Origin of the sequence: Streptomyces sp. NPDC018026, from assembly GCF_044327745.1 — a bacterium.
GTDB classification, from domain to species: Bacteria; Actinomycetota; Actinomycetes; order Streptomycetales; family Streptomycetaceae; genus Streptomyces; species Streptomyces rubrogriseus.
The window spans coordinates 1,154,722-1,209,638 of record NZ_JBIRFY010000001.1 but is presented as its reverse complement, the minus strand read 5'-3'; the positions used below and the strand labels follow the sequence as shown (position 1 = coordinate 1,209,638).

At 72.5% G+C, this 54,917-nt stretch carries 54 protein-coding genes, 2 tRNA genes and 4 pseudogenes (2 of these 60 only partly in view); 29 read left to right on the top strand and 31 right to left on the bottom strand.

The window, feature by feature from the left end:
* The 3 genes in view from ACH4D3_RS05010 to ACH4D3_RS05000 are tightly spaced (at most 6 nt apart) and all read right to left on the bottom strand, a layout consistent with a single transcriptional unit that may run on beyond the window.
* On the bottom strand, positions 1-55 hold the 5' portion of the coding sequence (locus ACH4D3_RS05010; protein ID WP_398316381.1) for an ATP-binding cassette domain-containing protein. It extends 929 nt beyond the left edge of the window; the window shows 55 of its 984 coding nt (coding positions 1-55); it begins with the start codon at positions 53-55; the stop codon falls past the left edge of the window.
* 6 nt (positions 56-61) lie between these two features.
* The gene (locus ACH4D3_RS05005; RefSeq protein ID WP_398316379.1) at positions 62-1,138 is read right to left on the bottom strand and encodes an ABC transporter permease; all 1,077 of its coding nucleotides are present in this window, start codon (positions 1,136-1,138) and stop codon (positions 62-64) included.
* A complete protein-coding gene (locus ACH4D3_RS05000) occupies positions 1,138-2,160 on the bottom strand; it encodes a sugar ABC transporter substrate-binding protein (protein ID WP_398316377.1) in 1,023 nt (340 codons plus the stop codon). The genes ACH4D3_RS05005 and ACH4D3_RS05000 overlap by 1 nt, the downstream gene beginning before the upstream one ends.
* Positions 2,161-2,413: 253 nt before the next feature.
* On the opposite strand from ACH4D3_RS05000, the gene iolC reads away from it, so the two are divergent.
* The 5 genes from iolC to ACH4D3_RS04975 are packed head-to-tail and all read left to right on the top strand — an operon-like array spanning position 2,414 to position 7,928.
* The gene (gene iolC, locus ACH4D3_RS04995; protein ID WP_398316375.1) at positions 2,414-3,376 is read left to right on the top strand and encodes a 5-dehydro-2-deoxygluconokinase; all 963 of its coding nucleotides are present in this window, start codon (positions 2,414-2,416) and stop codon (positions 3,374-3,376) included.
* A 13-nt stretch (positions 3,377-3,389) separates the two neighbouring features.
* A complete protein-coding gene (locus ACH4D3_RS04990) occupies positions 3,390-4,286 on the top strand; it encodes a deoxyribose-phosphate aldolase (protein WP_398316373.1) in 897 nt (298 codons plus the stop codon).
* Positions 4,287-4,324: 38 nt separating this feature from the next.
* Complete coding sequence (gene iolB / locus ACH4D3_RS04985; protein WP_398316371.1) at positions 4,325-5,221, top strand: 5-deoxy-glucuronate isomerase; 897 nt, start codon at positions 4,325-4,327, stop codon at positions 5,219-5,221.
* The gene (iolD, locus tag ACH4D3_RS04980; RefSeq protein ID WP_398316369.1) at positions 5,218-7,092 is read left to right on the top strand and encodes a 3D-(3,5/4)-trihydroxycyclohexane-1,2-dione acylhydrolase (decyclizing); all 1,875 of its coding nucleotides are present in this window, start codon (positions 5,218-5,220) and stop codon (positions 7,090-7,092) included. Before iolB ends, iolD begins: the two co-directional genes overlap by 4 nt.
* 50 nt (positions 7,093-7,142) lie before the next feature.
* Complete coding sequence (locus tag ACH4D3_RS04975; RefSeq protein WP_398316367.1) at positions 7,143-7,928, top strand: GntR family transcriptional regulator; 786 nt, start codon at positions 7,143-7,145, stop codon at positions 7,926-7,928.
* Positions 7,929-7,934: 6 nt separating this feature from the next.
* On the opposite strand, the gene ACH4D3_RS04970 is transcribed toward ACH4D3_RS04975, so the two are convergent.
* Complete coding sequence (locus ACH4D3_RS04970; protein WP_398316365.1) at positions 7,935-8,921, bottom strand: aldo/keto reductase; 987 nt, start codon at positions 8,919-8,921, stop codon at positions 7,935-7,937.
* A gap of 97 nt (positions 8,922-9,018) precedes the next feature.
* Between ACH4D3_RS04970 and ACH4D3_RS04965 the strand changes: the two are divergent.
* A pseudogene (locus tag ACH4D3_RS04965) lies at positions 9,019-9,440 on the top strand (ankyrin repeat domain-containing protein).
* A 567-nt stretch (positions 9,441-10,007) separates the two neighbouring features.
* A pseudogene (locus tag ACH4D3_RS04960) lies at positions 10,008-10,531 on the top strand (transposase); the annotation flags it as partial.
* A 114-nt stretch (positions 10,532-10,645) separates the two neighbouring features.
* Here the strand turns inward: ACH4D3_RS04960 and ACH4D3_RS04955 are convergent.
* The gene (locus ACH4D3_RS04955; RefSeq protein ID WP_398316363.1) at positions 10,646-11,572 is read right to left on the bottom strand and encodes an AraC family transcriptional regulator; all 927 of its coding nucleotides are present in this window, start codon (positions 11,570-11,572) and stop codon (positions 10,646-10,648) included.
* 72 nt (positions 11,573-11,644) lie between these two features.
* Between ACH4D3_RS04955 and ACH4D3_RS04950 the strand changes: the two genes are divergently transcribed.
* The 3 genes and pseudogenes from ACH4D3_RS04950 to ACH4D3_RS04940 form a co-directional block, all read left to right on the top strand.
* Positions 11,645-12,487: an SDR family oxidoreductase gene (locus tag ACH4D3_RS04950; protein ID WP_398316361.1), complete on the top strand. Its 843-nt coding sequence runs from the start codon at positions 11,645-11,647 to the stop codon at positions 12,485-12,487.
* 50 nt (positions 12,488-12,537) lie between these two features.
* Entirely contained in the window at positions 12,538-13,476 is a 939-nt protein-coding gene (locus ACH4D3_RS04945) for an alpha/beta hydrolase (protein ID WP_398316359.1), read from the top strand.
* A gap of 379 nt (positions 13,477-13,855) precedes the next feature.
* A pseudogene (locus ACH4D3_RS04940) lies at positions 13,856-14,220 on the top strand (tyrosine-type recombinase/integrase); the annotation flags it as partial.
* A gap of 98 nt (positions 14,221-14,318) precedes the next feature.
* On the opposite strand, the gene ACH4D3_RS04935 reads toward ACH4D3_RS04940, so the two are convergent.
* A tRNA-Pro gene (locus ACH4D3_RS04935) sits at positions 14,319-14,392 on the bottom strand.
* Positions 14,393-14,491: 99 nt separating this feature from the next.
* Between ACH4D3_RS04935 and ACH4D3_RS04930 the strand changes: the two genes are divergently transcribed.
* The 3 genes from ACH4D3_RS04930 to ACH4D3_RS04920 all read left to right on the top strand — a co-directional run bounded on the left by ACH4D3_RS04930 (position 14,492) and on the right by ACH4D3_RS04920 (position 18,095).
* A complete protein-coding gene (locus ACH4D3_RS04930) occupies positions 14,492-15,031 on the top strand; it encodes a DUF309 domain-containing protein (protein ID WP_398316357.1) in 540 nt (179 codons plus the stop codon).
* Between the two features lie 85 nt (positions 15,032-15,116).
* Positions 15,117-15,890, top strand: coding sequence for a precorrin-6A synthase (deacetylating) (gene cobF, locus ACH4D3_RS04925; protein WP_398316355.1), 774 nt, complete (start codon positions 15,117-15,119; stop codon positions 15,888-15,890).
* Between the two features lie 84 nt (positions 15,891-15,974).
* Complete coding sequence (locus ACH4D3_RS04920; protein ID WP_398316353.1) at positions 15,975-18,095, top strand: MDR family MFS transporter; 2,121 nt, start codon at positions 15,975-15,977, stop codon at positions 18,093-18,095.
* On the opposite strand, the gene ACH4D3_RS04915 is transcribed toward ACH4D3_RS04920, so the two are convergent.
* The 3 genes from ACH4D3_RS04915 to ACH4D3_RS04905 form a co-directional block, all read right to left on the bottom strand.
* Complete coding sequence (locus ACH4D3_RS04915; RefSeq protein WP_398316351.1) at positions 18,022-18,795, bottom strand: sulfite exporter TauE/SafE family protein; 774 nt, start codon at positions 18,793-18,795, stop codon at positions 18,022-18,024. The genes ACH4D3_RS04920 and ACH4D3_RS04915 overlap by 74 nt on opposite strands.
* Positions 18,796-18,857: 62 nt before the next feature.
* Entirely contained in the window at positions 18,858-20,405 is a 1,548-nt protein-coding gene (locus ACH4D3_RS04910; protein ID WP_398316349.1) for a long-chain fatty acid--CoA ligase, read from the bottom strand.
* A 66-nt stretch (positions 20,406-20,471) separates the two neighbouring features.
* The gene (locus ACH4D3_RS04905) at positions 20,472-21,659 is read right to left on the bottom strand and encodes a thiolase family protein (protein WP_398316347.1); all 1,188 of its coding nucleotides are present in this window, start codon (positions 21,657-21,659) and stop codon (positions 20,472-20,474) included.
* Between the two features lie 178 nt (positions 21,660-21,837).
* Here ACH4D3_RS04905 and ACH4D3_RS04900 point away from each other — a divergent pair, with 178 nt between their 5' ends.
* The 8 genes and pseudogenes from ACH4D3_RS04900 (at position 21,838) to ACH4D3_RS04865 (ending at position 28,257) form a co-directional block, all read left to right on the top strand.
* On the top strand, positions 21,838-22,647 hold the full coding sequence (locus ACH4D3_RS04900) for a lysophospholipase (protein ID WP_398316345.1): 810 nt from the start codon (positions 21,838-21,840) through the stop codon (positions 22,645-22,647).
* Between the two features lie 91 nt (positions 22,648-22,738).
* On the top strand, positions 22,739-23,059 hold the full coding sequence (locus ACH4D3_RS04895) for a WhiB family transcriptional regulator (protein WP_398316343.1): 321 nt from the start codon (positions 22,739-22,741) through the stop codon (positions 23,057-23,059).
* Positions 23,005-23,338, top strand: a pseudogene (locus ACH4D3_RS04890) (DUF3140 domain-containing protein). The gene ACH4D3_RS04895 and the pseudogene ACH4D3_RS04890 overlap by 55 nt, the downstream one beginning before the upstream one ends.
* A gap of 2 nt (positions 23,339-23,340) precedes the next feature.
* On the top strand, positions 23,341-23,991 hold the full coding sequence (locus ACH4D3_RS04885; protein ID WP_398316341.1) for an endonuclease: 651 nt from the start codon (positions 23,341-23,343) through the stop codon (positions 23,989-23,991).
* Positions 23,992-24,128: 137 nt separating this feature from the next.
* Positions 24,129-24,986, top strand: coding sequence for a hypothetical protein (locus ACH4D3_RS04880; protein ID WP_398316339.1), 858 nt, complete (start codon positions 24,129-24,131; stop codon positions 24,984-24,986).
* Positions 24,987-25,098: 112 nt separating this feature from the next.
* Positions 25,099-26,499, top strand: coding sequence for a gamma-glutamylpolyamine synthetase GlnA3 (gene glnA3, locus ACH4D3_RS04875; RefSeq protein WP_398316337.1), 1,401 nt, complete (start codon positions 25,099-25,101; stop codon positions 26,497-26,499).
* Position 26,500: 1 nt separating this feature from the next.
* Positions 26,501-27,649: an amidohydrolase family protein gene (locus tag ACH4D3_RS04870; protein WP_398316335.1), complete on the top strand. Its 1,149-nt coding sequence runs from the start codon at positions 26,501-26,503 to the stop codon at positions 27,647-27,649.
* An 80-nt stretch (positions 27,650-27,729) separates the two neighbouring features.
* A complete protein-coding gene (locus ACH4D3_RS04865) occupies positions 27,730-28,257 on the top strand; it encodes an NUDIX hydrolase family protein (RefSeq protein ID WP_398316659.1) in 528 nt (175 codons plus the stop codon).
* A gap of 12 nt (positions 28,258-28,269) precedes the next feature.
* Here the strand turns inward: ACH4D3_RS04865 and mnhG are convergent, their stop codons facing one another.
* The 8 genes from mnhG to ACH4D3_RS04825 form a co-directional block, all read right to left on the bottom strand.
* Positions 28,270-28,635: a monovalent cation/H(+) antiporter subunit G gene (gene mnhG, locus ACH4D3_RS04860; protein ID WP_398316333.1), complete on the bottom strand. Its 366-nt coding sequence runs from the start codon at positions 28,633-28,635 to the stop codon at positions 28,270-28,272.
* Positions 28,632-28,949, bottom strand: a complete 318-nt coding sequence (locus ACH4D3_RS04855; RefSeq protein WP_398316331.1) for a monovalent cation/H+ antiporter complex subunit F — start codon at positions 28,947-28,949, stop codon at positions 28,632-28,634. The genes mnhG and ACH4D3_RS04855 overlap by 4 nt, the downstream gene beginning before the upstream one ends.
* The gene (locus tag ACH4D3_RS04850; protein WP_398316329.1) at positions 28,946-29,545 is read right to left on the bottom strand and encodes a Na+/H+ antiporter subunit E; all 600 of its coding nucleotides are present in this window, start codon (positions 29,543-29,545) and stop codon (positions 28,946-28,948) included. Before ACH4D3_RS04850 ends, ACH4D3_RS04855 begins: the two co-directional genes overlap by 4 nt.
* The gene (locus tag ACH4D3_RS04845) at positions 29,542-31,191 is read right to left on the bottom strand and encodes a Na+/H+ antiporter subunit D (protein ID WP_398316327.1); all 1,650 of its coding nucleotides are present in this window, start codon (positions 31,189-31,191) and stop codon (positions 29,542-29,544) included. The genes ACH4D3_RS04850 and ACH4D3_RS04845 overlap by 4 nt, the downstream gene beginning before the upstream one ends.
* Positions 31,188-31,952, bottom strand: coding sequence for a Na(+)/H(+) antiporter subunit C (locus ACH4D3_RS04840; protein ID WP_398316325.1), 765 nt, complete (start codon positions 31,950-31,952; stop codon positions 31,188-31,190). Before ACH4D3_RS04840 ends, ACH4D3_RS04845 begins: the two co-directional genes overlap by 4 nt.
* Complete coding sequence (locus ACH4D3_RS04835) at positions 31,949-34,852, bottom strand: Na+/H+ antiporter subunit A (protein WP_398316323.1); 2,904 nt, start codon at positions 34,850-34,852, stop codon at positions 31,949-31,951. The genes ACH4D3_RS04840 and ACH4D3_RS04835 overlap by 4 nt, the downstream gene beginning before the upstream one ends.
* A gap of 108 nt (positions 34,853-34,960) precedes the next feature.
* Positions 34,961-35,890 carry an NADP-dependent oxidoreductase gene (locus ACH4D3_RS04830; protein WP_398316321.1) on the bottom strand — a complete coding sequence of 310 codons (930 nt, stop codon included), beginning with the start codon at positions 35,888-35,890 and terminating at the stop codon, positions 34,961-34,963.
* Positions 35,887-36,357, bottom strand: a complete 471-nt coding sequence (locus ACH4D3_RS04825) for a MarR family winged helix-turn-helix transcriptional regulator (RefSeq protein WP_398316319.1) — start codon at positions 36,355-36,357, stop codon at positions 35,887-35,889. The genes ACH4D3_RS04830 and ACH4D3_RS04825 overlap by 4 nt, the downstream gene beginning before the upstream one ends.
* 148 nt (positions 36,358-36,505) lie before the next feature.
* Between ACH4D3_RS04825 and ACH4D3_RS04820 the strand changes: the two genes are divergently transcribed.
* The 8 genes from ACH4D3_RS04820 (at position 36,506) to ACH4D3_RS04785 (ending at position 44,474) form a co-directional block, all read left to right on the top strand.
* Entirely contained in the window at positions 36,506-37,717 is a 1,212-nt protein-coding gene (locus ACH4D3_RS04820) for an MFS transporter (RefSeq protein ID WP_398316317.1), read from the top strand.
* A 50-nt stretch (positions 37,718-37,767) separates the two neighbouring features.
* Positions 37,768-38,193, top strand: a complete 426-nt coding sequence (locus ACH4D3_RS04815) for a heme-binding protein (RefSeq protein WP_398316315.1) — start codon at positions 37,768-37,770, stop codon at positions 38,191-38,193.
* Complete coding sequence (locus tag ACH4D3_RS04810) at positions 38,190-38,426, top strand: hypothetical protein (protein ID WP_398316313.1); 237 nt, start codon at positions 38,190-38,192, stop codon at positions 38,424-38,426. Before ACH4D3_RS04815 ends, ACH4D3_RS04810 begins: the two co-directional genes overlap by 4 nt.
* A 17-nt stretch (positions 38,427-38,443) precedes the next feature.
* Positions 38,444-39,274: an aldo/keto reductase gene (locus ACH4D3_RS04805; RefSeq protein ID WP_398316311.1), complete on the top strand. Its 831-nt coding sequence runs from the start codon at positions 38,444-38,446 to the stop codon at positions 39,272-39,274.
* A gap of 106 nt (positions 39,275-39,380) precedes the next feature.
* Complete coding sequence (locus ACH4D3_RS04800; RefSeq protein WP_398316309.1) at positions 39,381-40,448, top strand: TIGR03571 family LLM class oxidoreductase; 1,068 nt, start codon at positions 39,381-39,383, stop codon at positions 40,446-40,448.
* A gap of 89 nt (positions 40,449-40,537) precedes the next feature.
* Positions 40,538-41,548, top strand: coding sequence for an aldo/keto reductase (locus ACH4D3_RS04795; protein WP_398316657.1), 1,011 nt, complete (start codon positions 40,538-40,540; stop codon positions 41,546-41,548).
* Between the two features lie 28 nt (positions 41,549-41,576).
* Positions 41,577-41,996 (top strand): SRPBCC family protein, encoded by a 420-nt coding sequence (locus tag ACH4D3_RS04790; RefSeq protein ID WP_398316307.1) that lies wholly within the window; start codon positions 41,577-41,579, stop codon positions 41,994-41,996.
* A 129-nt stretch (positions 41,997-42,125) separates the two neighbouring features.
* Complete coding sequence (locus ACH4D3_RS04785; protein ID WP_398316305.1) at positions 42,126-44,474, top strand: FUSC family protein; 2,349 nt, start codon at positions 42,126-42,128, stop codon at positions 44,472-44,474.
* On the opposite strand, the gene ACH4D3_RS04780 is transcribed toward ACH4D3_RS04785, so the two are convergent.
* From ACH4D3_RS04780 to ACH4D3_RS04715, 14 genes are all read right to left on the bottom strand, one after another.
* Entirely contained in the window at positions 44,443-45,543 is a 1,101-nt protein-coding gene (locus ACH4D3_RS04780) for an NADH:flavin oxidoreductase/NADH oxidase (protein ID WP_398316303.1), read from the bottom strand. The two genes, ACH4D3_RS04785 and ACH4D3_RS04780, sit on opposite strands and share 32 nt — an antisense overlap.
* A 225-nt stretch (positions 45,544-45,768) precedes the next feature.
* Positions 45,769-45,842, bottom strand: a tRNA-Pro gene (locus ACH4D3_RS04775).
* Positions 45,843-45,962: 120 nt separating this feature from the next.
* Positions 45,963-47,276, bottom strand: coding sequence for an MFS transporter (locus ACH4D3_RS04770; protein WP_398316301.1), 1,314 nt, complete (start codon positions 47,274-47,276; stop codon positions 45,963-45,965).
* A 149-nt stretch (positions 47,277-47,425) separates the two neighbouring features.
* Positions 47,426-47,785 (bottom strand): MmcQ/YjbR family DNA-binding protein, encoded by a 360-nt coding sequence (locus tag ACH4D3_RS04765; RefSeq protein ID WP_007389074.1) that lies wholly within the window; start codon positions 47,783-47,785, stop codon positions 47,426-47,428.
* Between the two features lie 30 nt (positions 47,786-47,815).
* Entirely contained in the window at positions 47,816-48,409 is a 594-nt protein-coding gene (locus tag ACH4D3_RS04760) for a GNAT family N-acetyltransferase (protein ID WP_398316299.1), read from the bottom strand.
* The gene (locus tag ACH4D3_RS04755; protein WP_398316297.1) at positions 48,406-48,996 is read right to left on the bottom strand and encodes a helix-turn-helix domain-containing protein; all 591 of its coding nucleotides are present in this window, start codon (positions 48,994-48,996) and stop codon (positions 48,406-48,408) included. Before ACH4D3_RS04755 ends, ACH4D3_RS04760 begins: the two co-directional genes overlap by 4 nt.
* 46 nt (positions 48,997-49,042) lie before the next feature.
* Entirely contained in the window at positions 49,043-49,945 is a 903-nt protein-coding gene (locus tag ACH4D3_RS04750) for a LysR family transcriptional regulator (RefSeq protein ID WP_398316295.1), read from the bottom strand.
* Between the two features lie 31 nt (positions 49,946-49,976).
* Positions 49,977-51,185 (bottom strand): glycine C-acetyltransferase, encoded by a 1,209-nt coding sequence (locus ACH4D3_RS04745; protein WP_398316293.1) that lies wholly within the window; start codon positions 51,183-51,185, stop codon positions 49,977-49,979.
* A 40-nt stretch (positions 51,186-51,225) separates the two neighbouring features.
* Positions 51,226-52,254, bottom strand: a complete 1,029-nt coding sequence (tdh, locus tag ACH4D3_RS04740) for an L-threonine 3-dehydrogenase (RefSeq protein WP_398316291.1) — start codon at positions 52,252-52,254, stop codon at positions 51,226-51,228.
* Between the two features lie 200 nt (positions 52,255-52,454).
* Positions 52,455-53,030 (bottom strand): GAF domain-containing protein, encoded by a 576-nt coding sequence (locus tag ACH4D3_RS04735; RefSeq protein WP_398316289.1) that lies wholly within the window; start codon positions 53,028-53,030, stop codon positions 52,455-52,457.
* On the bottom strand, positions 53,027-53,656 hold the full coding sequence (locus ACH4D3_RS04730; RefSeq protein WP_398316287.1) for a GTP-binding protein: 630 nt from the start codon (positions 53,654-53,656) through the stop codon (positions 53,027-53,029). The genes ACH4D3_RS04735 and ACH4D3_RS04730 overlap by 4 nt, the downstream gene beginning before the upstream one ends.
* Positions 53,634-54,008 (bottom strand): DUF742 domain-containing protein, encoded by a 375-nt coding sequence (locus ACH4D3_RS04725; RefSeq protein WP_398316285.1) that lies wholly within the window; start codon positions 54,006-54,008, stop codon positions 53,634-53,636. The genes ACH4D3_RS04730 and ACH4D3_RS04725 overlap by 23 nt, the downstream gene beginning before the upstream one ends.
* Before the next feature lie 2 nt (positions 54,009-54,010).
* The gene (locus tag ACH4D3_RS04720; RefSeq protein ID WP_398316283.1) at positions 54,011-54,445 is read right to left on the bottom strand and encodes a roadblock/LC7 domain-containing protein; all 435 of its coding nucleotides are present in this window, start codon (positions 54,443-54,445) and stop codon (positions 54,011-54,013) included.
* 80 nt (positions 54,446-54,525) lie between these two features.
* Positions 54,526-54,917, bottom strand: partial view of a sensor histidine kinase gene (locus ACH4D3_RS04715; RefSeq protein ID WP_398316281.1) — the end only. Its footprint extends 1,513 nt past the window's final position; 392 of the gene's 1,905 nt are visible here — the last part of the coding sequence; its start codon lies beyond the right edge, outside the window — the gene reads right to left on this strand; its stop codon occupies positions 54,526-54,528.

Sequence of the window (54,917 nt, the reverse complement as noted above, 5' to 3'; positions counted from 1 at the left end):
GGTCGGCCAGGACGGCGCCGTGGGTGCCGGGGGCTGCGGGGGTCTTGCTGGTCATTTCCGATCACCTCCGGGTCGCGGCGCGGCGGACGTACAGGTTGATGAGGACGGCGCCGAGGAGCATCACGCCGAGGAAGGCCTTGAACCAGTCGGGGTTCCAGCCCGCGAAGACGATGCCCTGGTTCACCATGCCGAACATGAAGGCGCCGAAGACGGGGCCGATCGCGGAGCCGTAGCCGCCGGTGAGCAGACAGCCGCCGATGACGGCCGCCGCGATGTAGATCAGCTCCTGGCCGACGCCCTCACCCGACTGCACGGTGTTGAAGGAGAACAACTGGTGCATGCCGACGAACCAGGCGCCGAAGCCGACCAGCATGAACAGCGTGATCTTGGTGAAGGTGACCGGCACGCCGACCGCGCGGGCGGACTCCTGGCTGCCGCCGACGGCGAAGATCCAGTTGCCGTACTTGGTGCGCAGCAGGACCCAGGTGGCCAGGGCCGCGAAGACCAGCCACCACACCACCGTGATCTTCACCTCGACACCGCCGACGTCGAAGGACGAGGCGAACAGGGCCTTGGCCTGGTCGAAGCCGTCCATGTCGCTGATGTCGTCGGTGGCGACGTTGCCGGTGACGAGCTTGGTCACTGCGAGGTTGACGCCCTGGAGGACCAAGAAGGTGGCCAGCGTGACCAGGAAGCTCGGCAGGCCGGTCTTCACCAGCACCCAGCCGTTGAAGGCGCCGACGGCGAGCGAGGCCACCAGGGCGACGACGACGCCCATCCAGACGTTCATGGTCAGCTGGTAGCTGAGCATGCCCGCGGTGAGCGCGGAGGTGACCACGGCGACACCGGCGGACAGGTCGAACTCGCCGCCGATCATCAGCAGCGCGACGGGCAGCGCCATGATGCCGATGGTGGACGACTGGTACAGCACCGTCGCCATGGAGCCGCCGTCGCGGAGGGTGGGCGCGGCGATCAGGAAGAAGACGAACACGGCGACGGCGCCGAGGAAGACCCCGACCTCGGGCCGGGCGAGCACCCGCAGCGCCACGGAGCGCTCACGGGTGCGCCCGTCGGTCTGCCCCGGGCCGGGGGCCGGCGGTGTGGTCACCGCCGGCTCAGCCTGTTGGGCCATGCTCATCACCGGGTGCCCTTCGAGGCGAACTCGGCGACGGCCTTGACGTTGGTCTTGTCGACGAAGGCCGGGCCGGTCAGCACCGGCTGCTCACCGCCGCCGCTGTAGTTGCCGTTGTTCTTGTAGAGCCACAGTCCGTCGACCGCGAGGTAGCCCTGGAGGTAGGGCTGCTGGTCGACGGCGAACTCGATGTCGCCCTTCTCGATGGCCCCGGTCAGTTCCTTGTTGAGGTCGAAGGTGGCGACCTTGGCCTTGCTGCCGGACTCGTCCACCGACTGCACGGCCGTCATGGCGAAGGGGGCGCCGAGCGTGATCAGGTGGTCGATGCCGCTGTCCTGCTTGAGCTTGGCGGAGACGGTCGACTTCACCGAGGGCATGTCGGTGCCGTTGACGTAGAGGTTCTCGATGGACCCCTCGAAGGTCTTCTTCACGCCGTCGCAGCGCTGGGTCAGGCCGACGTTGCCCTGCTCGTGGATGACGCAGACGGCCTTCTTGGCCCCGTCCTCGTTGAGCCGCTTGCCGAGCGCCTCGCCGGCCACGCTCTCGTCCTGGCCGAAGAACTCCATCAGGCCGAGCTTCTTCCAGTCCGCCAGACCGGAGTTGAGCCCGACCACGGGTATGCCGGCCTGCTCCGCCTTGTCGAGGACGCTGCGCAGGGCGTCCGGCTTGGCGAGGGTGACGGCGATGCCGTCGACCTTCTGGTCGATCGCGTTCTGCACCAGGTTGGCCTGGTTGCCCGCGTTCGGGTCGGCGGAGTAGACGAGCTTGACGTTGTCCTTGTCGGCGGCGGCCTGGGCGCCCTTGCGGACGATGTCCCAGAAGGTGTCGCCGGGGGCCTGGTGGGTGACCAGGGCGACCGTCATGCGGGGGGTGTTCGCCTTGCCCGCGGAGGCGCCGGAGTCGCTCTCCTCGTCGGCCTTCTTCCCGCCCGAGCTGCTGGAGCAGCCGGCGAGGGTCAGGGCCGCGGCGGCGGCGAGGGCCACGGCAGGGGCGAATCTGCGGGAGCGGGCGTGCGAAGAGCGGTCCATCTTTTCCTGCACCTCACTGTGCGACTGTGCGACGGGAGAGCCGTGTGCCTGACCCGAGTGCCAGACCCGAGAAGAATGGCTGTTGCTGCGCTGGGACCGGATACAAGTCCTTGGGACGCCCACTGTCAATACTTTGTCAAGACATCATTTCACTCGCAGGTCCGAATGTAAGTACAAAGTATTGACAGCGTCGTCCAGGAGTCATACACCTTGGGAGGCGGCAGGCCCCCGCCCAGCCAAAGGAGCGTCGCACATGGCCGAGTCAGTCCCGCGTTTCGATCTGATCACGATGGGCCGCATCGGGGTCGATCTCTATCCTCTCCAGACGGGCGTACCCCTGGCGGAGGTTGAGACCTTCGGCAAGTTTCTCGGCGGTTCGGCCTCCAACGTCGCGGTCGCGGCCGCCCGGCTCGGCCGCGCCACGGCCGTCATCACCCGCACGGGCGACGACCCCTTCGGCGGCTATCTGCACGGCGCGCTGAAGGAGTTCGGCGTCGACGACCGTTGGGTCACCCCGGTCGCGGCCTACCCGACCCCGGTGACGTTCTGCGAGATCTTCCCGCCGGACGACTTCCCGCTCTACTTCTACCGCCGCCCCAAGGCGCCGGACCTGGAGATCCACCAGGAGGAGCTGGACCTGGACGCGATCCGCGCGGCCTCGATCTTCTGGATGACCGGCACCGGACTGAGCGAGGAACCGAGCCGCACGGCGACGCTGGCCGCCCTCGCCCACCGCGCCAAGTCCGGCACCACGGTCTTCGACCTGGACTGGCGCCCCATGTTCTGGGCCGACCCCGAGCAGGCCCGCCCGTACTACGCCGAGGCGCTCGCGCACGCGACCGTCGCGGTCGGCAACCTGGACGAGTGCGAGATCGCCACGGGCGTGCGTGAACCCCGCGCCTGTGCCGAGGCGTTGCTGGCGGCCGGTGTGGAGCTGGCCGTCGTCAAGCAGGGCCCGAAGGGCGTCCTCGCCGTGCACCGGGACGGCCGGTCGGCCGAGGTGCCGCCGGTCCCGGTCGAGGTGGTCAACGGCCTCGGCGCGGGCGACGCGTTCGGCGGCTCCCTGTGCCACGGTCTGCTCTCCGGCTGGGAGCTGGAGCGGATCATGCGGTACGCCAACGCGGCCGGCGCCCTCGTCGCCTCCCGTCTCGCCTGTTCCTCCGCGATGCCCACCGAGGCGGAGGTCGACGACCTCCTCGCGCGAGCCACTCCCTGAACGGAGCAACGTCTTGTCCCCCAGCATCTCCAGCATCCCGGACCTCACCGCGGTCCGCGCCCGGCACCCGGAGGCGATCGCCGAGGCCGCGGCCCGCCGGGTACGCCGCCCGCTGATCGGCGACTCCGGCCGCCTGATGATCGTGGCCGCCGACCACCCGGCGCGCGGCGCGCTCGGCGTCGGCGACCGGGGGTTCGCCATGGCCAACCGGGCCGACCTGCTGGAACGCCTGTGCACCGCGCTGTCCCGGCCCGGCGTCGACGGGGTGCTCGCCACCGCCGACGTGCTGGAGGACCTGCTGCTGCTCGGCGTGCTGGAGAACAAGGTCGTCATGGGCTCGATGAACCGCGGCGGACTCGCGGGCGCCGCCTTCGAGATGGACGACCGCTTCACCGGCCACCGCGCCGAGGACATCGCCCGGCTGCGCTTCGACGCGGGCAAGCTGCTGCTGCGCATCGACTACGACGACCCCGGCTCACTGGCCACGATGGAGGCGAGCGCCCGGGCGGTCGACGCCATGGCGGAGCGCCGACTGCCGTTGTTCGTCGAGCCGTTCATGTCCCGCCGGATCGACGGGCGGGTGCGCAACGACCTGTCGGCCGAGGCCGTGACCCGCTCGATCGCCATCGCCTCCGGTCTCGGCGGCACCTCCGCCTACACCTGGCTGAAACTGCCCGTCACCCGCGACCCGGACGACATGGCCGAGGTCCTGGAGACCTCCACACTGCCCGCGGTGCTGCTCGGCGGCGACATAGGGGGCTCCCCGGCGGACCAGAGCGCGGCCTACGAACGCTGGCGCAAGGCGCTGAGACTGCCCACCGTGCAGGGCATGGTGGTCGGCCGCTCGCTGCTCTACCCGGCCGGGGGCAGTGTGGAGGAGGCGGTGGACACGGCCGTCGGACTGCTGTGACCGACTGCTGTGACCGAGGAGAGGCGGAGGAGCGGACGATGACGTATCACCTTCCCGCGGGCAAGGCGGCGGCCGACGGCCCGTACGCCGTGGACGTGACGCCGGAGAGCGCGGGCTGGGGCTACTCCAGCCTGCGCGTGGTGAGCCTGCCGCCCGGCGGCAGCCACACCTTCGACAGCGGCGAGAGCGAGTGGATCGTCCTGCCGCTAAGCGGCGGCTGCACGGTCGCGACCGCCGACGACTTCGGCCGGGAGAGCTTCGAACTCGACGGCCGTGACAGCGTGTTCAGCGGTGTCACGGACTTCGCGTACGTCCCGCGCGACGCCCGCACGACCCTGACCTCCAGAGGCGGCGGCCGGTTCGCGCTGACCGGCGCCCGCTGCACCCGCCGTCTGCCCGCCCGCTACGGCCCGGCGTCCTCCGTGCCGGTGGAGCTGCGCGGCACCGGGAACTGCTCCCGGCAGGTCAACAACTTCGGTGCGGCGGGGGCGTTCGAGTGCGACAAGCTCATCGCCGTCGAGGTCCTCACGCCGGGCGGCAACTGGTCCTCGTTCCCGCCCCACAAGCACGACGAGCACCGCCCGGGTGAGGAGTCGGTGCTGGAGGAGATCTACTACTTCGAGTTCGCGGCCCACGACGGCATCCCCGGCCTCGGCTACCAGCGCGTCTCACCGTCCGGGCAGGGTCAGGGGACCGACGTCCTCGCCGAAGTGCGCGACGGGGACGTCGTGCTGATCCCCGACGGCTGGCACGGTCCGTCGATGGCGGTCCCCGGCCACCACATGTACTACCTCAACGTCATGGCGGGGCCGGAGGCCGACCGCGCCTGGCTGATCTGCGACCACCCCGACCACGCCTGGATCCGGGACACCTGGCCCGACCGGCCGGTCGACCCCCGACTCCCCCTCTACACCGCACCGGAGAGGTCCGCATGAGCGCCGCCGCCACCCGCCGACTGACCACCGCCCAGGCCCTGGTGCGCTTCCTGGCCGCGCAGTACACCGAACGAGACGGCGTGCGGCGCCGCCTGATCACGGGCACCTGGGGCATCTTCGGCCACGGCAACGTGGCGGGTCTCGGCCAGGCACTCGTGGAGTACCGCGAGATGATGCCGTACCACCAGGGCCGCAGCGAGCAGGCCATGGTGCACGCGGCCGTCGGCCACGCCCGGCAGCTGAGCCGCCTGTCCGCGCAGGCGGTGACGACCTCCATCGGCCCCGGCGCCACCAACCTGGTCACCGGGGCCGCGCTCGCCACGGTCAACCGCCTGCCGGTCCTGCTCCTGCCCGGCGACTACTTCGCCTCGCACGCCGCCGACCCGCTCCTCCAGCAGCTGGAGCACCCGGTCGAGGCCGACGTGTCCGTCAACGACGCCCTGCGGCCGGTGTCCCGGTACTTCGACCGGATCACCCGCCCCGAGGCCCTCGTCGCCTCCGCGCTCCAGGCGATGCGCGTGCTCAGCGACCCGGCGGAGACCGGCGCCGTCACCCTCGCACTGCCCCAGGACGTGCAGGCGGAGGCGTACGACTGGCCCGAGGAGTTCTTCGCCGACCGGGTGTGGCGGGTACGCCGCCCCGCCCCCGACCCGGCGGAGCTGACCGAGGCGGTCCGGGCGGTCCGGTCCGCCGCCCGCCCGCTGATCGTCGCGGGCGGCGGTGTGCACCACAGCGAGGCGGAACAGGCCCTGAAGGCACTCGTGGACGCCACCGGCATCCCGGTCGCCTCCACCCAGGCCGGCAAGGGCGCGCTGCGCCACGACCACCCGGCGGACCTCGGCGGCATCGGCCACACCGGCACCGCGGTGAGCGACTCCCTCGCCCGCAGCGCGGACCTGGTGATCGGCGTCGGCACCCGCTACACGGACTTCACCACCGCCTCCGGCACCCTCTTCCAGCACCCGGACGTCCGCTTCCTGAACCTCAACATCACCGCCTTCGACGCCCACAAGCTCGCCGCCGGCACCCTGGTGTGCGACGCGCGGTCGGCGCTCACCGCGCTGACGGCGGCGCTGTCCGGGCACCGGGTGGACGCGGCGTACGAGGCGGAGTACCGCACCGGGAAGGCCCGTTGGGACGAGGCGGTCGAGGCGGCGTTCCGCGCCGACGACGACGGCGCGGTGCCCACCCAGACCCAGGTGCTGGGCGCGCTGGACGGCATCGTCGGCGACGAGGACGTGGTGATCAACGCGGCCGGCTCGCTCCCCGGCGATCTGCACAAACTCTGGCGGGCCCGCTCCCCGCGCCAGTACCACCTGGAGTACGGCTACTCCTGCATGGGCTACGAGATCCCGGCCGCCCTCGGCGTCCAGCAGGCCGCGCCCGGCACCCCCGTGTGGGCGCTGGTGGGCGACGGCACGTACCTGATGAACCCGACCGAGATCGTCACCGCGGTGCAGGAGAACCTGCCGGTGAAGCTGGTCCTGGTCCAGAACCACGGCTACGCGTCCATCGGCGGCCTGTCCGAGTCGGTCGGCGCCGAGCGCTTCGGCACCGACTACCGCCACCGCGTCGCCGACGGCTCCTTCACCGGCGCCCCGCTCCCCGTCGACCTCGCCGCCAACGCGGCCAGCCTCGGGATGGACGTCCTGCGTGCCAAGACGGTGCGGGAGCTGCGCGAGGCACTGGCGACGGCCCGTGCGGCGACCCGGCCGACCTGTGTGTACGTCGAGACGGCGCCCCCGTCGGTCACTCTCCCGGCGGAGGCCTGGTGGGACGTGCCGGTGGCCGAGGTGTCCGCCCGCGAGGCGGCCACGGGCGCGCGTGCGGCCTACGAGCGGGCCGTCGCCGACCGCCGCCGCCACCTCTGACGCCCCCGGCTCCCCCGACAGCCCGTCCCCTACGCAAGGGAGGTACGTCCATGGCGAAGACCGGCGACCCCGCACGTGCCGCGACCGCCCCCGCGACCGGAACCCTGGACTTCGCCCTGGACCGGAGCAGTCCGGTGCCGCTCTACTACCAGCTGGCCCGGCAGTTGGAGGCGGCGATCGAGCACGGCGTCCTGGCACCGGGGAACCTGCTGGGCAACGAGGTCGACCTCTCCGTCCGCCTCGGTCTGTCCCGGCCGACCGTCCGGCAGGCCATCCAGTCGCTGGTCGACAAGGGACTGCTGGTCCGGCGGCGCGGGGTCGGCACCCAGGTGGTGCACAGCCAGGTCAAACGCCCGCTGGAACTGAGCAGTCTCTACGACGACCTGGAGGCGGCCGGACAGGGCCCCGGAACCCGGGTGGTGCGCAACGAGGGCGTTCCGGCCACCGCCGAGGTCGCCGCGGCCCTCGGCGTCGCGGAGGGCACCGAGGTGACCGTCCTGGAGCGGCTGCGCCTCACCCACGGCCAGCCGGTGGCGATGCTGTGCAACCACCTTCCGGCGGGTCTGCTGGACCTCGACGACGCCCGGCTGGAGTCGACCGGCCTGTACCGCATGATGCGCGCCCGCGGCATCACCCTGCACAGCGCCCGCCAGACCGTCGGCGCCCGCATCGCTTCCCGCGAGGAGGCCGGGCTCCTCGGCGAGCAGGAGGGCGCCGCGCTGCTCACCATGCAGCGCACGGCGTACGACGACACCGGCCGGGCGGTCGAGTACGGCACACACGTCTACCGCGCGTCCCGGTACGCGTTCGACTTCCAACTGCTGGTCAGGAACTGACCGGGCTCAGTGGACCGTGTCCAGGCGGGCCCGCTGGTCCGCCGTCAGCTCCAGCTCCACGGCGGCCAGGTTCTCCTCCAGCTGGGCGACCGACGAGGCCCCGGCCAGCGGCACGATCGGCAGTTCCGCGCCGATCTGCCAGGCGAGGACGACCTGGTTGACCGTGGCCCCGGTCTCCCGGGCGACCTCGCGGAGCACGGCGAGCCGGGCCGGGGTGCCCGGGTGGTCGTAGTCCGGGGGCAGCGGCTTGTCCTCGCGGACGTAGGAACCGGCCAGCAGCGGCGAGTAGGCGACCAGGGTCAGCTCCGGCTCCGCCCGCAGGTAGCCGAGGAGTTCGGCGCCGGCGTGGCCGAGGCTGCCGTACGGGGAGAACTCGCTCGGCACGTCGAAGCGGGGCCGCAGGTGGCTGTGCTGGTACTGCAGCACCTCGTAGCCGGGCAGTCCGGCCGCGGCGGCCAGGGCCCGCGCCCGCTCGACGCGCCACATCGCCTGGTTGCTGACGCCGAGCAGTCCGACGGTGCCCTCCGCGACCAGTGCGCCGAAGGCCTCGACGGTCTCGCGCTGCTCCACGGTGAAGTCGTCGATGTGGGCGTACAGCAGGTCGAGTTTGTCCACTCCCAGCCGTCGCCTGCTGCGGTCGGCCGCCTCCCGGATCACCTGGGCGGACAGGCCCTCCGGGTTGTCGGTGTAGCCGGTGCCGGGCGCCAGCGGGCGCGCCCCTAGCTTGGTGGCGATCACGACCTCGTCGCCGATGCCGCGGCTGCGCCGCCAGCGGCCGAGGAGTTCCTCGCTCTGGCCGCCCTGGCCGCCGTCGGTCCAGAAGGCGTAGTTGTCGGACGTGTCGATGAAGTTTCCGCCGGCCTCCACATAGCGGTCGAGGACGGCGAACGAGGTCTTCTCGTCGGTCAGCGAGCCGAACAGCATCGCGCCGAGGGCGAGCACGCTCACCTCGCGGCGGTGCGCCGGGTCGGCGCCCATGGTCCGGTATTTCATGGTGTTCCTCCCGATGAGCACCCGGTCGTCCGGGCACGGGAGGGAGTCTTCATTTTGAAGTGCGCTTCAAGTCAAGCACTCAGTAGTCTCGGCTCGCGTGAACAGGCGAAAGCACAAGAAACTGTCCCGGCGTCTCGTCGACGCCGCGCTCGTCGGTGAGCCGGCGCGGGTGCGGGCCGCGCTGCGGGCCGGAGCGCCCGCCGAGACGGCGGACGCGGCGGGGAGCACCCCGCTGTACCTGGCGTCCGTGAACGGGGACGCCGACATCGTCCGCGTGCTGCTCGCGGCCAGTGCCCGACCGGACACGGAGAGCGGGATCGGCTCGGAGGGCACGCCGCTGTGCGGGGCGGCCTGCTGGGGACACACTGAGGCCGTCCGCGCGCTCCTCGAGTACGGGGCCGACCGAACCTGCGCGAGGACCACGGCACGGGCTGGGCGCCGCTGGACTGGGCGTCGAACGGGCCGCACCAGGAGACGGCGGACCTGCTCGTCGCCGCGGGGGCGCGGCCGCGGGACTGACCACCGGGAGGGGCGGCACGAAGAAGGGCCGTCACGGACTCGCGTCCGTGAAGGCCCTGCACACCGTCGGGACGACAGGATGTGAACCTGCGACCCCTTGACCCCCAGGAGTGCGGGCTACGGGGCGCAGTCCCACAGCCAGCTCCGAGGGCGCTGTCAGTGGCCAGCGTTACCGTGAGAGATCAGCCAGATCGGTTCGTGGCCTCGAAGGGCGGCAGGCATGGGTGCCGTGGAGTGGCCGACGGATCCAGGGGCCTAGGAACAGGCCGTCGCCGTCCTCCTCAGTTGCATGGCGTCCGCAACTCCTGCGCGTCGATGGATCAGACCGCGATAGCGGCAGAGACGCACAGCCCTTGGGTTCAGCAGCGCTGCTGAACCCCATCAGTTGGGACGCCCCGGGACCTGCCGGCCCAGCTGATCGTTACCGCCCCAGCAGGCAAGCGCCTCGCCGTACTCGGGCTCCATATGACATCCATCTCCATCCGCTCCGGCTCCCACGGAGGAACCCTTACGGGAGCCGACTCCACAGGAGCCAACAGCTGCGAGCGCAAGTCCTACAAGACCGACTTGTCCGACGTGCAGCGGGCGCTGATCGAGCCGGCGATCGCCGCCTGGAAAGCCGCACACCCCTCTGTCAGCGGCCACCAGGGCCGGTACGAGATGCGGGAGATCGTCAACGCGCTCCTCTACCAGGGCCGCACCCGCTGCCAGTGGGACCTACTTCCGCACGACCTGCCGCCGCGGTGACGTACTACTTCACCACGTGGCGCGACGACGGCACCGACCAGACTATCCACGACCTGCTGCGCTGGCAGGTGCAGGAGAAGGCGCGGCGGAAAGCGGACCCGAGCCTGGTAGTGCTCGACACCCAGAGCGTGCACGCGGCGGCCGGGGTGCCCGCGGGGTCGACGGGGCGTGACGCGGCAAAAGAAGTACCGGGCCGCAAGGGCGGCCTGGCCGTTGACGTGTTGGGGCTGGTGATCGCGGTAGTCGTAGCTGCCGCGTCCGTGCACGACAACGCCGCCGGCATCGCGCTGCTGGACAAGGTCACAGCCGACACCGACACCGCACAGAAGGCCCTGGAAGCTCAGCCAGCTGCCGGAGCGGTTGAGGAAGACTGCCGGGTTGCGTCGACGTCGGGCCAGGGAGTCCGCTCGTTCAGCCACCGCTCGAGTACCGAGGCCGCCCGTCAGCAGTCTGTCAGCTCACCGGTCCTGACGGGCGTACCGGCCGGGAGCCGATCCGGTAACGCGGGAGAACGCGGTGCTGAAGGCGGTGGTCGAGCCGTAGCCGATCTCTCGGGCGATCTCGGCGATCGACTGATCCCCCTGTCGCAGAGCGCGTTTGGCCATGGCCATCCGCCAGGACAGCAGGTACTCGATCGGCGTCAGGCCCACGCGCCGGACGAACCGCTGGGCCAGGACCGATCGTGAGACCCGTGCCTCGGCCGCCAGGGTCGCCACCGTCCAGGGCCGGGCGGCGTTCGCGTGGATCGCGCGCAGGGCAGCCGCCACCGGGGGGTCGCCCAAGCCGGCCAGCAGGTTGGCCGGGGGCTTCTCCAGCGTCGCTGGAGCGCTGCGCAACGCCTCCACCAGCATCACCTCGACGAGCCGGGTCAGCACCAGCGACGCACCGGGCCGGTCCGCGGCGCTGGCCTCGTCGCCGATCAGCTCGAGCAGGCGCGCGATCCGCCCGGCGCCGTCAGTGTCCGCCCGCAGGTGGACCACGGTCGGCAGCAGGTCCAGCAGGAGATCGGCGTTTTCCGGCTTGATCGCGAAGTGCCCGGCGAGCAACTGCACTGCCGTCCTTCCTTCGCTGCCCAGTCTCAGATGGTTGTCCTGGGCGCCGGCCAGCGCTCGTTCCCCGTCGACGACGTCCTCACCGGTGTCCTCGCCGATGTCACTGCTGAAGGTGAAGGCGGGTGGGCCCGACAGAAGCAGGAAGTCTCCCTTCGCGAGCCGGACCGGGGCTCCCTCGCACTGCAGCCAGCAGTGGCCGACGGTGACCACACCGAAGTTGACGTCGGGATTAGCTGCGAACCGCAGCGCCCACCGCCCGGAACCCTCGATCTGTTTCCAGAGGACGACGCGCGGGTGCAGCAGACCGATCACATCGGTCAGAGGATCGGCCATTCGGACTCTCGCTAACTAATTGAAGATATTCAATAATAGACAGTCCGGACCGATGGCGTCGAGACTCGATACATGAGCACACAGACCCGCAAGACCGTCCTGATCACCGGCAGCTCGTCAGGGTTCGGCAAGGCCACGGCCGCGCTCTTCCTGGACCGAGGTTGGAACGTCGTCGCGACGGCCCGCCGCCCGGCGCCGGAGGGCCACCTCGGCCCGGACACCGAGCACCTGCTGTCCTGCGCGCTGGACATCACCGACCCGGAGTCGATCCAGGCCGCCCTTGGGGACGCACTGGTCCGCTTCGGCCGGCTCGACTGCGTCGTCAACAACGCCGGCGCCGGGCTGTTCTCCGTCTTCGAGTCCACCCCGATGGCCACTGTCCGGGCGCTGTTCGAGACCAACGTCTTCGGGATGATGCAGGTGACGCAGGCCGCCCTGCCGATCCTCGCGGCCCGGGACAGCGGGAGCCTGATCACGATCAGCTCCGGAGCCGCGATCGTCCCCGAGCCGCTGCTGTCGGTGTACAGCGCCACCAAGTTCGCCGTCGAAGGCTTCACCGAATCCCTGCGCTACGAGGCAGCCGCGCGCGGAGTCTCGGTCAAGCTCGTCGAGCCCGGGCTGGTGCGGGGAACCAACTTCCTGGCCCGCACCGCCGAGAGCTCTCAGGCTGTCCCCGTCGCCGCCGGCTACGAAGCGCTCGTGCAGCAGGTGATGGGCGCGTTCGAGCAGGAGTGGCCCTACCGGCTCGCGACCCCTCAGACGGTGGCCGAAGTCGTCGTCGCTGCGGCCGGCGACGACAGCACGCAGCTTCGGTACCTGGTCGGCGAGGACGTCGAGATCTCCGCCCGGATGCGGCGCGAGACGTCCGAGAAGGACTACAACGACTGGGCCCTGGCCCGCGTCGGCGCTCAGTGAGGTCACCGGTCGCCCGCCCTTTCACCCCCTGATTCATCAGGAGAAGAACCATGAACACAGAGATCGAGTTCCCTTCGTACGAGGGCGCCCTCACGCTGCGAGGCACCTCCTATGTACCTGACCGGACGAGCGGCCCGGTGCCCGTGGTGATCATGACCCACGGGATGGCCGACTCCGCCGATCGGCTGGCCCCGGCGGCCCAGTGGCTTGCCGACCACGGTTTCGGGGTGATCCTGTACGACCACCGCGGCTTCGGGCCCAGCGATGGTCAGCCGCGCCAGGAGTTCGACCCGATCACCCAGTGCCGGGACATGCAGATGGCCATCACGTTCGCGCAGTCCTGCAGCGCCTTCGATGCCGACCGCGTGGCGCTGTGGGGGACGAGTTTCAGCGGTGGCCACGTGCTGGCCGTCGCCGCAATCGACACCCGCGTCAGAGCCGTCGTCTCGCAGGCTCCCTGGATCGCGGGTAGGGAGATCGCCCGTCACATCCTGGGTTCAGAGGGTCTGGCTGCCTTCCGGGAGGTGTTCAACGCCGAGCGCCGGACCCTGCTCGCAGGAGGAAGGCCGTCGCTGTCTCCCGTCGTACGCCACCCCGACGCAACGGACGGTGGGTTCGCGCTCGTCGACACCCAGGAAGGCTACGACTACATGATCAGCGGACCAGTCGGGCTGCCGAAGGCCTGGCTGAACTCGTTCACGACCCGCTCGCTCGAGCACGCGATCGAGTTCGACGTACGTCCGTACGCCGGACGGATCGGCACAACCCCACTACTGATGATCACCGGTTCCCGCGACCGCCTGATCCCGGCCGAGCTGGTACAGGAGTTCTACGACGCGGTGATCGGGCCCAAGCAGCTCACCGTCATCGACGCGGAACACCACAGCCTCTACATGCCCGGCAGCGGATTCGAGGAGTCGATGGAGGCCAGCACCCGCTGGTTCGCCACACATCTGATGCCCGAAGTGGCCCCGGCCACGGCCGGGTAGCTCCCGGCCTCGGCCAGGTCGGCATGCCTCATGTTCCCAGCGAGGGAAGACCCGACTCCGCGCTCCCCTCACTGATCGGTCAATCAGCAGTCGGCGACTCCCTGGCGCTCACCAAGCGCGACCAGCACCTCGTGCTGTACACCGCGCCGCCACAATCGCGTCACGCGGAGGCTCTCGCTCCTCTGAGCGGGTGGTACGTGAGTTGACGGCCGCTTCTCCCTTTCGGGAGGGCAACGGGCTGGCCACAGGGTTCCTCCGCGGCTGCCGCCAGCGGGTCTCACGCTCGTGGGCCTGATGCAGGTTCGGGTGACAGGTTCGGTCACGCGGCCTGGAGGGTCGGCGTGGGCATGGCGGTCTCGAATTCGACGGGAGTCAGCCGACCGAGCGCATCCTGTCCGCCTGCCCCGATCCCGGCGCCCGCCTGTTCACCGGACCGCGCGACGGACGCATCTCCACGCCGTCCTGCGCGATGCCACACACTGGGACGACGTGGTCACCAAGCTCGGCTACGAACACCTGCGCCGAGACGACCTCCGGCACACCGGACTGACCTGCTTCGCCGACGCCGGAGTCCGAGTACCCGTCCTGCGCAGGATCGCCGGCCACGGGTCCCCGACCACCACCCAGCGCTACCTGCACCCGGACGTACACGAAGTCACAGCCGCTGGCGCAGCATTCTCCGCCCACCTCAGCGTGCTCCGCGCACCACGCTCGCTGCCGGGCCCGGTCGTCATGACTCGCTGACGCGGTCGAGGACGCCGGTCCCCAACTGGTCCCCAAGAATGGTCAAGGGCCGGTTTCGGATACCTCCGAAACCGGCCCCGACCTGCGACTCATATGAGTCGGGACGACAGGATTTGAACCTGCGACCCCTTGACCCCCAGTCAAGTGCGCTACCAAGCTGCGCCACGTCCCGGTGTGCTCACACGCGGTGCACCGCGTGATCACGCGACAGCACTTTACCCCACACTCCGGGCCACGCCTAAGCGGGCACGGGCGAGGGACAATCGGTGCCATGGACAGCCCTGCCGACAGCCCCGTGGACAGCACCGCCTCCGACCGTCCGGCGGACGGACGGGACCGCGACGACGAGGGCCGGGCGCGCAACGCCCGGCCGCGGGACGGGCTCGGACGCCCGCTGCCGTACGGGGCGGACGGCGTGCCCCGCCAGCCCGAGGGGGTCGTACGGGCCCCGGACGCGACGGTGGCCGAGGCGCAGCGGCTGCTGGACGAGGGGAAGCCGTTCCACGCGCACGAGGTGTTCGAGGACGCCTGGAAGTCGGGGCCCGAGGAGGAGCGGGGCCTGTGGCGGGGGATGGCCCAGCTGGCCGTCGGGCTCACGCACGCGGCGCGCGGCAACGTCACCGGCGGGCCCAGGCTGCTGCGGCGCGGTGCGGGCGCCGTCACCGAGTGGGCGGCGTCGGGGGCCGGGCGGGAGCGGCCGTACGGGATGGATCTCGGCGCGGTCGCCGGGTGGGCCCGGGAGCTGGCGGGCGACGTGGAGGGCGGCGCGTCCGTGGACGCGGCGGCGCGGGCGCCCCGGCTGCGCGGCTGAACCCGGTCCGGGTCGCCGCCGGTCCGGGGCACCGCCGGGGCGGCCCGGCCGGAGTGCGGTCGGTGGCGTACGGCAGACTCGTGGCGTGCGGACAATTCATGTGATCGGTATCGGCGCGGGCGACCCCGAGCAGCTGACGCTCCAGGCCGTCAGGGCACTGCGCGGCACGGACGTGTTCTTCGTCCTGGACAAGGGCGAGGCGAAGTCCGACCTGGTGCGGCTGCGCCGGGACATGCTGGAGGCGCACGTACCGGAGGGGACCTACCGGGTCGTCGAGGCGCGCGACCCCGAGCGGGACCGGAGCGCGGGCGGCGCGGCGTACTCCCCCGCCGTCGGGGACTGGCGCAGCGCCCGGGCCGGCATCTACGAGCGGCTGATCGCCGAGGAGCTGGGCGAGGAGGAGACCGGCGCGTTCCTGGTCTGGGGCGACCCCGCGCTGTACGACAGCACGCTGGGCATCCTTCAGGAGATCCTGGAGCGCGGCGCGGTGGCGTTCGAGTACGACGTCGTGCCCGGCATCAGCAGCGTCTCCTCGCTGGTCGCCCGGCACCGGACCGGGCTGAACCGGGTGGCGCGCCCGGTGCAGATCACCACGGGGCGGCGGCTCGCCGAGGGCTTCCCCGAGGACGCGGACGACGTCGTCGTGATGCTGGACGCGCACCAGGCCTTCCGGCGGTACGCGGACCAGGACATCGACATCTACTGGGGCGCCTACCTGGGCACCCCGGACGAGATACTCGACTCCGGCCCGATCGCCGAGGCCGCGCCCCGCATCGAGCGGATGCGCGCCGAGGCCCGGGAGCGCAAGGGCTGGATCATGGACACCTATCTGCTGCGGCGCAACCCGCGGGACCGGTAGGACGAGCCCCGGACCACCGGCGGACGGCACCCGGGCGGACTGCTCCCGCATGCGTGGCCCGTGCACCGGTGTGATCGTGACCGTGTGACAGTCGCCGAGGAATCGCCCCGGGCCGTCGCCTCCCAGCCGCCCGTGCTGGACCGGCGGCGCCGCAACGTCGTCTTCGTCACGATCATGCTCGGCATGCTGCTCGCGGCCCTGGACCAGACGATCGTGGGCACCGCGCTGCCCACCATCGTGTCGGACCTGGGCGGCGCCGAGCACATGTCGTGGGTGGTGACCTCGTACCTGCTCGCGGAGACCGTGGCGACGGTGCTGGTCGGCAAGTTCGGCGACCTGTTCGGCCGCAAGGTGGTCTTCCAGGTGTCCGCGGTCGTGTTCATCACCGGCTCGTTCCTGTGCGGGCTGGCGACGAACATGCCGCTGCTGATCGTCTGGCGGGCGGTGCAGGGCGTCGGCGCGGGCGGCCTGATGGTGACGGCGATGGCGCTGATCGCGGACGTCATCCCGCTGCGGGAGCGGGGCAAGTACCAGGGCGCGATCGGCGCGGTGTTCGGGGTCGCGACGGTCATCGGTCCGCTGCTCGGCGGGCTGTTCACCGACCACCTGTCCTGGCGCTGGGCCTTCTACGTCAACGTGCCCATCGCGGTCGTCGTGGTGATCGCCGCCGCCCGCACCATCCCGGTGGTGAAGTCGGCGGCCCGGCCCGTCATCGACTACCTGGGCATCGCGCTGGTCGCGGTCGGGGCGAGCGCGCTGATCCTGGCGACGAGTTGGGGCGGCAACGAGTACGCCTGGGGCTCGGCCGTGATCATCGGCCTGTTCGCGGGCGGGCTGATCGCGCTGGGACTGTTCTGCTGGGTGGAGACCCGGGCGGCCGAACCGATGCTGCCGATGCGGCTGTTCTCCAACCCGGTGTTCACCGTCTGCTCGATCCTCAGCTTCATCGTGGGCTTCGCCATGCTGGGCGCGCTGACGTATCTGCCCACGTACCTGCAGTACGTCGACGGCGATTCGGCCACCGTCTCCGGGGTGCGGACGCTGCCGATGGTGGCGGGGCTGCTGATCGCCTCGGTGTTCAGCGGCAACGTGGTCAGCAAGACGGGGCGCTACCGGCTGTTCCCCATCGCGGGCACGCTGGTGATGGGCGTCGGCCTGTACCTGATGTCGCTGATGGGCGCGTCCACGGGCGCGGGGCTCGAATCGCTGTACATGTTCGTCCTCGGCACGGGGATCGGCCTGTCCATGCAGGTGCTGACCATCGCCGTGCAGAACACGGTCGAGTACGCCGACCTGGGCACCGCGACCTCCGGCGTCACCTTCTTCCGTACGCTGGGCAGTTCCTTCGGCACCGCCGTGTTCGGCACGATCTACGCCAACGCGCTCGGCCCCAACCTGCGCGACGGCGTCGCGGCGGCGGCCCGCACCGGGGCCGCCGACCCCTCGGTGATCGCCGGGGCCTCGACCAGTCCGGAGGGCGTGCACCGGCTGCCGCCCCCGGCGTCGGCACCGATCGTCGGCGCGTACGCGGACACCATCCAGACCGTGTTCCTGTGGACCGTGCCGGTCGCGGCCCTGGGCTTCCTGGTCGCGCTCTTCCTCAAGCAGGTCCAGTTGCGCGACAGCGCCCGCGCGGGCTCCACCGACATGGGAGAGGGTTTCGCCTCGCCGCACGACGCCAGCAGCAGGCGGACGCTGGAGGCCTCCGTCGGGAAGATCATCGGCGGTACGGAGCTGGACACCGCGCGCCGGATCATCGCGGACAGCGACACCCGGCTGGACGTCGCCGGGGCCTGGGCGGTGATGCAGGCGGACCTGTTCACGCGGCTGGTGGGGCACGCCAGCCTCGGCCTGATCGCGGCGAGCCGCCGGCTGCCGCCGGAGGTGCTGCTGCCGGTCTTCGACCGGATGGTGGAGGAGGGGTTCCTCACCCGGCACGGCTCGCTGCTCTCGCACACCGACGCGGGCGCCCGCGAGGCGCTGGTGATCGGCCGGGCCTGGGCGACCTGGCTGGAGGACCGGGTGGAGCAGGACATCGGGCGCCCCACGGACACGGAGCTGCGCGCCGCCCTCGACGCCATCGCCAAGCGCCTGCTGGTGGAGGACCTCAGCAGCGGGCTGCCGCAGCGCGTCAGGCGAGCAGGAGCTGAAGACCGCCCACGATCGTCGCCGCGATCACCAGACGCTCGAACAGGCGTTGGTTGATCCGGTTCACGGCCCACTTGCCGAGGAACGCGCCGGGCACCACGAACACCACCAGCGCGGCGTCGAGCAGCAGCGAGTGCCCGTCGATCAGGCCGAGGCCCGCGCTGAAGGGCAGCTTGGAGACGTTGACGATCAGGAAGAAGAACGCCGACGTGCCCAGGAAGCCGAGTTTGCGGAAGCCGGCGGAGAGCAGGTACATCGACATCACCGGGCCGCCCGCGTTGGCGACCATGGTGGTGAACCCGCCCAGCACGCCGTACGAACGGGCCTTCACGCGGCCGGTGCGCGAGGTGACCTCGTCCGGCTGCTCGGCGGCGTCGGCCCGGCGCCGGCGCCACACCGTCACTCCGGCCATGAACAGCAGGATCACGCCGATCGACGTGCGCACGACCGCGTCGTCGGCCCACACCAGGAACAGGGTGCCGACGGCCACGCCCACGCCGACCGCCGGGAACAGCCGCCACAGGGTGGGCCAGTGCGCGTGGCGCCGGTAGGTGAGGACGGCCAGGACGTCCCCGGCGATCAGGATCGGCAGCAGGATGCCGGTGGAGGCGCGGGCCGGCAGCACCGCCGCGAAGATCGCGAGGCTGACGGTGTTGGCCCCGCTCACCGCGGTCTTGGAGAAGCCGACGAGCAGGGCCGCGAAGGCGAGGGCGGCGAATTCCCAGCCGGTGAGGTGCCAGAGCGTCATGGTGTCCATTGCGGGGACCGATGCTATGCGCACCCCACCGTCGCCGTAAGCACCGTCTCGCCCATTGATCCTTAGCGTGATCCTCGGCGTGGTCCTTCGCGGTCGGTGTACGTCGCCCTCAGCTCCCGCTTCAGCACCTTCATGCTCGGCCCGAGCGGCAGCTCGTCCGCGAACTCCACCCGGCGCGGGTACTTGTGCCGCCCGAGGTGCTGCTTGGACCACTCGGTGACCCCGGCGGCGTCCGGCGCCCCCTCGGGCGTCGTGCCGGGGGCACGCACGACCACGGCGCAGACCTCCTCGCCGTGGAGTTCGTCCGGGAGCCCGATGACCGCGACCTGGGCGATGCCCGGGTGGCGCATCAGCACCTCCTCGACCTCCCGCGGATAGACGTTGTAGCCGCCGCGGATGATGACGTCCTTCTTCCGGTCGACGATCCTCAGGAACCCGTCCTCGTCCTTGGTGCCCAGGTCGCCGGTGCGGAACCAGCCGTCGACGAGCGCCTGAGCGGTGGCCTCGGGGCGGCCGAGGTAGCCGGAGAAGACGTTGTGGCCGCGGACGACGACCTCGCCCAGTTCCCCGGGCGGCAGCAGTTCCACGGCGTTCTCGACCTCGGCGCGGGCGATCTCCACGTCGACGCCCCACAGCGGGTGGCCGATGGTGCCGGGCCGGGCGCCGAACACCGGCTGGTTCACGGCCGCCGCCGGGGAGGTCTCCGACAGCCCGTAGCCCTCGTAGATCTTCGCCCCGAAGGCCTCCTCGAACCGTTCGAGGACGGCGACCGGCAGCGAGGCGCCGCCGGAGATGCACACCCGCAGCTCCGGCAGGGCCGCGGCCCCGGCCGCCGCGGCGGCGAGGGCGACGAACATGGTCGGCACCCCGTGGAAGGTGTTGACGCCCTCCTTCACCATCAGCTCGATCGCGCGCGCCGCGTCGAAGCGGGGCAGCAGGACGAGGGTCGCGCCCGCGCGCCAGGTGGAGTTGAGGGAGACGGTCTGGCCGAAGGCGTGGAAGAGGGGCAGCGCGCCGAGCGCCACGTCGTCGGGCCGGATGTCGTTGGCGTCGAAGGCGTTGACCGTCGCGTTCATCACCAGGTTGAAGTGGCTGAGCACGGCGCCCTTGGGCACTCCGGTCGTGCCGCTGGTGTAGAAGACGACGGCCGGGTCGTCGGCGTCCCGGGTGACGTAGGAGGGCAGGGGCTCGGCGTCGGCGGCGAGCCGGTCGAACTCCTCACCGAGCGTGACCGTCCGCACGCCCGCCTCCCGCGCGGCGGCCGCTCCGGTCTCCGCCTGGGCCGGATGGCACAGCAGCAGGGTGGCACCGCTGTCGCGCAGGACGTGCTCGACCTCGGCCGGGGACAGCAGCAGGTGCACCGGCACCACCACGGCGCCGGCCGCGGCGACGGCGTAGTACGCGACGGGGAAGTCGGCGGTGTTCGGTGCCATCAGCGCCACCCGGTCCCCCGGCCGGACGTCCAGGCCGACGAGCGCACCGGCCCGGGCGAGGGCGCGGCGCCACACCTCGGCGAAGGTCAGCCGCAGGTCGCCCTCGACCAGCGCCTCCTTGTCGGGACGGCGCCGGGCGTTCTCGGCGAGGACGGCGGCGACGGAGAGGGTTGCCATGGGGTGTTGCTCCGTTTCCTTGCTGCGGCTCCGCAGAGCGGGTGGCGGCTCTACGGCTGGGGCGGGTCAGTGACGTTCGACGAGGACCGCGCTGCCCTGCCCCACGCCCACGCACATCGTGGCCAGTCCGCGGCCGGCGCCCGTGCGGCGCATGCGGTGGAGCAGGGTGGTGAGGATGCGGGCGCCCGAGCAGCCGAGCGGGTGGCCGAGCGCGATGGCCCCGCCGGTGGGGTTGACCAGGTCGGGGTCGATGCCGAGTTGGTCGACGCAGGCGAGGGCCTGGGCGGCGAACGCCTCGTTGAACTCGGTCTCCGCGAGGTCGCCGACGCTCCAGCCCGCCCGGGCCAGCACCTTGCGGGTGGCGGGGACCGGGCCGATGCCCATGACGTCGGGGTGGACGCCGGCCGAGCCGCCCGCGACATACCGGCCCAGCGACTCCAGGCCGAGGTCGTTCAGCGCCTCCTCGCTGACCAGGAGGAGGCCCGCGGCACCGTCGTTCATCGGGGAGGCGTTGCCCGCGGTGACCGTGCCACCGGGACGGAAGACGGGCTTGAGACGGCCCAGCTTCTCCAGGGAGGTGTCCTCGCGGACGCACTCGTCGGTGTCGACGACCACGCCGTCGGGGCGCTCGACGGGGAGGATCTCGTCGTCGAAGTGACCGTTCTTCCGGGCTTCGGCGGCCAGGCGGTGACTGCGCAGGGCGAACGCGTCCTGACGCTCGCGCGGGACGCCGTACCGCTCGGCGACCTCCTCGGCGGTCTCCCCCATGGCGAGCAGGCCGTGCAGGTCCTTCATCGCCGGGTTGACCAGGCGCCAGCCGAGCCGGGTGTCGGCGGTCTCGATGCGGTGCGGCAGCGCCTCGTCGGGGCGGGGCAGCACGAAGGGGGCGCGGCTCATGGACTCGGAGCCGCCCGCGAGGACGATGTCGGCCTCGCCGGCGGCGATGGTGCGGGCGGCGGTGGTGACGGCTTCGAGGCCCGAGGCGCAGAGCCGGTTGACGGTGGCGCCGGGCACGGTCTCGGGCAGGCCCGCGAGCAGGGCGGCCATGCGGGCGACGTTGCGGTTGTCCTCGCCCGCCTGGTTGGCGGCGCCCCAGTACACGTCCTCGATCCGGGCCGGGTCCAGCGCGGGCAGGTCGGCGACCAGGCCGCGGATCACGGCGGCGGCGAGGTCGTCCGGCCGTACGGTGGACAGCGCGCCGCGCAGCTTGCCGATCGGGGTGCGGCGGGCGGCCGCGAAGTGGACGGGACGCACGAGGGACTCCTGACCGTCGTCGCGCGGTCACGGGGCGGCGCACCGCCGCCGCGTCGACCATCACGAACCTTGATGAGCACTACCCTTAATTAGCACTGCTAGTTTTGGACTATAGACCGCCGGACGGTGTCCTGGGAAGATCCTCCGGACGACCGTCACCGACGCAGCCGGAGGAGCCATGGCCGAGGCCCGCGAGCACACGCTGACCGGAACGCGGGGGCGGATCGCCGTCCGCGAGTGGCCCGTCGTGCGTCCCCGCTACGTGGCGCTGCTGGTCCACGGATACGGCGAGCACACCGGGCGCTACGAGGAGGTGGCCGACGTCCTGACCGGCCACGGCGCGGCCGTCTACGCGCCGGACCACACCGGGCACGGGCGCTCGGACGGCGAGCGGGTGGTCGTCACGGACTTCGAGGACGTGGTCACCGACGTGCACGCCGTCGCGGACCTCGCCCGCGCCGCCCACCCCGGCCTGCCGGTCGTCATGGTCGGCCACTCCATGGGCGGCCTGATCGCCTCCCGCTACGCGCAGCGCCACCCGGGCGAGCTGACGGCGCTGGTGCTGTCGGGGCCCGTCATCGGCGACTGGGAGCTGCCGCGCCGGCTGCTCGCCCTGGAGGAGATCCCCGACACCCCGATCAGCCCGGCCTCGCTCTCCCGCGACCCGGCGGTGGGCGCGGCGTACGCGGCCGACCCGCTGGTCTGGCACGGGCCGATGAAGCGGCCGACGCTGGAGGCGTTCGTGCGGACGCTGGAGACCGTGGCCAAGGGCGGCGACGTCGGCCGGCTGCCGCTGCTGTGGGTGCACGGGGACGACGACCGGCTGGTGCCGCTGCCCGGCAGCCGGGTCGGCGTGGAGCCGCTGAGCGGCGGCGACCTGACCGAACGGATCTACCCGGGCGCCCGGCACGAGGTCTTCAACGAGACGAACCGGGCGGAGGTCTTCGCGGACGTCACGCGCTTCCTGGACGGCGTGCTCGCCCGCTGAGGCGGCGGGGTCGCCGGGGCCAGGCGCCGGGGCCGGATGCCGTGTGCCGGCGGGCGTTTGTCCTCCGCTCCCGCTGGGCACCCGCGCCCGCATGGAGTGGTTGCGCCGCGCCGCCTGCGTGGATGAGGACCCCGACCTGTTCTTCCCGGTGGGCACCGCCGGACCCGCCCTGCGGGACACGGCGGCCGCCAAGCGCGTCTGCGCCAGATGCCCGGTGACCCCCGAGTGCCTGGCCTTCGCCCTGGAATCGGGGCAGACGTCGGGTGTCTGGGGCGGCACCGACGAGGCCGAGCGCGTCGCGCTGCTCCGGCTGAGCACGCAGTACGCGCGTACGCACGACGAAATGAGGGACACCTCATGGCCGACGCCCTCGAACTCGACGCGCTGTGGGAGGACTTCCACCGCGTGGTGAACATGACCTCCGCGGAACTCGCGGACTGGCTCCGGGTGCGCCGACGCCGGCGAGCTGACCGAGCCGCTGCCGGACGACGCCGGTCCACCGCTGGGACAGCACGTCCTCGCGATCCTGCAGAAGCGGCGCACCGACCTGACCGGGGACGACCTGCGCGCCATGCGCCAGGTCGTGGACACCGTGACCTCGCAGACCGACCTGGACAACGAGCCCGCGTCCGACGACACCCGCCTGCGGCACCGGCTCATGACGGTCGGTCACGACCCGCTGAAGCCGTAGCCGTGGGCCGCGACCAACGGCGGACCGTGCGCGAACTCGTCGACGCGCACGGGCAGACGTACGCCGAAGAGGCGGGCATCCGGCTGAAGGACACCCCGCAGCCGCTGTACCGGCTGCTGGTCCTCGCGCACCTGCTCAGCGCCCGGATCAGCGCCTCCATCGCGGTCGCCGCCGCCCGCGCCCTGAGCGAGGCGGGACTGCGCGACCCGCGCCGCATGGCCGGGGCCACCTGGCAGGAGCGGGTGGACGCGCTCGGGCGGGGCGGCTACCGGCGCTACGACGAGCGCACCGCCACCCAGCTCGGCGAGGCCGCCGAACTGCTGACCGAGCGCTGGGGCGGCGACCTGCGCCGGCTCCGCGACGAGGCGGGCGGCGACGTCTCCGAGCTGCGGCGGCTGCTCCAGGAGTTCCCCGGAATGGGGCCGACCGGTGCGGACATCTTCCTGCGCGAGGCCCAGCTGGTCTGGCCACAGGCGGGTCCCCGGCTGGACCGCAAGGCCCTGCGGGGCGCGGAGCGGCTCGACCTGCCCGGGGACCAGGACCGGCTCCTCGGCCTGGCCGGGAAGACGGAACCCGCCGTCCTGGCGGCCGCCCTGGTGCGGGCGGCGGTGGACAAGGAGGTGGTCGAGGACACCCTCGACCGCGTCGGCTGAGTGCGCCGGACCCGGCGGTCCGGCCCGCTCCGGACGCCCGGCGGCGCCGGTCACCCGAACAGGCCCGTGCGCTGGTGCGCCCCCGGCCCCGGTGATGCGCTGAGGACACCGTTTCCCGTCCCAGGAGGCATCCCGCGATGAGCCGTCGTCCCTACCCACCCGTCCGTCTCCTGGCCTCCGCCCTGGCGGCGGGCGCGCTGCTGACCACCGCGGCCTGTTCGGACGGCGAGGGGTCGCAGAGCTCCTCGGACACCACGGCCGAACAGGCCGGGGTCGCCCGGCCCGACGCCGCGAAGCAGACCCCGACCGGCTCCCGAAGCGCCTCTCCCAGCGCCTCCCCCGCCGCTCTCACCGAGGCCGATGCCAAGGCCGCCCTGCTCACCGAGGCCGACCTGGAGGGCGACTGGAACCAGGTCCAGGACGCGGACAAGTGGCGCGACCGGCTGCTCGTCGGCGAGGTCGACGTGGCCGACTTCCTCACCGCGAAGTCCAACGCGACGGACTGCCAGGCGCTGCTGGACGCCCTCTACGACGACGGCCTGCTGGGCGACCCGTCGGGACCGTCGGCCCTCACCGGCTTCGAGCAGGGCGACTCCCGCCTGCTGGAGCAGGTCGCCGGGTACGACCGCGCGGGTCTGGACGCCCGGATGAAGTGGCTGCGGACCCTGCCGGACACCTGTGACGAGTTCACCGCCACCGGCTCCGGGGGTGGCAAGCGCACGGTGCAGGTGACCGAGGCGTCGGTGCCCGACGTGGGCGACGCCCGTGCGGGGCTGCGGGTGAGTGTCCAGGGGGACGCCGACGGCGGGCCCGCCACGCTCACCCTGGACGTCGCCACGGTGCGCGTCGACACCTCCGCCGTCACCGTCATGGGCGGCGGCCTCGACGGCGGGCAGACCGACTCGGTCGAACAGGCGGTGCGGCAGGGCACCGATCGGCTGCGGACCGTCCTGGACGGCGGGACTCCCTCCCCGCAGCCGACCACCATGGACTGACCCCGGCCGGCCTTCACCGCGTCGTGCGCACATCCGGCGAAACCCGGACAGGGTGATCACCGGGCGGCACAATGGTCCGCGACGGACGGCGCACGCGCGAAGGAGCCGAGACGTGAGCGAGAGCGACCCCGTGCCCGGCGGGCGCCCCGGCGAGGTCGAGCGGGCCACCGCGCTGAGCGGCGAGCTGACCGGGCAGGGCGTGCACGGCGTGGTGCTGGCGTACGTCGACACCGCGGGGATCGCCCGGGTGAAGACCGTGCCCACCGCGAAGCTCGCCGCGACCGCGGCCTGGGGCGTCGGCATGTCGCCGGTGTTCGACACCTTCCTGGCCGACGACTCGATCGTCGGCACGGACGTCCTCGGCTCCCCCGACGGCGACCTGCGCCTCTACCCCGACCTGGACCGGCTGACCGTGCTCGCGGCGCAGCCCGGCTGGGCGTGGGCGCCGGTGGACCGGATCACGCAGGAGGGTGCCCCGCACCCGGCGTGCGGGCGCACCGTGCTGCGCCGGATCGTGGCCGGGGCGGCCGAGCGGCACGGCATCACCTTCAGGGCCGCCGTCGAGGTCGAGTGGGTCGTGGGCCGGGGCGACGCGGACGGCGACGCGTTCGTCCCGGCGGTGTCCGGACCGGCGTACGGCGCGGCCCGGCAGGTCGAGCTGAGCGACTGCGCGGCCGACCTGCTGGCGGCGCTGGCGGCGCAGGGCGTGGACGTGGAGCAGTTCCATCCCGAGTACGCGGCGGGGCAGTTCGAGGTCTCGGTGGGGGCGCTCGGCCCGGTGGCGGCGGCCGACCACAGCGTGCTGGTCCGGCAGACGATCCGGGCGGTCTCGCGGCGGCACGGGCTGCGCGTCTCCTTCGCCCCGGCCGTCCTCGGACAGGGCGTCGGCAACGGCGGGCATCTCCACCTCTCCGCCTGGCGCGACGGTACGAACCTGCACGCGGGCGGGACCGCCCGGTACGGGATGACCGCCGAGGCGGAGTCCTTCGTGGCCGGGGTGCTCGGCCACCTCCCGGCGCTCACGGCGCTGACCGCGCCGAGCCCGGCCAGCCGGCTGCGGCTGCGGCCCTCGCAGTGGGCCGGGGTCTTCACGGCCTGGGGCCGGGAGACCCGCGAGGCCGGGTTGCGGATCGTCACCGGCACCGCCGGGATCCGCGACCGCGCGGCGAACCTGGAGGTGAAGCCGGTCGATCTCGCCGCCAACCCGTACCTCGCCCTCGCCTCGGTGATCGCCGCCGGGCTGGACGGGCTCGCCTCGTCCGCCCCGCTGCCCGAGGAGATCACCGGCGACCCGGCCCGGCTCGATCCCGCCGTGGCCGCCGCCCGGGGCGTGCGGCGGCTGCCGGTCACGCTCACGGAGTCGGTGGCCGCCTTCCGGGCCGACGGCGTACTGCGCGAGGCGCTGGGTCCGGTGCTGGCCGACGCGGTGATCGCGGTGCGGCTGGGCGAGGCCGGGTCGGTCGAGGGGCTGGACGACGACGGTGTGGCGGCGGCCTACCGCTGGAAGTACTGAGATGGCCGCCGGACCCGTGGACGAGCGGCTGGCCGCGCTGGAGCTGGTGGACCACCACTGCCACGGTGCCGTCACCGACGACCTGGACCGCGCGGGTTTCGAGGCCCTGCTCACGGAGGGCGAGGCATGGCCCGGCGTCTCCCCCTTCGACAGTCCGGTCGGCCTCGCCGTGCGCCGCCACTGTGCGCCCCTGCTGGGCCTGCCGCGCCACTCCCCCGCCGGCGTGTACCTGGCCCGGCGGTCCGAGCTGGGCGCCGCCGAGGTCAACCGGCGGTTCCTGCGGGCCGCGCGCACCGGCGCGTTCTGCGTGGACACGGGGTACGCCCCGCACCGCGTGACCGCACCGGCCGAGCTGGCCGGGGCGGCCGGCGCGAGGGCGTACGAGGTGGTCCGGCTGGAGGCCGTGGCGGAGGGCGTGGTGGCGGGCGGTGTCGAACCGGACGCGTACGCGCGCGCGTTCCGCACGGCCGCGTGGGAGGCGGTACGGCGGCCGGGAGTGGTGGCCGTCAAGTCGGTGGCGGCCTACCGCACCGGGTTCGATCTGGACCCGGCCCGCCCCTCGCCCGCCGAGGTGACCGAGGCCGCCCGGCGCTGGCTCGCGCGCGGCGGCGGCCGGCTCGACGACCCGGTGCTCGTGCGGCACCTGCTGTGGACCGCCGTGGACCTCGGCCGGCCGCTGCAACTGCACACCGGGTTCGGCGACGGCGACATCCGCCTGCACCGGGTGGACCCCACCCTGCTGACCGACTGGCTGCACCTGACCGACGGCACCATCCCGGTCCTGCTGCTGCACTGCTGGCCCTACCAGCGCCAGGCCGCCTATCTCTGCGCGGTCTTCGAGCGGGTGTACCTCGACGTGGGGCTCACCCTGCACCACGTCGGCCCCGCGCGGGCGGGCGCGGTCCTCGCGGAGGCCCTGGAGATCACCCCGTTCCGCAAGCTGCTGCACAGCTCGGACGCCTATGGACTGGCCGAGTTCCACCACCTGGGGGCGCTGGCCTTCCGGCAGGGACTGGCCGGTCTGCTGCAGGAGCGGCTGGACGCCGACGAGCTGTCCCTCCCGGACGCGTTGCGCCTGGCCCGGTGGGTCGGACGGGACAATGCCCGGCGGGTCTACCGGCTGCCCGGTGGCCCGGCGGACGACGGCTGAGCGACGTGGGACGGGTCACACTCCCGGAGCGCCGCCCGGGAAGCACGAACGGCTGAAAGTATGATCAAGCGATGTCTGACATGACCGAAACCACGCCGGGCTGGCTGACGAGCGACGAACTCGAAATGGCTCGCGCCCGCATGCCGATCCTGTACGTCGAGGCCGTGCCCGTGCGGGTGGACGACAGCGGCGAAGTCACCAGCGTCGGCCTGCTGCTGCGCATCGGGCCCGACGGGACGGTCAGCCGGACGCTGGTCTCCGGGCGGGTGCTGCACCACGAGCGGGTCCGGGACGCCCTGCTGCGCCATCTGGAGAAGGACCTGGGCCCGGTGGCGCTGCCCCGGGTGCCGGCCTCGCTCCAGCCGTTCACGGTGGCCGAGTACTTCCCGACGCACGGTGTCACGCCGTACCACGACCCCCGGCAGCACGCGGTCTCGCTCGCCTACGTGGTGCCGGTGACGGGTGACTGCCGGCCGCGCCAGGACGCGCTGGACCTGGTGTGGTTCGATCCGCGCGAGGCCCTGTCCGAGGCGGTGCGCAGCGAGATGCCGGGCGGGCACGGGGTGCTGCTGAAGCAGGCGCTGGCACACGTGGGCTGCGTGGGCTGAACGCTCCCCGGGCTACTCCTCGCGCCCGTCCGCGTCGCTCAACTGCGGGTCCAGGTCGTCCCTGAGCAGGCCCCGGGACCCGGTCTGCCCGGTGCGGTAGGCGGAGCGGGCCACCAGGTGGGAGGCGACCGGGCTGGTGAGGAACTGGAAGAAGACGATGAGCGCCAGGGTGCCCACGTCGGTGCCGTGGCGCAGCCGCAGCGCCACGCCGGTGAGGACGAGGAGCATCCCGAGGGTCTGCGGTTTGGTGGCGGCGTGGCTGCGGGAGAGCACGTCGGGGAAGCGGACCATCCCGATCACACCGAGGAGGCACTGCAGGCAGCCCAGGAGCAGCAGGACGGTCCCGGCCAGGTCGGCGGCCTCGGCCCAGGCGTTCACCGGTGGTCCTGCCTGCCGTCCGGGCGCACGGTGGGCCGGTCGCGCACGGCGATGAAGCGGGCGATGCCCACCGAGCCGGTGAAGCCGAGGAAGGCGAGCACCAGCATCACGGGGAAGTAGAACGAGTCGCGGTCGTGGGCGGCCTTGACGCCGATGCCGGCGATGATGAGCGCCGCGGCCACGTCCAGGGCGACGGCGCGGTCCAGCATCGAGGGGCCGTACCAGATCCGGTACAGCAGCAGTGCGCCGGCGAGGAGGATCATCGCGAGCGCGGCGACGAGCAGGGCGTCTTCGACGGTGTGCAGGGTGGTCACGTCGGGAGGTCACCTTCCGGTACGGGACGGGCGGCGTCGGCGATGTCCTCGGCGGTGCCGAAGGCGCGGGCGACGAGTTCCTCCATGCGCCACACCTGCCGCTGGGCGCCCTCGATCTCGCCGGGGTTGCCCGCGTCGAGGACGTGCAGGAACAGGGTGGCCGTCGACCGGCGCACCTCGATGACGGAGCCGCCGGGGACGTTGGAGACGGCGACGGCGGTGGCCGTGAGCATGAGGTCGCTGCGCACTCTCAGCGGGACGGCGACGACCGCGGCGTGGTAGGGACCCTTGGCGAAGATCTGCCGGGTGACCTCGACGCTGGAGGAGAACATGTCGAACAGCAGGTAGGCCGCCAGGCGCAGGACGCCCAGGGGGCGCAGCCTGAGTCCGATGTCCACGGCGGGCAGCGGGAAGGCCAGGCACAGGCAGACCGCGACGAGGACGCCGTTGACGAGGTTGGCCCAGGACGGGGTGCCCCACAGCAGGATCCAGATGACGGTGAGCCAGCCGACGAGCGGCAGGTCGAGCACGCGTCGCCCGCGGCCCACGCGGAAGGACCAGCTGTGGGGGGAACGGTCGCGGAAGAGGTTGCTCACCGGCCGAGCACCGCCTCGATGTAGGGGGTGCGGGCGAGGAGTTCGGTGGCGGCGGCCTGGGTGAAGGTGGTGAGCGGGCCGCCGAGGACGGTGTAGGACAGGCCGAGGGCGACGGCGGCGCCGGTGGCCACCAGCATGGGCCAGGGCAGGTGCTTGGTGGTGGTGATGGACTGCCCGAGGAAGCCCGCGGAGACGACGGCGCCCGCGGGCACCGGCAGTCCGCTCCCGGACCCGGTCGGCCGCTCCTCCTCGTCGTCGCCGGTGTCGTCGCCCGTGTCGTCGTCCTCGGCCGACTCCAGCACGACGCCCTCCTCCTCGGCCCCTGGTGGCGCGTCGCGCCAGAACGCGAGGTTCCAGACCTTCGCCATGACGTAGAGGGTGAGCAGGCTGGTCGCCGCGGATCCGGCGACGAGGGCCCAGGCCCAGCCGCCGCCGTCGGCGACGCCCGCGCGCATCAGGCCGAGCTTGCCGATGAATCCGGACAGCGGCGGGATGCCCGCGAGGTTCATGGCGGGCACGAAGAACAGCACGGCGAGCAGTGGCGCCGTCCTGGCCAGGCCGCCGAGGCGGGTGAGTTCGGTGGTGCCGTCGCGCCGCTCGACGAGTCCGGCGACGAGGAACAGGGTGGTCTGCACGGTGATGTGGTGGGCCACGTACACGATCGCGCCGCTGATCCCGCCCCCGCCCGCGAGGGCGATGCCGAAGACCATGTAGCCGATGTGGCTGATGAGCGTGAAGGACAGCACCCGCTTCAGGTCGGTCTGGGCGACGGCGCCGAGGATGCCGACGGCCATGGAGGCGAGCGCGGCGAGCATCAGCAGGTCGCCCAGGCGGTGGCCGGGGAAGAGCAGGGTCTGGGTGCGCAGCATCGAGTACACGCCGACCTTGGTCAGCAGACCGGCGAAGACCGCGGTGACCGGCGCGGGGGCGGTGGGGTAGGAGTCGGGCAGCCAGGCCGCGAGCGGGAACACCGCCGCCTTGATGGCGAAGACCGTCAGCAGCATGGCCTCCAGCAGGGTGCGCACGCCGAGCGGCACCTCCTGGAGCCGCTGGGCGAGCTGGGCGAGGTTCACGGTGCCCGCGACCGCGTAGGTCATGGCGATGGCGACCAGGAAGAGCACGGAGGAGAACAGCGAGATGATGACGTACGTCGATCCGGCCCGGATGCGGGTGGCGGTGCCGCCGATGGTGAGCAGGACGAAGCTGGCGACGAGCATGATCTCGAAGCCGACGTAGAGGTTCACGAGGTCGCCGGCGAGGAAGGTGCAGGAGACGCCCGCCACGAGGATGAGGTAGGCGGGGTGGAAGACGCCGACCGGCGCCTGGTCGTCGCGGTCGGCCATGCCCTGGCCCAGCGAGTACACGAGGACGAGCAGGGTGACGGCGCTGGAGACGGTGAGCATCAGGCCCGCCAGCCGGTCGGCGACCAGGGTGATGCCGACCGGTGGTGCGAAGTCGCCGAGGTGCACGCTGAGCGGGCCGTGGCGGTCGGCGGCCACCATGAGCACTACGGAGAGCACCAGGACCGCGCCGAGCACGGCGAGGCTGATGAAGCGCTGGAACCGGTGCAGCCGGGGCCCGATGGCCAGCTTCAGGCCCGTGACGCACAGGGGCAGCACGACGGGGAGCGGGACGAGCGCGTTCACCTGGTTCCTTCCGTGCCGGCGCCCTCGGGGTCGTCGGGCTGGTCGGGGGGCGGGTGGCCGGAGTCCTCGCCGGGCAGCGAGTCGGGTTCGCGGCCGGTCTCCTCGGGGTCGTTGGAGGGTCCGGCGACGCGGGCCGGGGCCGGTCCGGGGCGGCCGGCCGCGTCGGTGGAGCCCAGCTCGCGGCCTGCGCGGTAGTCCTCGGGGTCGGCGCCGAGGATGTCGTTCCAGAGGTTCCCGGAGACGTCGTTGGCGCGGGCCTGGTAGGCGCGTTCCTCGCGGACCCGCCGGCGCAGCCGTCTGCGGGCGGCGCGGTAGCGGGCGCGCTGCTCGGCGTCGGCGCCGCCGTCCCCGGCGCGGGCCTCCCGGTAGCGGTCGCGGAGTTCGCCGCGCCGGTCGAGGAACTCGGCGCGCAGGGCGACCAGCCGGTCCTCGGTGTCGTCGCTGATCTCGTCGGAGCCGGTGACCTGGTGGCTGCGGTAGGCCATGGCGAGCAGGAAGGCGGTGGTGGCGAGGGTGATGACGATCGCGGTCAGGGCGATGGCCTGGGGCAGCGGGTCGGTGACGCGGTTGCGGATGATGTGCGGGTAGAGCAGGGGCGCCTCGCCCGCGCTGCCGGTGGCGGCCAGGACCAGCAGGTTGACGCCGTTGCCGAGGACGACGGCGCCGAGCAGGATCCGGGTCAGGGACCGGGTCAGCAGCAGGGTGGCGCCGACGGCGTTGAGGACGGCGGCGGCCACCAGCAGGGACAGGCTCACGGTCATCCGCGGCCCGCCTCCGGGCGCGGGGCGGCCCGCTCGATCTGGCGGTCGATCCGGGCGCCGAGGGCTCGCACGATGTCCAGGACCACGCCGAGCACGAGCAGGTAGACCCCGCAGTCGAAGAGGACGGCGGTGGACAGGTGTGCGTCGCCCCACACGGGCAGGTGGCCGTGCCAGGTCCAGCCGTGCAGCACCGTGCCCTCGCCGAGGCCGCCGAGCGCGACCCCGGTGGACAGGAACAGGCCGAGGCCGGTGAACACGCCCGGTTTGAAGGGCACGGCGTCGGCGAGTTCGTGGCGGCCGCCGGCGAGGTAGCGGGCGATGAAGGCGACGCCCGCGGTCAGGCCCGCGACGAAGCCGCCGCCCGGCAGGTTCTCCGCGCACAGCAGCAGGTAGACGGAGAGGACGAGGACGGGGTGGAAGATGAGGCGGGCGACCACCTCCAGGACGAGGGAGCGGCGCTCGGGGGCGAGGGTGGCGCTGGCGGCCAGCCAGGTCCGCTCGGGTGCGCCCTCGTCGCCGCTGGGCAGGCCCGCCGACTCGTAGCGGCTGGCCCGCCAGGCGGTGCGCAGTCCGGCGTGCGGGTGGTCCCCGGGCAGCGGCAGTACGGGCTGTTCGGCGCCGTCGGCGCGGCGGTGCAGGTAGATGAGGCTGGTGACGCCGATCGCGGCGGCGGCGAGCACCGCGGACTCCCCCATGGTGTCCCAGGCGCGCAGGTCGACGAGGATCGTCGCGACCACGTCCTTCAGCCCGTGGTGCGCGGTCTCCTCGACCATCGCCGCTCCCGCGCCGTCCGCCCGGCGGTGCCCCGCCATGATCCAGACGACGACGGCGACGGCGGCGCCGCCCGCGAGGGCCACCGGCATCCGCAGCAGGCGCCGCCACCGGCTGAAGTTCTCCTCGAAGCGCACCGGCATCCGGCGCAGCACCAGCACGAAGACGATCATCGAGACGGTCTCCACGCAGAACTGGGTGAGCGCGAGGTCGGGCGCGCCCTGGGCGACGAAGAGCAGCGCGGTGCCGTATCCGGTCAGGCCGGCGAACACGACGGCCTTCATCCGGCGCCGCACGCCCAGGCACAGCAGGGCCGCCGCGCAGGTCAGCAGGGCGACGGCGGCCTGCGCGGGGTGGTCCCACAGGCGCGGGGCGGGCACGTCGGTCCAGGGTTCGTCCGCGGCGAGCACGGCGATCTGTCCGGCGAGGACGACGCTCATGGTCGTGACGAGGTACGCCGACAGCGAGCCGCGCTGCACGAATCCGGTGCACTGCAGGGCGGTGCGCTCCAGGGCGAGCAGCATCCGTCCGAAGACGAGGTCCGCGGAGCGCCAGGCCAGCCGCTGACCGGCCCGTGCGACGGGGCTCGCGGCGAGGAAGAGCAGGACGCCGCCCGCCCAGGCCGCGCCGGACAGGCCGAGGGCGAGGCCCGCCCCGTGCCACAGCGCCAGGTGGTAGGGGTGGGCGGGCGCGGGGAACTGCCCGGCGTAGGTGCCCAGCAGGCCCTGGAGCCAGGACACTCCGGGGCCGAGGACGAGGCAGGCGAGGGCGAGCACGGCGGGCGGCGCGAGGAAGGCCGCCGGGACGGGGTGCGCGGCGGTGTCGGGGACACCGGGCTTGCGGGCGAAGGCGCCCCACAGGTAGCGCAGGGTGTAGGCGGTGGTGAGGGCGGAGCCGACGACGGCGGCGGCGAGCGCCCAGCGGTCGCCGGTGCTCCCGTCCAGGAGCGCCTGGAAGGCGGCCTCCTTGGCGCCGAAGCCGAGCAGGGGCGGCACGGCGGCCATGGACGCTCCGGCGAGCACGGCGACGGCGCACACGGCGGGCAGCCGGCGTCCGAGTCCGGAGAGCCTGCGCAGGTCGCGGGTGCCGGTGGCGTGGTCGACGATGCCGGTGACCAGGAAGAGCGGCGCCTTGAACAGGGCGTGCCCGAGGATCATGGCGGTGGCGGCGAGGCCGGTGTCGTGGCGGCCGGCGCCGGTGAGGACGGTGAGGAAGCCGAGCTGGCTGACGGTGCCGTAGGCGAGGACGAGTTTCAGGTCGTGCAGCCGCAGCGCCCGCCAGCCGCCCAGCAGCATCGTCACCGAGCCGAGGACGAGCAGGAGCGGGCGCCAGGGGGTGACGTCGGCGAAGGCGGGGGCGAGCCGGGCGACGAGGTAGACGCCGGCCTTGACCATCGCGGCGGCGTGCAGGTAGGCGCTGACGGGGGTGGGGGCGGCCATGGCGTTGGGCAGCCAGAGGCTGAAGGGCCAGATCGCGGACTTGGACAGGGCGCCGACGAGGATCAGCACGACCGCCGTGGACAGCGCGGGCGACGGGGACGGCGGGTCGGCCAGGATCGCCGAGATGCGGTAGGTGCCCGCCTCGTGCCCCAGGAGCAGGAAGCCGACGAGCATGGTCAGTCCGCCGAGCGCGGTGACCGTCAGGGCCTGCAGGGCGCTGCGCCGGTTCCGCTTGTGGTCGCTGGTCTGGCCGATCAGCAGGTAGGAGAAGACGGTCGTCAGTTCCCAGAAGATGTAGAGCAGGACGAGGTCGTCGGCGAGGACCAGCCCCAGCATGGCCCCGGCGAAGGCGAGGAGGTTTCCGGCGAACCTGCCGAGCTGTCGGGAGCGGTCGTCGAAGTAGGAGGCGCAGTAGACCAGGACGAGGGTGCCCACGCCCGCGGCGAGCAGCACCATGAGTTCGGCGAGGGCGTCCAGCCTCAGCGCCCAGTCCACGTGGTAGGCGGGCAGCCAGCGCCACACGGCGGTGTCGGCGCCGCCGTCGGCCGTCGTGCTCCACCGGGTGGCGGCCCAGGCGGTCGCCGCGGCGGGCGGCAGGGCCAGCACGAGGAAGGCACCGGTTCCGCACCGTCTGACCAGCGGCGCGGCGAACAGCGCGAGCGCGAAGTGGCAGAGGATGAGCGCGGACACCCGACAGTGATATATCGGGCATCTCGCCTGAGCGCCCAGGCACGCCGCAGGGAGAGCAATGCAAAGCCCCGAGCGGCGGGCGCAGACATGCCGGCCGCCCGGAGCCGCTCAGTCGCCCGCCACGGACAGCACCAGTTTGCCGCGCGTGTGCCCTCCGGCGTTGAGACGCCACGCCTCCGCCGCCTCGGCCAGCGGAAGAACCCGCTCCACGTGGACGGTCAGTTTCCTCTCGTCGGCGAGGTCGGCGAGGGCCTTGAGGTCGGCCGCGTCCGGGCGGACCCACACGTAGTGACCGCCCTTCTCGGCGGCCTCGGACTCGACGACGGACGCGAGCCGGTCCGGACGCCCGAGCAGGCGCAGCGCGGCGTCCACGCCGTCACCGCCGGCGAAGTCGAGGGCGGCGTCGATGCCGTCCGGCGCCAGTTCGGCGACCCGGTCCGCGAGTCCGGGCCCGTAGACCACCGGCTCCGCGCCCAGTTGCCGTACGAAGTCGTGGTTGTGGACGCTCGCCGTGCCGATCACCCGAGCGCCGAGGGCCACCGCGATCTGGACGCCGAGCGAGCCGACGCCTCCCGCCGCCGCGTTCACCAGGACGGTTTCGCCGGGGCGCAGGCCCACGCGCTTGATGGCCTGGTAGGCGGTGAGGCCCGCGAGCGGCACGCCCGCGGCCTGCGCCCAGGAGAGCGCGGCGGGCTTGCGGGCCAGCATGCGCACGTGCGCGGAGACGAGCTCGGCATAGGCACCGAGCTGAACGGTGTCCTTGCGGACGTAGCCGAAGACCTCGTCGCCGGGAGCGAACTCCTCGACGTCGAAACCGACCCGTTCGACCACACCGGCCACGTCCCAGCCGGGTATCAGGGGAAAGCGCGTCTCCATGAGCGCGTCGAGCCCGCCCTGGGCGAGCTTCCAGTCCACCGGGTTGACCCCGGCGGCCCTGACCCGCACCAGCACCTCACCGGGGGCGACCTTCGGGTCGGGGAGGTCCGTCAGCCGCAGCGTCTCGGGGCCGCCGTACTCCGCGAGGGTGATCGCTTTCATGCGGCGACTCCCATCGGCGCGTTCGCCGCCTCGACGGTGCGCACCAGCGGTTCCAGCCGAGGGTCCTCGCTCGCTTCCACGAGCGCCGCACGCAGCGCGGCCTCGTTGGTGGGACGAGCCTGTTCGAGGAGGACGAGCCCCGCGTCGGAGACGTTGGTGTAGATGCCGCGCCGGTCGGTGGGGCACAGGTACCGCATGAGCAGTCCCCGGTCCTCGAGACGGGTGACCAGGCGGGTCGTGGCGCTCTGACTGAGTACGACCGAGTCGGCGACCTGCTTCATCTGCAGATGGCCGCCCTCTCCGTCGTGCTGGCGGCTGAGCACGTCGAGCAGTGAGTACTCCCGCACGCTCAGGCCGTGCCCGGCCTGCAGCGCGCGCTCGAGATGCGCCTCGATCCTGCCGTGCAGCAGGGACAGTGCGCACCAGCCCTGGGCCAGGGCGGTGAGCTCGGGGGCGGTTGCGGTCATGGGGGCCTCCTTCGTCGGGCCGTCCCCTCCATGGTTGCACACACGGGCAACCCACATTCGCGACTTAGTGCGTTTGCATTTATAGCGCGTCTGCAATTATTGTCGTCGTCCGTAAGCGTCCCACGCAATCATTTGGAAGGTACTCCCCATGCCTCTCGCGCTCCTGGCCCTGGCCATCGGGGCCTTCGGGATCGGCACCACCGAATTCGTGATCATGGGCGTGCTGCCCCAGGTCGCGGGAGACTTCGGCGTCACCATCCCCACCGCCGGCTGGCTCGTCTCCGGATACGCCCTCGGCGTCGTCATCGGTGCACCGCTGCTCACCGTGCTGGGCACCAAGGTGTCCCGCAAGAAGATGCTGATGTTCCTGATGGCACTGTTCGTCATCGGCAACACCCTCTCCGCCCTCGCCCCCAGCTTCGGCCTCATGCTCGTCGGCCGGGTCGTGGCCTCCCTGGCACACGGGGCGTTCTTCGGTATCGGTTCCGTCGTCGCCGCCGGCCTGGTGGCACCCGAGAAGAAGGCCTCGGCCATCTCCCTGATGTTCATGGGGCTGACCGTGGCGAACGTCGTCGGCGTCCCCGGCGGCACCTCCATCGGCCAGGCCGCGGGCTGGCGCGTCACCTTCCTCATCGTGGCAGGTCTCGGCGTCATCGGCTTCCTGGGCGTCGCCAAGCTGGTGCCCGAGACGGGCCGGCCCGAGGACCAGGACGTGCGCAGCGAGTTCGCCGCGTTCAAGAACATCCAGGTGTGGCTCGCCATGGCGATGACGGTCCTGGGCTACGGCGGCGTGTTCGCCGCGATCACGTACATCACGCCGATGATGACCGAGGTCGCCGGCTACACCGAGGGCGCCGTGACCTGGCTGCTCGTCCTGTTCGGCATCGGAATGTTCCTGGGCAACCTGCTCGGTGGCAAGTTCGCCGACCGCAGGCTCATGCCGATGCTCTTCACCGCCCTGGCGGGCCTGACCGCGGCCCTGCTGCTGTTCACCGCGACCGCGCACAACCAGGTACTGGCGGCCATCACCCTCTCCCTGATCGGCGCGCTGGGCTTCGCGACCGTGCCGCCGCTGCAGAAGTGGGTACTCGACCAGGCGTCGGCCGCTCCGACCCTGGCGTCGGCCGCCAACATCGGCGCCTTCAACCTCGGCAACGCCCTCGCGGCCTGGCTGGGCGGCATCGTGATCGCCGCGGGCCTCGGCTACACCTCCCCCAACTGGGTCGGCGCCCTGCTCTCCGGCAGCGCCCTGATCCTCGCCCTCGTCGCCGCCCGCCTCGACCGTCGCGGCCGCACCGCCGGACGCGTCGTCACGGGGAGCACGGTGACCGAAGGGGTCCCGGCGGCCGTCCGGCGCTGACCTCGCCACCCGCCAACCATGTCCGCTCCCCCGATAGAGGAACTCTCGTCATGAACGCCACCACCCCCATCGCACCGCTCACCACCGACGAGGCCGAGGCCCTCGTGAGCGCCGCCCGCACCGCCGCCGAAGCGGCGGGAGTCACCGTCAGCGTCACGGTCCTCGACGCCGGCGGCCACCTCCTGGCCTTCCGCCGCGACGACCGTGCCGTCCTCATCTCCGGCGAGACCAGCACCCGCAAGGCCTACACCGCCCTGCAGCTCGACGCGCCCACCGCGGACCTCGTCGACCTGGTCAAGCCCGACGGGCCGTTCCACTCGCTGCCAACGGCGCTCGACAAGCCGCTGCTCTTCATCGGCGGCGGAGTGCCGATCCACCGGGACGGCCGGCTCGTCGGCGCCCTCGGCGTGGGCGGCGGCACCCCCGGCCAGGACCACACCTTCGCCACCGCCGCACGCGAGGAACTCACGCGATGACCGCCGCGCGGACGCCGCAAGAGGTCTTCGCGGACCACGGCACCCGCCTCGGTACCGGTGACCTCGACCCGATCGGCCGGAACCGCACCGAGGACGCCGTTTCCCTGTTCCTCCCGTGGACCGCCGCCGGCGCCGGCCACGAGGTGACCGACGGCGTCGACACCTTCGTCCTCCGGGACGGACTCATCAGCGCCCAGACCGTCCGCAACACCCTCGTCCCCCGTACCAACTGAAGGAGCACCCGCACATCATGGCACCCATCACCATCCCCACCGTCACGCTCAACAACGGCGTCGAGATCCCCCAGCTCGGCTTCGGCGTCTTCCAGGTCCCGGACGCCGAAACCACCGCCGCGGTCGCCTCCGCCCTGGAGGCCGGCTACCGCAGCATCGACACCGCGGCCGTCTACGGCAACGAGGCCGGCGTCGGCCGTGCCCTCGCCGAGTCCGGGGTCGCCCGCGAGGACCTCTTCGTCACCACCAAGCTCTGGAACGCGGACCAGGGCTACGACGCCACACTCAAGGCCTTCGACGCCAGCCTGGCCAAGCTGGGCCTGGACCACGTCGACCTCTACCTCATCCACTGGCCCACCCCGGCCCGCGACCTCTACCGCGAAACCTGGAAGGCACTGGAGAAGCTGGCCGCCGAGGGCCGGATCCGCGCCGCGGGAGTGTCCAACTTCCAGCCCGCGCACCTGGAGCGACTCGTCGCCGACTCGGAGCTGGTCCCGGCGGTCAACCAGATCGAGCTCCACCCCGGCCTGCAGCAGAGCGAGCTGCGCGCCGTCCACGCCCGGCTCGGCATCGCCACCGAGGCGTGGAGCCCGCTCGCGCAGGGCGCCGTCCTGGGGGACGAGGCGATCACCACGATCGCCGCGCGCCACGGCAAGTCGCCCGCCCAGGTCGTCCTGCGCTGGCACCTCCAGCTCGGCAACGTGGTCATCCCCAAGTCGGTGACGCCCGCCCGCATCCGCCAGAACCTCGACGTCTTCGACTTCACCCTCGCCGACGACGAGATGAGCGCCATCGCCGCGCTCGACCGCGGCCTGCGCACCGGCCCCCACCCGGACGAACTGAACTGACCCGTCCGACCGGCCCGCCGGGGCGGCGTTCCGCGCCGCCCCGGCGGGCCGCTCCACCCCGTGGCGTCCCGTGTCGTCGTCGCGGTTCTCGAAAGTTGTCTCTGTGATGTCTGTCGCCCCCACCGCCCTGGACCGGCTCGTGAACCCCGCGAGCCTGCCGACTCTGGGCCTCGAACTGCCCCTCGACAACGACTGGGGCGCCACCCGGCTGCGCGCCGACCGGGCCGCGGGCCTGCCCTTCGGCGTTCCGGATCTGACCCGCCACGGAGAACTCGCCCGGCTGGCCGACGCGTTGGGGTTCGCCGGGCTCTGGGTGCGGGACGTACCCCTCTACGATCCCGAGCAGTTCGGCGACGCCGGTTCCGTCTTCGAGACCTTCACCCACCTCGGGCACCTCGCGGCCGTGACGGAGCGGGCCGTGCTCGGTACCGCGGCCGTCGTGCTGCCACTGCGGCATCCGCTCCTTGTCGCCAAGGCCGCAGCCACCGTGGACGTGCTGTCCGGCGGACGCTTCGTCCTCGGCCTCGCGAGCGGGGACCGGCCCGTCGAGTACCCGCTGTTCGGGGAGGACTTCCACGGCCGCGGTGCCGCCTTCCGCAGGGGGGTGGAAATCCTGCGTGCCGCCTGGGCCCGGCACCCCGACGGTGCGGGCATGGAGCTGCCGGGGCTCGGTCTGGGCGCGGACCGTCGTCTGGACGTGCTGCCCAAGCCGACCGGGCCGTCCGTGCCCATCGCCATCGCGGGGCACGCCCGGCAGTCGTCCGAATGGATCTCGCGTCACGCGGACGCCTCGCTCAACTACCCTCGTCCGCTGGGCGCCCTGCGCCTCAAGACGCAGGAGTGGCGGGAGTCGGCCACCGGCGCAGCCAAGCCCTACCTCACCCCGATGCAACTGGACCTCACCGCGGACCCCGACACCGCGGCGACCCCGATCCGGCTCGGGCTGCGTACCGGCCACCGAGCGCTGATCGGTCATCTGCGGGCGATGGGCGAGGTCGGCGTCGCCCATGTCTCCTTCAACCTCCGTCCGGGCGACCGCCCGGTGACGGACGTCCTCCACGAACTCGCCGAGACGGTGCTGCCCCACTTCCCCTCCCCCGGCGCGCCGGGGGCAGGTCGATCCCCGGAGCGCCCTGCCCGTGGTCACCCCACTCAAACAAGCGCTTTGCATTAACCCGCGTATGCAAGTATTGTTGTCGCTTGTAAGGCGCTGACGCAAGTAAAAGTGTGAGCGCTACCCCCACCTCGCACAAAGGCACCACCATGGCACTCAAGGACATCCTCCCCGGCACCCTCGGCTTCGGTACCGCACCGCTCGGCAACATGTTCCGCGCGATCCCCGACGACGAGGCCCGCGCCACCGTCGAGGCGGCCTGGGACCAGGGAATCCGCTACTACGACACCGCCCCCTTCTACGGCGCCGGCCTCTCCGAGCAGCGTCTGGGCGAGGTCCTCTCCGCCAAGCCCCGCGACTCCTACGTCCTGTCGACCAAGGTCGGCCGGGTCATCCTCGACGAGATCGAGGAGGGCGCCCGCGACCTCGGCGAGAAGGGCGGCATCTTCGAGCACGGCAACCCGAACAAGATGCTGCACGAGTGGACCGCCGAGGCCACCGAACGCTCCGTCGAGGGCAGCCTCAAGCGCCTCGGAGTCGACCGCCTGGACGTCGTCTGGGTCCACGACATCGCCCAGGACTTCCACGGCGACGCCTGGATCCAGAAGTTCGAGGAGGCCCGCACCGGCGCGTTCCGGGTCCTGTCCCGGCTGCGCGACGAGGGCGTCATCAAGGCCTGGGGCCTGGGCGTCAACAAGACCGAGCCCATCGAGACGACCCTCGCCCTCGACGAGCCGCGGCCCGACGGCTTCCTGCTCGCCGGCCGCTACACCCTCCTCGACCACGACCACGCCCTCCAGCGGCTGCTCCCCATGGCCCAGGAGCAGGGTGTCGGCATGGTCGTCGGCGGCCCGTACAGCTCCGGCATCCTCGCCGGCGGTGCCCACTTCGAGTACCAGCAGGCTCCGCCCCGGATCATCGAGCGCGTCGACCGGATCAAGGCGCTGGCCGCCGAGCACGGGGTGAGCATCAAGGCCGCCGCCCTGCAGTTCTCCCTCGCGCACCCCGTCTCCGCCGCGGTCGTCCCCGGCGCCACCCGGCCCAGCCGCATCGCCGAGGACGTCGCCGCCCTCAACGAGAACGTCCCCACCGCGTTCTGGCACGACCTGCGCGCCGCCGGACTGGTCCACCCCGCCGCTCCGCTCCCCGACAACGCCTGACCCCGACACCCCGAAAGGAACGGAGAACATGGCTTCCACGTCCGTCTCCCGCATCGTGCCCGCCTCCCCGGACAAGGTCTGGGACCTCATCGGCGGCTTCGACGCCCTCCCCGACTGGCTCCCGTACATCCCCGAGAGTGTCGCCGCCGAGGGCGGCCGGGTCCGCCGCCTGACCAACCCCGACGGTGACGTCATCATCGAGCGCCTCGTCGACTTCAACGACGCCGAGCGCCACTACAGCTACGCCATCCTCCAGGCCCCGTTCCCCGTCGACGGCTACGTCTCCACCCTGCGCGTCCACGCGGTCCCCGGGCGCGACGACATCGCCGAGGTCCAGTGGTCCGGGCGCTTCAACCCCGACCGGGCCGGCGAGAAGGAGGTGGTCGACCTCTTCACCGGCATCTACGCCGACGGCCTCGACGCCCTCACCAAGACCCTCGCGGCCTGACCACGCCTGACCGCGTCCCCATGAGTGGCCCGCACGCCGCCTCCGGTGCGGGCCACCGTCCCCTCGTGACCCTGGCGCCGACCACCAGCAGCAGGAACAATGCGGCACAAGGCGATCACGGGAGAAGCCATGCGCGAGGCACGGCACTGGAGACAAACCGGGCCGGGCCTCCTGGGCCGGTTGCGAACACGGGACCCCGGCCTGGCCGCGACCCGGCGCGCGGCGCGGGCCGCCGTGGTGCTGCCCGCCGTGGTGGCCGTATGCAGCAACGTGATCGGCTCACCCACCGTCACGACCTTTGCCGCCTTCGGAATCTTCTCCATGCTGCTGCTCGTCAAGTTCACCGACCCGATGCCGCTGCGCATCAGAAGCCGGGCGGCGCTGGCCCTGGCATGGGTGGTACTCATCTGCTTCGGAACCCTCGTGTCCACCCGTGCCTGGCTCGCGACCCTGTCCATGTTCCTCGTCGGGTTTCTCGTACTCTTCTCGGGTGTCGTCAGTTCTGCGCTTGCCGGGGCGCGGACCGTACTGCTGCTGGCCTTCATCCTCCCCGTCACGCTTCCCGCGCCCCTGGGCGAGCTTCCGGAGCGTCTCGCCGGCGCCGCGCTGGCGGCCGGGGCCACCATGCTGGCGAGTGCGTTCCTGTGGCCACGAGCGCCGGTGGAGCCCCTCCGTCAGCCCACCATCGACACCTGTCGTGCGCTGGCCGCCCACCTGCGGGCCGAGGCCGCCCACCTGCGCGACGGACCGGGCACTCCCGCGACCGCCCCGACGGCAGCCCGGGCCGCGGAGTCGATCCACCGGCTGCGTGACGTGTTCGAGTCCACTCCCCACCGTCCCACCGGGCTGTCCACCGGCGCCCGGGCCCTGGTCCGCCTCGTTGACGAGCTGACCTGGATGGACCTGATCGCGAGGGGCGGCAGGCAACCCGCCGAGGGCGGCCCCGGCATCTGCGCCGCTCCCGTCGCCGTGGAGAACGAGACCGCGACGATCATGGACTTGGCCGCCGGTCTGCTCGAGAATCCCCACGCCGGCCCGGACGGACTCGCACGGGCCGTCGAGCGACTCCGCGGACACCTTGAGGTGCTGGAAGAGGCCGCCGCCGCCCAGTTGCCCGTGTATCGGCGCACCGCGCGAACGCACGGGGCGGAGGACACCGACGAACGCCTGAGCTCTCTCGACCCCTCCTTCCGCGCACAACAACTCGGCTTCGTCGTGCTGCGGATCGCCTCCGACGTCGGTCTCTACGCCGCCGCCGAGCGGCGCACCTGGACCCAGCGCCTGTTGGGAACGGAGGTGGGCCGGCTGACCGATCCGCTGCGGTCCGCGCGCGAGAGGGCGCTCGCCCACGTCGAGCGGAACTCGGTGTGGATGCACAACAGTCTGCGGGGAGCGGCCGGCCTGGCGCTGGCCGTGGCCGCCGCCGACTTCACCGGGGTCGACCAGTCGTTCTGGGTGGTGCTGGCAACGTTGTCGGTGCTCCAGTCCAACGCGCTGAACACGGGACAGAGCGCCTTGCGCGGCCTGACCGGAACCGCACTGGGGGCCCTCGTGGGGGTCGGACTGATTCAGTTGCTCGGGCAGCACGGGTTCCTGCTGTGGATTCTGCTGCCCGTCGCCGTCTTCGCGGCCGGCTTCGCGCCCGGCGCCGTCTCCTTCGCCGCGGGCCAGGCAGCCTTCGCGGTGACCCTGGTGATCCTCTACAACATCGGCCGGCCCACCGGCTGGCAGGTTGGGCTCACTCGCGTCGAGGACGTCGCGCTCGGATGCGGGATCGGTGTCGCCGTCGGCCTGCTCCTGTGGCCCCGCGGTGCCGCGGCAGCCCTCGGCACGGCGCTCGCGGCGGCCTATCGCCACAGCGCCGGCTTCCTCACCTCCGCGGTGGAGTACGGCGTCAGTCGCTGTGCAACCGGCCGGTTCCCGGTGGCGTCTCCCGCGGACCGGCAACGCGAAGCCGCCGCGGCCGCACGCCGGCTCGACGACGCGTTTCGCAGCTACCTTGCCGAACGTGGCCCCAAGCCCGTTCCGCCGGCGGAGATGTCGGCTCTGGTCACCGGCGTCGTCGCGCTGCGTCTCGCGGGCGATGCCGTGTTGAGCATGTGGCTGCGCCAAGGCGACCCCCACGACGGCGAGGACAGGACGGCCGCCCAGCACGAACTCCTGACGAGCGCGGATCAGCTGTCCGCCTGGTACTCCGGTCTTGCGGACAGCCTGGAGGGTGCCCGCCCGGTGCCCGAGCCACTCCCGTACGACGTTCAGGCCGACAACCGCCTGGTGAAGGCCGTACGCCGGGACCTGTACAACGAGCGGGCCCGGACGACTGCCGTACGTGTCATCTGGACCGGTGATCATCTCGCCACCGCCCGGGACCGGCAGAGCGCCCTGACCGCCGCCGCACGCCGGGTGTCGGGCGGATACGGCACGGGCCGGAAGCGGCCGCCGCTGGTCAGGCGCGGTGGTACTGGACCGGAGTGGTGACCGAGCCGTCGAGTTCCCTGGCGGCGTCGCGCGCCCAGAACGGGTTGCGCAGGAGTTCGCGTCCGAGCAGGACGGCGTCGGCGCGACCGGAGGTGACGACGGCCTGGGCCTGTCCGGGGTCGGTGATCAGCCCGACGGCCGCCACGGGCATGCCCGTCTCCCGTCGGATTCGCTCGGCGAAGGGCACCTGGTAGTCGGGTCCGGCCTCGATCTTCGCGTCAGGGACGATGCCGCCGGTGGAGACGTCCATGAGGTCGACGCCCCGGGCCTGGAGTTCCTTGGCCAGCCGGACGGACTCGTCGGCGGTCCAGCCCTCACGGCCGTCTTCGGGATTCTCGGTGAGCCAGTCGGTGGCGGAGACGCGGAAGAACAGCGGCAGGTTCTCCGGCCATACCGCGCGGACCGCCTCGACGACCTCGAGGGCGAAGCGCGCACGCCCCTCGAAGGAGCCGCCGTAACCGTCGGTTCGCCGGTTGCTCTGGGGTGAGAGGAACTGGTGGATCAGATAGCCGTGGGCGCCGTGGATCTCGATGACCTCGAATCCGGCGGCCAGGGCGCGCTCGGCGGCGTCGGCGAACTGCTGGACGATCTCGCGGATGCCGGAGCCGGTCAGTTCCTCGGGAACGGTCGAGGACGCGTCGAACGGGACCGCGCTGGGACCTGCCGGAGTCCAGCCGTAGGGCTCGTCGGGGGTGATCGGGCGTCCGCGGTCGACCCAGGTGCGCTCGGTCGAGGCCTTGCGTCCGGCGTGGGCCAGCTGGATGCCGGGGACGGTGCCCTGGGACTTGAGGAACGTGGTGATGCGACGGAAGGCGGCGACCTGCGCATCGTTCCAGATGCCGAGATCGTAGGGACTGATCCGTCCCTCAGGAGCGACCGCCGTGGCCTCCGTGATGATCAGCCCCGTGCCGCCGGCGGCACGGGCTCCCAAGTGGGTGAGGTGCCAGTCGGTGGGAACGCCCGCCGCGTCTCGGTCGGGCGACGCGCTGTACTGGCACATCGCCGCCATCCAGATCCGATTGGGAATGGTCAGCGACCTGAAGTCGAGGGGGGTGAAGAGCGAGGTCAACGGAGGACTCCTTGCATGTGACCGTGACGGGCCGTGGAGATGCCGCGCTCACCCATGTCGGGGAACGCCGCACGGTCACAATACTTGCACACGCTCACTATATGCTCAAGCGGAATACTGACGCACACCATGCATTGTCCGCGAACCGGACGGCAGCAACCTGGAAATGATCGAGGCCCGGTTCGGATGTCTCCGAACCGGGCCTCGATCTGCGACTGTCTCCAGTCGGGACGACAGGATTTGAACCTGCGACCCCTTGACCCCCAGTCAAGTGCGCTACCAAGCTGCGCCACGTCCCGTTGCCCGCCTGACCTGGGGTTTCCCCCGGCCGAACGTGCAGGAAAACCATACCGCACTCGGGCCGGTGGTCGCGCACCGCTTTTCCGGGGCCCGCTCCACCGGGGCCCGCTCCGGTGGCGTCAGCACTTCTGTGTGCGGGACGGCTCGGCGGCGGCGACCGCGGTGCCGTCCGATCCCGCCGCGGCCGCCGCGGCCGCGTCCACCCGCACCAGTCCGCGCACCGCCGGTATCAGGAGCAGGGCCGCGCACACGGCGAAGCTGGTGACACCCGCGACGAGCAGTACGCGGTCGGCGCCGAGGGCGGCGGCGGCCGGACCCGCGAGCGCCTGGCCGACCGGCATCATCGCGAGGGAGCCCGCCACGTCGTAGGCGTGGATGCGGTTGAGCACGTCCGGCGGGACCTGGGTCTGCACGCTGGTCGCCCACATCACGCCCCAGAAGGACATGCCGGCCCCGGCGACGGCGGCCCCGGCCGCCATCGCGGGGACACCGAGCCCCGCGCCGACGCTCGCGGGGAAGGCGGCGAAGCCGACGAGGGCGATCGCGCCGGCCCGGAGCATGTGCACCGGCCGCAGCCGCAGGGCGAGGAGGCCGCCCACCACGGTTCCCGCGCCCAGGGCGGAGTTGACCAGCCCGTAGGCGCGCGGGCCGTGCTCCCCCACCACCTCGGTGGCGACCAGCGGCACGGTCGGGCCCCAGACGGCGATCATGTAGACGCACCAGACGGCTATGACGCTCCACAGCCACCGGCGCGCGAGGAATTCCCGCCACCCCTGGACGAGGTCGGCGCGGAAGGCCTTGCTCCCCCGGCCGGACACCGCGCGGCTTCCCGGCGTGGGCGGGGGCAGCCGGAGCAGCAGGAGGCACAGGGCGCTGATCGCGTAGGTGGTGGCGTGGGCGGCGAAGACCCCGCCCGGTGAGGCGAAGCCGACCAGGAGGCCGGCGACGGCGGGACCGGCGAGCTGGGCGGCGGACTCGGCGACGCGTATCGCGCCGTTGGCGCCCTGGACGTCGGAGGCGAGCCGGGGCACGGTGCTGGCGACACCGGGCTGGAAGACGGCACCGGCGACGCCGTTGGCGAAGCCGATGGCGCAGATCTGCCAGAGCACGACGTGCCCGGAGAAGAAGAGCACGGCGGCCAGAGCCTGGGTGCCGAGCCGTACCAGGTCGGCGCCGATCATGAGCTTGCGGGTGCTGAAGCGGTCGGCGAGGACTCCGCCGAAGACGACCAGACCGGCGAAGGCGGCGGCCGTCGCGGCCATGGCGAGGCCCACCGCACCCGCCCCGTACCCGTGCTGGAGCAGGCCGGCGGCGAGCGCGACGGGCAGCATGGTGTCGCCGAGGCGGGCCACGGCCCGGGCGGCGAAGAACAGCGCGAAGTCCCGCGACCAGACGGCTCGCGCCGCCGTCGGCCGCAATGACGTACCGGCCATCCCGTACTCTCCCCTCCCCGGCGCCCCCCTGCGCCCGCCCTGCCCTCCCGTGGCACCGTCCGTCCGACAGCCGGGACCCCCCTCCGGTCCCGGCTGTCACGCACGTCTTCGGATCATGCCACGGGGCACTGACAACGCCCGAGGGCTTTTCAGCCCCCGGCGGGCAGCCCCAGCCGGGGATGGGCCTCCAGCAGCCGTGTCGGGGCCGCCTGGCGCCAGGAGTCGGCGAGGATGTCGCGCAGCTCGTCCTCGCCCTCCAGGGCGGCCAGCCGGGCCCGCACCCAGGCGAACTGGGCCTCGTGTCCGGCGATCCAGAACTTCTCCGGCTCGGCCAGCACCAGTTCGTCGCGCTCCTCCTTCGGGCAGCGCACCGCGAGGGAGGTCTCCTCCTCCGGCAGCGTCGCGAACATCTTGCCCGCGACCCGGAAGGTGGGCATGCTCCAGGCGATCTTCTCCGTCGTGTCCGGCAGGGACAGGGCGATACGGCGTACGTCTTCTGCGTCCGGCATGACAGGCACGGTATCCGCCGCCACTGACAATCACCCGGCGACGGCGGACGGTCCCGTGTGCTCTCCGACCTGCCCCGCGACCTGCCCCGCGGCGTCCTCGGCGACCTGCCCCGCGACCCGCTTGAAGTAGAGCGTCGTCGGCCGCAGTTCCCCGCGCGGGTCCGCCGCGTAGTCCGGGATGGTGCCGGCCCGGGTCCACCCGGCGGACCGGTACAGGTGCTCGGCCGGGCTGCCGGTCTCGGTGTCCAGGTGGAGGAGGGTGATTCCGGCCGCCGCGGCCGCCTCCTCGGCGGTGGCGAGCAGTCGGCGGCCCACTCCCCGGCCGCGGACCGCGCGGGAGACCATGAGCTTGACCAGCTCCGCGCGGTGGCGGCTGTTGGGCTTGTCCGGCAGGGCGAGGCTCACGGTCCCGGTCACCCGGTGCCCGTCCCGTGCCACCCAGACGGCGAGGCGACCGGCGGCGACCCCGGCGGCCCGCCCCCGCCACCAGTTGGCGGCCTGCGCATGGGTGAGCGGGGCGAGGAAGCCGACGGAGGCACCGCCCGCGACGGTGTCGGTGAGCAGCGCGGCCAAGCCGTCCAGCAGCGCCGTCACCTCGTGCTCGTCGACCCGGTCCACGTTCACGGCAGCACCACCGCCAGCGCGTAGCGGGCACCGCCGGGCCCGGGGCACCTGAACCGCGTGGGCCCCCACACGCGCATCCGCAGGCAGTCACCGGCGGCGAGGTGGTGCTCCACGTCCTGCGCCGTGATCTCCAGGGCCCCTTCCAGGAGCCAGACGTGCTGCTCCAGGCCGGGCACCGGCGGCCGGTCGTAGGCGATGTCGGCGCCCGCCGCGAGCCGTCCCTCGACGAGTTCGCCGCGCAGTCCCGCGTGCGGCGGGGACACCGAGCGGCGTACGAACCCGGCCGGGCGGTCCTCCCACACGGGTTGCTCGGCGGCCCGCACCAGCAGCGCGGGTTCTGTCTCGACCTCGCTGAGCAGCCGGGACATGGTCCGTCCGTACACCGCGCACAGGCGGTTCAGTACGGCGGCGGTGGGGCTGGTCTCGGCCCGCTCGGCCCGGGACAGCGTGGACCGGCTCACCCCGCTGCGCTCCGCCAGCTCCTCCAGCGACCAGCCGCGTTCGGCCCGCAGTTCGGCGAGCCGGAAGGCCAGCCGGTCGGCGAGCCGGGCGTCCACCGGATCCGCGACGACGTCGTCTTCTCTCATATCCGGGACGCTATCCCGTTGGTGAGACGTCCGTGTTACGGAAGGCTCACGCCCGGGCCGCGTCGCCGAGTGCGTCGAGGACCGGGCGGATCAGCGGGTGCTGCTCCGCTCCCCGCCGTACGGCCGCGAAGACGCGGCGGGTGGGCGCCACCCCGTCGACCGGTCGGACGACCACGCCGGTCAGATCGGTGCCGAGCAGCGCCGAGCGCGGGACGAGCGCCACCCCGGCGTCGGCCGCGGCGAGGGACACCACGGCGCGGAAGTCGTCCGAGGAGTGTTCGAGGCGGGGCTGGAACCCGGCGCTCTCGCAGGCCAGCACGACCACGTCGTGGCACGGGTTGCCCGGGTAGGGGCCGATCCAGGTGTCCTTGGCCAGCTCCGCGAGCGGCACCTCGTCGGCGTCGGCGAGACGGTGGGCGACCGGGACGACCGCGTCGAAGGGCTCGGCGTACAGCGAGACGTGGGTCAGGCGCGGGTCGTCGGCGGGCGGCGCCCCGCGGTACTCGACGGCGACCGCGACGTCGACCTGCCGGTCGAGGACCATCGGCAGGCTGGCGTCGCCCTCGGCGTCCTGGACGCGGACCCGGATGCCGGGAGCCGATTCGGCGAGGCGGGCCAGGGCGGGCGCGACGACGAGGGCGATGCCGGTCGCGAAGGAGGCGACCGTGACCGTTCCGGCCTCGCCCGAGCCGTAGGCGGCCAGCTCGGCCTCCGCCCGCTCCAACTGGGCGAGGACGGCGTTGGTGTGGCTGAGCAGGATCTCCCCGGCCGGGGTCAGCCGTACGCCCTTGGCGCCGCGCTCGACCAGGCGGTGCCCGGTCTCCTGCTCCAGCGCGGCGAGCTGCTGGGAGACCGCGGACGGGGTGAGGTACAGCGCGGCGGCCGCCGCCGTCACGGTGCGGTGGTCCGCCACCGCTCGCAGGATGTGCAGCCGCCGCGCCTCGATCATGGGATCGATTCTCTCAGGTCACCGGGGGTTTCTAGGACGACGGGGCCTGGGCCGCGAGCCGCTCCCTGGCCGCGACGAAGGCGTCCACCGCGCGGTTGACGTCGTCCGTGGAGTGGGCGGCGGACAGCTGGACGCGGATGCGGGCCTTGTCCTGCGGGACGACCGGGTAGGAGAAGCCGATCACGTACACGCCGCGCTCCAGGAGCAGCTCCGCCATGCGGCCCGCCCGCGTCGCGTCGCCGATCATGACGGGCGCGATGGGGTGGTCGCCGGGGAGGATGTCGAAGCCCTCCTCGGTCATCCGGCGGCGGAACAGGGCGGTGTTCTCGGCGAGCCGTACGCGCAGGTCGTCGGCCGACTCCAGCAGGTCGAGCACCTTGAGGGAGGCGGCGGCGATCACCGGGGCGAGGGTGTTGGAGAAGAGGTACGGCCTGGAGCGCTGGCGCAGCAGGGCGACGATCTCGGCGCGGGCGGCGACGTAGCCGCCGGAGGCGCCGCCCAGCGCCTTGCCGAGGGTGCCGGTGATGATGTCGACGCGGTCCATGACGCCGTGCAGCTCTGGGGTGCCGCGGCCGCCGGGGCCGACGAAGCCGACGGCGTGCGAGTCGTCGACCATGACCATGGCGTCGTAGCGGTCGGCGAGGTCGCAGATCTCGTCGAGCGGGGCGACGTAGCCGTCCATGGAGAAGACGCCGTCGGTGACGATCAGCTTGCGGCGGGCCTCGCCGGCGGCCTTGAGCTGCGCCTCCAGGTCGGCCATGTCGCGGTTGGCGTAGCGCAGCCGCTTGGCCTTGGACAGCCGGATGCCGTCGATGATCGAGGCGTGGTTGAGGGCGTCGGAGATCACCGCGTCCTCGGGGCCGAGGAGGGTCTCGAAGACGCCGCCGTTGGCGTCGAAGCAGGAGGAGTAGAGGATCGTGTCCTCCTGGCCGAGGAACGCGGAGAGCCGGGCCTCCAGTTCCTTGTGCACCTCCTGGGTGCCGCAGATGAAGCGCACGGACGCCATGCCGTAGCCCCAGCGGTCCAGCGCCTCGTGGGCGGCGGCGACGACCTCGGGGTGGTCGGCGAGACCGAGGTAGTTGTTGGCGCAGAAGTTGAGGACCTCGCCGGGGCGGCCGCCCGCGGTGACGTTGACGGTCGCGGACTGCGGGGTGCCGATGACGCGCTCGGGCTTGTGCAGGCCGGCGGCACGGATCTCGTCGAGGGTGGCGCGCAGGTCGTCGCGCACGGAGTCGAACATCTTGGAAGCTCCTAGGAGTACGTACGTCTGACGCGGTGTCTTACGCGGTCCAGTCGAGGATGACCTTGCCGCCGCGGCCGCTCGCCGCGTCGGCGAACGCGGCCTCGAAGTCGCGGTGGGAGTACCGGCCGGTGATCACCGGGGCGAGGTCGAGGCCGCCTTCGAGCAGCACGGACATGGCGTACCAGGTCTCGAACATCTCGCGGCCGTAGATGCCCTTGACGGTGATCATCGAGGTGACGATCCGGGCCCAGTCGACCGGGAACTCCTCGGCGGGCAGGCCGAGCATGGCGATCCGGCCGCCGTGCGTCATGTTGGCGATCATGTCGCGCATGGCCTCGGGGCGGCCGGACATCTCCAGGCCGATGTCGAAGCCCTCGCGCAGGCCGAGGTCGCGCTGTCCGTCGGCGATGGTGGCGTCCGAGACGTTCAGGGCGAGGCTGACGCCGACCTTGCGGGCCAGCTCCAGCCGCTCCTCGCTCACGTCCGTGATGACGACGTTGCGGGCGCCCGCGTGCCGGGCCACGGCGGCGGCCATCAGGCCGATCGGTCCGGCGCCGGTGATGAGGACGTCCTCGCCGACCAGCGGGAAGGACAGCGCGGTGTGCACGGCGTTGCCGAACGGGTCGAAGATCGCGGCGACGTCGAGGTCGACGGGGACGCGGTGCACCCAGACGTTGGACGCGGGCAGGGCCACGTACTCGGCGAACGCCCCGTCCCGGCCGACGCCGAGGCCGACGGTGGCGCGGCACAGGTGGCGCCGGCCGGCCAGGCAGTTGCGGCACTTGCCGCAGACCAGGTGGCCCTCGCCGCTGACCCGGTCGCCGGCCTTGATGTCGGTGACGTCGCGCCCGGTGTCGACGACCTCGCCGACGAACTCGTGACCGACGACGAGCGGGGTGCGGATGGCCTGCTGCGCCCAGCCGTCCCAGGCCCGGATGTGCAGGTCGGTGCCGCAGATGCCGGTGCGCAGCACCTTGATGAGTACGTCACCGGGTCCGGTGACGGGCTCGGGGACGTCCGCGAGCCACAGGCCGGGCTCCGCCTTCTCCTTGACCAGCGCCTTCAACGCTACGGCTCCTGACGGGGGTGAGGTCCCGGCGGTGGGCATGCCGAAGCGGCCCGCGTCCGGGGAGGGGAGGGGAATCGCACAGCAATCTGCCGTACGACACCGTCCCCGGTCCATCGAGCCTTTCTTAAGCCCGGCCGCAGCTTTCCTTCACGCGCCCCGCGAGGGTCCGCGGGCACCCGCGAGGAGCCTGCCGCCGCTCACAGCGGGAGCCCGTCCTCCGCGCTGCGCTCGATGCGCCGTACGAGGTCGGCCGCCGTCGACTTGATCGTGGCCAGGCCCGCGGTCCCCCAGGTCCGGGGCTGTACGTCCGCGGCGGACACGGTGCCCAGCACCGTCCCGGTGCTGTCGATGAGGGGGGCGCCCAGGTAGGAGCGGATGCCGAACGCGTCGACGACGGGGTTGCCCGCGAAGCGCGGGTAGTCGCGCACGTCCTCCAGGACCAGCGCCTTGCGCCGGACCACCACGTGGGGGCAGAAGCCGTGGTCCCGGGGCTGGACCCGGCCGAACTCGGGGCTGGTCCCGTCGCCCCGCCTCACCGGCGGGACCTCCGGCACCCGCAGGCCGGCGAAGAACTGCCCGCCCTCCACCAGGAAGTTGACCATCGCGTACGGCGCCTCGGCGAGGCCGGCCAGGTGGGCGGCGAAGGCGTCGAGGGCCGGGTCGGCGCGTTCCGCCAGGCCGAGCCGGCGCAGCCGCCGTACCCGGGTGGGGGCCTCCCGGTCCTCGGGGGTGAGCAGCAGACGTCCGGCCGGGCGCGGCGGGTCGTAGCTCATGGGCGGACTCCGGCGCCGAACCCCGGCGCCGGGGCCGGGGTGTGGGCGATGAGGTGGCGTACGAGGGTGAGCAGCGTCTGTACGCCGGAGCTGGAGATCCGGGCGTCGCAGCGCACGATCGGGATCTCGGGGTGCAGGTCCATGGCCGCGCGCACCTCCTCGGGGTCGTAGCGGTAGGAGCCGTCGAACTCGTTGATCGCGACGACGAAGCCGAGTCCGCGTTCCTCGAAGAAGTCGACGGCGGCGAAGGACTCCTCCAGGCGGCGGGTGTCCGCGATGATCACCGCCCCGAGCGCGCCCTCGCACAGTTCGTCCCACATGAACCAGAAGCGTTCCTGGCCGGGTGTCCCGAACAGGTACAGGACGTGTTCGGGGTCGAGGGTGAGGCGGCCGAAGTCCATGGCCACGGTCGTTTCGAGTTTGTTCTCGATTCCGTCGAGGTTGTCGGTCGCGGCGCTGACCGTGGTGAGCAGTTCCTCCGTGCTCAGCGGCGCGATCTCGCTGACCGCGCCGACGAAGGTCGTCTTGCCGACGCCGAATCCGCCCGCCACGAGGATCTTCAGGGCGGTCGGGAACGGGTCGGCGCCTTCGCCGTGCGTGTGGTCAGAGCTGTCGTCGTAGTCCATCGAGCACTGCCTCCAGAAGGGCCCGGTCCGTGGGGTGGTGGTGGAACGCGGCGGGGGGTTTGGTGGTCAGCGCGCCGCAGTCGACGAGGTCCGAGAGCAGCACCTTGGTGACCGCCACCGGAAGCCGCAGATGCGCGGCGAGCTCGGCGACCGGGAGGGGCGCCCGGCACAGGTCGAGTACCTGCGTGTGCTCGGGTCCGAGGTAGCCGAGGGGGGTCGCCCCGGTGGCCATGACCTGGGACATCAGGTCGAGCGCGACGGTGGGCCGGGTACGGCCGTTGCTGACGGTGAAAGGGCGCACCAGCCGTCCGGCGGCGTCGTCGAGCCAGGGTCCGTCGCCGGCCGCGGCCACCGTCAAGGCCTCATCGCCGGGGGTTCGGCGGTGTGCTGCCGGGGCGCGGTGACCAGGTAGGGGCGGACGCTCTTGACCAGCATCGCCATCTCGTAGCCGAGGACGGCCGCGTCGGCCTCGCGGCCGGCCAGCACGGCGAGGCAGGTGCCGGAGCCGGCGGTGGTGACGAAGAGCAGGGTCGAGTCGAGTTCGACGACGACCTGCCGCACGTCCCCGCCGTCGCCGAAGCGGACGCCGGCACTGCGGCCGAGGGAGTACAGGCCGGAGGCCAGGGCGGCCATGTGGTCGGCGCTGTCGGCGTCGAGCCCGTGGACGGACTTCACCAGTCCGTCGGCGGACAGGAGCACCGCACTGCTGGTGTGCGGCACGCGCTGGACGAGGCCGCTCATCAGCCAGTCGAGGTCGGACACTTGGCCGGTCGGCGCATCGCTCGCCATGGTGGATCGACTCCTTGGGGTACGAAGGTCTGCGGGAGCGCGGGTCAGGGGGGTGGGGGTCGTCGTGGGGGCGGGGGTGGTCATTCGGCCGTCCCGCCCGGATCGCCTTGGGCCGGTGTCAGGGGGGCGGGTTCGCCGTGCTGCTGGGCCTCCGCGAGGCCGACGCCGCGCTGGAAGGCCGCCATCAGGCCCGGGTCGTGCCCGGCGTACTGCTCGGGTTCCTGGCGGGGCGCGGGGCCACCGCGCAACTGGGGCACGATGTGCTCCTGGGCACGGCGGCGCGGCAGTTGGGGCTTCCCCATGGTGCCGCGCACCGCGCTGTGCCGCGGGACGGGCGGGGTGGCCGCGTGTTCGGCGAGGACGCCCCGGTCCTCGGGCCGTACTCCGGGCACGGCGGCGGCCGGGGTGGCGCGGTTCCGGTGCGTGCCGCGCACGGGCAGCGGCACGGGTTCGCCGGCGTCCCTGCGGACCT

Bases quoted from the DNA above. Each gene is read 5' to 3' on its own strand.
- ACH4D3_RS05005 (WP_398316379.1), bottom strand. From the start codon at position 1,138: ATGAGCATGGCCCAACAGGCTGAGCCGGCGGTGACCACACCGCCGGCC.
- ACH4D3_RS05000 (WP_398316377.1), bottom strand. From the start codon at position 2,160: ATGGACCGCTCTTCGCACGCCCGCTCCCGCAGATTCGCCCCTGCCGTG.
- iolC (WP_398316375.1), top strand. From the start codon at position 2,414: ATGGCCGAGTCAGTCCCGCGTTTCGATCTGATCACGATGGGCCGCATC.
- iolB (WP_398316371.1), top strand. From the start codon at position 4,325: ATGACGTATCACCTTCCCGCGGGCAAGGCGGCGGCCGACGGCCCGTAC.
- iolD (WP_398316369.1), top strand. From the start codon at position 5,218: ATGAGCGCCGCCGCCACCCGCCGACTGACCACCGCCCAGGCCCTGGTG.
- ACH4D3_RS04975 (WP_398316367.1), top strand. From the start codon at position 7,143: ATGGCGAAGACCGGCGACCCCGCACGTGCCGCGACCGCCCCCGCGACC.
- ACH4D3_RS04970 (WP_398316365.1), bottom strand. From the start codon at position 8,921: ATGAAATACCGGACCATGGGCGCCGACCCGGCGCACCGCCGCGAGGTG.
- ACH4D3_RS04955 (WP_398316363.1), bottom strand. From the start codon at position 11,572: ATGGCCGATCCTCTGACCGATGTGATCGGTCTGCTGCACCCGCGCGTC.
- ACH4D3_RS04950 (WP_398316361.1), top strand. From the start codon at position 11,645: ATGAGCACACAGACCCGCAAGACCGTCCTGATCACCGGCAGCTCGTCA.
- ACH4D3_RS04945 (WP_398316359.1), top strand. From the start codon at position 12,538: ATGAACACAGAGATCGAGTTCCCTTCGTACGAGGGCGCCCTCACGCTG.
- ACH4D3_RS04930 (WP_398316357.1), top strand. From the start codon at position 14,492: ATGGACAGCCCTGCCGACAGCCCCGTGGACAGCACCGCCTCCGACCGT.
- ACH4D3_RS04915 (WP_398316351.1), bottom strand. From the start codon at position 18,795: ATGGACACCATGACGCTCTGGCACCTCACCGGCTGGGAATTCGCCGCC.
- ACH4D3_RS04910 (WP_398316349.1), bottom strand. From the start codon at position 20,405: ATGGCAACCCTCTCCGTCGCCGCCGTCCTCGCCGAGAACGCCCGGCGC.
- ACH4D3_RS04900 (WP_398316345.1), top strand. From the start codon at position 21,838: ATGGCCGAGGCCCGCGAGCACACGCTGACCGGAACGCGGGGGCGGATC.
- ACH4D3_RS04895 (WP_398316343.1), top strand. From the start codon at position 22,739: ATGGAGTGGTTGCGCCGCGCCGCCTGCGTGGATGAGGACCCCGACCTG.
- ACH4D3_RS04880 (WP_398316339.1), top strand. From the start codon at position 24,129: ATGAGCCGTCGTCCCTACCCACCCGTCCGTCTCCTGGCCTCCGCCCTG.
- ACH4D3_RS04870 (WP_398316335.1), top strand. From the start codon at position 26,501: ATGGCCGCCGGACCCGTGGACGAGCGGCTGGCCGCGCTGGAGCTGGTG.
- ACH4D3_RS04865 (WP_398316659.1), top strand. From the start codon at position 27,730: ATGACCGAAACCACGCCGGGCTGGCTGACGAGCGACGAACTCGAAATG.
- ACH4D3_RS04840 (WP_398316325.1), bottom strand. From the start codon at position 31,952: ATGACCGTGAGCCTGTCCCTGCTGGTGGCCGCCGCCGTCCTCAACGCC.
- ACH4D3_RS04830 (WP_398316321.1), bottom strand. From the start codon at position 35,890: ATGAAAGCGATCACCCTCGCGGAGTACGGCGGCCCCGAGACGCTGCGG.
- ACH4D3_RS04825 (WP_398316319.1), bottom strand. From the start codon at position 36,357: ATGACCGCAACCGCCCCCGAGCTCACCGCCCTGGCCCAGGGCTGGTGC.
- ACH4D3_RS04820 (WP_398316317.1), top strand. From the start codon at position 36,506: ATGCCTCTCGCGCTCCTGGCCCTGGCCATCGGGGCCTTCGGGATCGGC.
- ACH4D3_RS04815 (WP_398316315.1), top strand. From the start codon at position 37,768: ATGAACGCCACCACCCCCATCGCACCGCTCACCACCGACGAGGCCGAG.
- ACH4D3_RS04810 (WP_398316313.1), top strand. From the start codon at position 38,190: ATGACCGCCGCGCGGACGCCGCAAGAGGTCTTCGCGGACCACGGCACC.
- ACH4D3_RS04805 (WP_398316311.1), top strand. From the start codon at position 38,444: ATGGCACCCATCACCATCCCCACCGTCACGCTCAACAACGGCGTCGAG.
- ACH4D3_RS04800 (WP_398316309.1), top strand. From the start codon at position 39,381: ATGTCTGTCGCCCCCACCGCCCTGGACCGGCTCGTGAACCCCGCGAGC.
- ACH4D3_RS04795 (WP_398316657.1), top strand. From the start codon at position 40,538: ATGGCACTCAAGGACATCCTCCCCGGCACCCTCGGCTTCGGTACCGCA.
- ACH4D3_RS04790 (WP_398316307.1), top strand. From the start codon at position 41,577: ATGGCTTCCACGTCCGTCTCCCGCATCGTGCCCGCCTCCCCGGACAAG.
- ACH4D3_RS04785 (WP_398316305.1), top strand. From the start codon at position 42,126: ATGCGCGAGGCACGGCACTGGAGACAAACCGGGCCGGGCCTCCTGGGC.
- ACH4D3_RS04770 (WP_398316301.1), bottom strand. From the start codon at position 47,276: ATGGCCGGTACGTCATTGCGGCCGACGGCGGCGCGAGCCGTCTGGTCG.
- ACH4D3_RS04765 (WP_007389074.1), bottom strand. From the start codon at position 47,785: ATGCCGGACGCAGAAGACGTACGCCGTATCGCCCTGTCCCTGCCGGAC.
- ACH4D3_RS04755 (WP_398316297.1), bottom strand. From the start codon at position 48,996: ATGAGAGAAGACGACGTCGTCGCGGATCCGGTGGACGCCCGGCTCGCC.
- ACH4D3_RS04750 (WP_398316295.1), bottom strand. From the start codon at position 49,945: ATGATCGAGGCGCGGCGGCTGCACATCCTGCGAGCGGTGGCGGACCAC.
- ACH4D3_RS04745 (WP_398316293.1), bottom strand. From the start codon at position 51,185: ATGTTCGACTCCGTGCGCGACGACCTGCGCGCCACCCTCGACGAGATC.
- ACH4D3_RS04735 (WP_398316289.1), bottom strand. From the start codon at position 53,030: ATGAGCTACGACCCGCCGCGCCCGGCCGGACGTCTGCTGCTCACCCCC.
- ACH4D3_RS04730 (WP_398316287.1), bottom strand. From the start codon at position 53,656: ATGGACTACGACGACAGCTCTGACCACACGCACGGCGAAGGCGCCGAC.
- ACH4D3_RS04720 (WP_398316283.1), bottom strand. From the start codon at position 54,445: ATGGCGAGCGATGCGCCGACCGGCCAAGTGTCCGACCTCGACTGGCTG.